47 protein-coding genes, 5 tRNA genes, 1 other RNA gene and 1 pseudogene are annotated in these 48883 nt (G+C 46.5%); 18 read left to right on the top strand and 36 right to left on the bottom strand.

The genetic code is table 11. The features are described from left to right. Positions 1–96 precede the first annotated feature (96 nt). The 7 genes and pseudogenes from JOD01_RS18680 to JOD01_RS18650 form a co-directional block, all read right to left on the bottom strand. A pseudogene (locus JOD01_RS18680) lies at positions 97–363 on the bottom strand (DEAD/DEAH box helicase family protein); the annotation flags it as partial. Further along, positions 363–1991 carry a site-specific DNA-methyltransferase gene (locus tag JOD01_RS18675; RefSeq protein WP_204519854.1) on the bottom strand — a complete coding sequence of 543 codons (1629 nt, stop codon included), beginning with the start codon at positions 1989–1991 and terminating at the stop codon, positions 363–365. The pseudogene JOD01_RS18680 and the gene JOD01_RS18675, both read right to left, overlap by 1 nt. 15 nt (positions 1992–2006) lie before the next feature. Continuing rightward, entirely contained in the window at positions 2007–4883 is a 2877-nt protein-coding gene (locus JOD01_RS18670) for an SNF2-related protein (RefSeq protein ID WP_204519852.1), read from the bottom strand. A gap of 282 nt (positions 4884–5165) precedes the next feature. Then, a complete protein-coding gene (locus tag JOD01_RS18665; protein ID WP_007779570.1) occupies positions 5166–6152 on the bottom strand; it encodes a restriction endonuclease in 987 nt (328 codons plus the stop codon). A gap of 40 nt (positions 6153–6192) precedes the next feature. Next, the gene (locus JOD01_RS18660) at positions 6193–6624 is read right to left on the bottom strand and encodes a group I intron-associated PD-(D/E)XK endonuclease (protein ID WP_197029812.1); all 432 of its coding nucleotides are present in this window, start codon (positions 6622–6624) and stop codon (positions 6193–6195) included. Next, positions 6617–7231, bottom strand: a complete 615-nt coding sequence (locus JOD01_RS18655; protein ID WP_024985445.1) for a DUF2777 family protein — start codon at positions 7229–7231, stop codon at positions 6617–6619. The genes JOD01_RS18660 and JOD01_RS18655 overlap by 8 nt, the downstream gene beginning before the upstream one ends. 587 nt (positions 7232–7818) lie before the next feature. Next, positions 7819–9816 carry a tetratricopeptide repeat protein gene (locus JOD01_RS18650; RefSeq protein WP_239565584.1) on the bottom strand — a complete coding sequence of 666 codons (1998 nt, stop codon included), beginning with the start codon at positions 9814–9816 and terminating at the stop codon, positions 7819–7821. Between the two features lie 237 nt (positions 9817–10053). Here JOD01_RS18650 and JOD01_RS18645 point away from each other — a divergent pair, with 237 nt between their 5' ends. The 6 genes from JOD01_RS18645 to JOD01_RS18620 all read left to right on the top strand — a co-directional run bounded on the left by JOD01_RS18645 (position 10054) and on the right by JOD01_RS18620 (position 13368). Beyond that, positions 10054–10407 (top strand): helix-turn-helix domain-containing protein, encoded by a 354-nt coding sequence (locus tag JOD01_RS18645; protein ID WP_024985163.1) that lies wholly within the window; start codon positions 10054–10056, stop codon positions 10405–10407. Positions 10408–10712: 305 nt separating this feature from the next. Further along, positions 10713–11207, top strand: coding sequence for an antirestriction protein ArdA (locus JOD01_RS18640; RefSeq protein WP_204519848.1), 495 nt, complete (start codon positions 10713–10715; stop codon positions 11205–11207). A 136-nt stretch (positions 11208–11343) separates the two neighbouring features. Continuing rightward, a complete protein-coding gene (locus tag JOD01_RS18635) occupies positions 11344–11586 on the top strand; it encodes a hypothetical protein (RefSeq protein WP_204519846.1) in 243 nt (80 codons plus the stop codon). Between the two features lie 255 nt (positions 11587–11841). Then, positions 11842–12018 (top strand): hypothetical protein, encoded by a 177-nt coding sequence (locus JOD01_RS18630; protein WP_239565581.1) that lies wholly within the window; start codon positions 11842–11844, stop codon positions 12016–12018. Between the two features lie 113 nt (positions 12019–12131). Continuing rightward, complete coding sequence (locus JOD01_RS18625) at positions 12132–12749, top strand: JAB domain-containing protein (protein ID WP_204519842.1); 618 nt, start codon at positions 12132–12134, stop codon at positions 12747–12749. A gap of 22 nt (positions 12750–12771) precedes the next feature. Continuing rightward, a complete protein-coding gene (locus JOD01_RS18620; protein WP_204519841.1) occupies positions 12772–13368 on the top strand; it encodes a JAB domain-containing protein in 597 nt (198 codons plus the stop codon). A 171-nt stretch (positions 13369–13539) separates the two neighbouring features. Here the strand turns inward: JOD01_RS18620 and ltrA are convergent, their stop codons facing one another. Continuing rightward, complete coding sequence (ltrA, locus tag JOD01_RS18615) at positions 13540–14817, bottom strand: group II intron reverse transcriptase/maturase (RefSeq protein ID WP_204519839.1); 1278 nt, start codon at positions 14815–14817, stop codon at positions 13540–13542. Positions 14818–15129: 312 nt separating this feature from the next. Between ltrA and JOD01_RS18610 the strand changes: the two genes are divergently transcribed. The 3 genes from JOD01_RS18610 (at position 15130) to JOD01_RS18600 (ending at position 18569) form a co-directional block, all read left to right on the top strand. Continuing rightward, a complete protein-coding gene (locus JOD01_RS18610; RefSeq protein WP_204519837.1) occupies positions 15130–15846 on the top strand; it encodes a helix-turn-helix domain-containing protein in 717 nt (238 codons plus the stop codon). Between the two features lie 158 nt (positions 15847–16004). Beyond that, the gene (locus JOD01_RS18605; protein WP_204519835.1) at positions 16005–16856 is read left to right on the top strand and encodes a recombinase family protein; all 852 of its coding nucleotides are present in this window, start codon (positions 16005–16007) and stop codon (positions 16854–16856) included. Between the two features lie 102 nt (positions 16857–16958). After that, on the top strand, positions 16959–18569 hold the full coding sequence (locus tag JOD01_RS18600; protein ID WP_204519833.1) for a recombinase family protein: 1611 nt from the start codon (positions 16959–16961) through the stop codon (positions 18567–18569). A gap of 277 nt (positions 18570–18846) precedes the next feature. On the opposite strand, the gene ssrA is transcribed toward JOD01_RS18600, so the two are convergent. The 4 genes from ssrA to secG form a co-directional block, all read right to left on the bottom strand. Further along, positions 18847–19202: a transfer-messenger RNA gene (gene ssrA, locus JOD01_RS18595) on the bottom strand. 178 nt (positions 19203–19380) lie between these two features. Then, positions 19381–19854, bottom strand: coding sequence for an SsrA-binding protein SmpB (smpB, locus tag JOD01_RS18590; protein ID WP_204519831.1), 474 nt, complete (start codon positions 19852–19854; stop codon positions 19381–19383). 65 nt (positions 19855–19919) lie between these two features. Further along, positions 19920–22340, bottom strand: coding sequence for a ribonuclease R (rnr, locus tag JOD01_RS18585; RefSeq protein ID WP_204519821.1), 2421 nt, complete (start codon positions 22338–22340; stop codon positions 19920–19922). A gap of 152 nt (positions 22341–22492) precedes the next feature. Next, positions 22493–22723, bottom strand: coding sequence for a preprotein translocase subunit SecG (gene secG, locus JOD01_RS18580; protein WP_204519819.1), 231 nt, complete (start codon positions 22721–22723; stop codon positions 22493–22495). Between the two features lie 194 nt (positions 22724–22917). Here secG and JOD01_RS18575 point away from each other — a divergent pair, with 194 nt between their 5' ends. The 3 genes from JOD01_RS18575 (at position 22918) to JOD01_RS18565 (ending at position 24913) form a co-directional block, all read left to right on the top strand. Continuing rightward, positions 22918–23316, top strand: coding sequence for a YqzM family protein (locus JOD01_RS18575; protein ID WP_204519817.1), 399 nt, complete (start codon positions 22918–22920; stop codon positions 23314–23316). Between the two features lie 96 nt (positions 23317–23412). Next, on the top strand, positions 23413–24147 hold the full coding sequence (locus JOD01_RS18570; protein WP_204519870.1) for an ABC transporter ATP-binding protein: 735 nt from the start codon (positions 23413–23415) through the stop codon (positions 24145–24147). A 10-nt stretch (positions 24148–24157) separates the two neighbouring features. Continuing rightward, positions 24158–24913 carry an ABC transporter permease gene (locus JOD01_RS18565; protein WP_204519815.1) on the top strand — a complete coding sequence of 252 codons (756 nt, stop codon included), beginning with the start codon at positions 24158–24160 and terminating at the stop codon, positions 24911–24913. Positions 24914–24957: 44 nt separating this feature from the next. Here JOD01_RS18565 and JOD01_RS18560 read toward each other — a convergent pair whose 3' ends face one another. Continuing rightward, on the bottom strand, positions 24958–25962 hold the full coding sequence (locus JOD01_RS18560) for an ABC transporter substrate-binding protein (protein ID WP_204519813.1): 1005 nt from the start codon (positions 25960–25962) through the stop codon (positions 24958–24960). Positions 25963–26153: 191 nt separating this feature from the next. Here JOD01_RS18560 and JOD01_RS18555 point away from each other — a divergent pair, with 191 nt between their 5' ends. The 3 genes from JOD01_RS18555 to JOD01_RS18545 are packed head-to-tail and all read left to right on the top strand — an operon-like array spanning position 26154 to position 29037. Beyond that, positions 26154–27164, top strand: a complete 1011-nt coding sequence (locus JOD01_RS18555) for a FecCD family ABC transporter permease (protein WP_204519811.1) — start codon at positions 26154–26156, stop codon at positions 27162–27164. Next, complete coding sequence (locus tag JOD01_RS18550) at positions 27161–28198, top strand: FecCD family ABC transporter permease (RefSeq protein WP_204519809.1); 1038 nt, start codon at positions 27161–27163, stop codon at positions 28196–28198. The genes JOD01_RS18555 and JOD01_RS18550 overlap by 4 nt, the downstream gene beginning before the upstream one ends. 23 nt (positions 28199–28221) lie before the next feature. Beyond that, positions 28222–29037 carry an ABC transporter ATP-binding protein gene (locus tag JOD01_RS18545; RefSeq protein WP_204519806.1) on the top strand — a complete coding sequence of 272 codons (816 nt, stop codon included), beginning with the start codon at positions 28222–28224 and terminating at the stop codon, positions 29035–29037. A 135-nt stretch (positions 29038–29172) separates the two neighbouring features. On the opposite strand, the gene eno is transcribed toward JOD01_RS18545, so the two are convergent. The 8 genes from eno to rpoN all read right to left on the bottom strand — a co-directional run bounded on the left by eno (position 29173) and on the right by rpoN (position 38095). Continuing rightward, positions 29173–30462 (bottom strand): phosphopyruvate hydratase, encoded by a 1290-nt coding sequence (gene eno / locus JOD01_RS18540; protein ID WP_204519804.1) that lies wholly within the window; start codon positions 30460–30462, stop codon positions 29173–29175. Between the two features lie 40 nt (positions 30463–30502). Continuing rightward, positions 30503–32044, bottom strand: coding sequence for a 2,3-bisphosphoglycerate-independent phosphoglycerate mutase (gene gpmI / locus JOD01_RS18535; RefSeq protein ID WP_204519802.1), 1542 nt, complete (start codon positions 32042–32044; stop codon positions 30503–30505). A 13-nt stretch (positions 32045–32057) separates the two neighbouring features. Next, the gene (gene tpiA / locus JOD01_RS18530; RefSeq protein WP_204519800.1) at positions 32058–32816 is read right to left on the bottom strand and encodes a triose-phosphate isomerase; all 759 of its coding nucleotides are present in this window, start codon (positions 32814–32816) and stop codon (positions 32058–32060) included. Between the two features lie 16 nt (positions 32817–32832). Next, positions 32833–34014, bottom strand: a complete 1182-nt coding sequence (locus JOD01_RS18525; protein WP_204519798.1) for a phosphoglycerate kinase — start codon at positions 34012–34014, stop codon at positions 32833–32835. A 101-nt stretch (positions 34015–34115) separates the two neighbouring features. Next, positions 34116–35120, bottom strand: a complete 1005-nt coding sequence (gene gap / locus JOD01_RS18520; protein ID WP_204519797.1) for a type I glyceraldehyde-3-phosphate dehydrogenase — start codon at positions 35118–35120, stop codon at positions 34116–34118. A 141-nt stretch (positions 35121–35261) separates the two neighbouring features. After that, the gene (locus JOD01_RS18515) at positions 35262–36284 is read right to left on the bottom strand and encodes a sugar-binding transcriptional regulator (RefSeq protein ID WP_204519788.1); all 1023 of its coding nucleotides are present in this window, start codon (positions 36282–36284) and stop codon (positions 35262–35264) included. 146 nt (positions 36285–36430) lie between these two features. Then, a complete protein-coding gene (locus JOD01_RS18510) occupies positions 36431–36709 on the bottom strand; it encodes a glutaredoxin family protein (RefSeq protein WP_204519786.1) in 279 nt (92 codons plus the stop codon). A gap of 3 nt (positions 36710–36712) precedes the next feature. Continuing rightward, on the bottom strand, positions 36713–38095 hold the full coding sequence (gene rpoN, locus JOD01_RS18505; RefSeq protein ID WP_204519785.1) for an RNA polymerase factor sigma-54: 1383 nt from the start codon (positions 38093–38095) through the stop codon (positions 36713–36715). A gap of 155 nt (positions 38096–38250) precedes the next feature. Here rpoN and JOD01_RS18500 point away from each other — a divergent pair. Continuing rightward, positions 38251–38325, top strand: a tRNA-Arg gene (locus JOD01_RS18500). A 141-nt stretch (positions 38326–38466) separates the two neighbouring features. Here the strand turns inward: JOD01_RS18500 and JOD01_RS18495 are convergent. The 3 genes from JOD01_RS18495 to ytzI all read right to left on the bottom strand — a co-directional run bounded on the left by JOD01_RS18495 (position 38467) and on the right by ytzI (position 40284). Continuing rightward, positions 38467–38613 carry a hypothetical protein gene (locus JOD01_RS18495; RefSeq protein WP_204519783.1) on the bottom strand — a complete coding sequence of 49 codons (147 nt, stop codon included), beginning with the start codon at positions 38611–38613 and terminating at the stop codon, positions 38467–38469. Between the two features lie 163 nt (positions 38614–38776). Beyond that, complete coding sequence (locus JOD01_RS18490; RefSeq protein ID WP_204519863.1) at positions 38777–39985, bottom strand: branched-chain amino acid ABC transporter substrate-binding protein; 1209 nt, start codon at positions 39983–39985, stop codon at positions 38777–38779. A 170-nt stretch (positions 39986–40155) separates the two neighbouring features. Beyond that, on the bottom strand, positions 40156–40284 hold the full coding sequence (ytzI, locus tag JOD01_RS18485; RefSeq protein ID WP_204519781.1) for a YtzI protein: 129 nt from the start codon (positions 40282–40284) through the stop codon (positions 40156–40158). 221 nt (positions 40285–40505) lie between these two features. On the opposite strand from ytzI, the gene JOD01_RS18480 reads away from it, so the two are divergent. Together JOD01_RS18480 and clpP are read left to right on the top strand one after the other, a co-directional pair. Next, positions 40506–40727: a hypothetical protein gene (locus tag JOD01_RS18480; protein ID WP_420829104.1), complete on the top strand. Its 222-nt coding sequence runs from the start codon at positions 40506–40508 to the stop codon at positions 40725–40727. A gap of 128 nt (positions 40728–40855) precedes the next feature. Beyond that, positions 40856–41455: an ATP-dependent Clp endopeptidase proteolytic subunit ClpP gene (gene clpP, locus JOD01_RS18475; protein ID WP_275581978.1), complete on the top strand. Its 600-nt coding sequence runs from the start codon at positions 40856–40858 to the stop codon at positions 41453–41455. A gap of 62 nt (positions 41456–41517) precedes the next feature. Here clpP and JOD01_RS18470 read toward each other — a convergent pair whose 3' ends face one another. From JOD01_RS18470 to JOD01_RS18415, 12 genes are all read right to left on the bottom strand, one after another. After that, positions 41518–41697 (bottom strand): H-type small acid-soluble spore protein, encoded by a 180-nt coding sequence (locus JOD01_RS18470; RefSeq protein ID WP_204519780.1) that lies wholly within the window; start codon positions 41695–41697, stop codon positions 41518–41520. Next, the gene (locus JOD01_RS18465) at positions 41694–41906 is read right to left on the bottom strand and encodes a hypothetical protein (RefSeq protein ID WP_204519779.1); all 213 of its coding nucleotides are present in this window, start codon (positions 41904–41906) and stop codon (positions 41694–41696) included. Before JOD01_RS18465 ends, JOD01_RS18470 begins: the two co-directional genes overlap by 4 nt. A gap of 136 nt (positions 41907–42042) precedes the next feature. Then, the gene (locus JOD01_RS18460; protein ID WP_204519778.1) at positions 42043–42300 is read right to left on the bottom strand and encodes an HPr family phosphocarrier protein; all 258 of its coding nucleotides are present in this window, start codon (positions 42298–42300) and stop codon (positions 42043–42045) included. A gap of 45 nt (positions 42301–42345) precedes the next feature. Then, positions 42346–43296, bottom strand: a complete 951-nt coding sequence (whiA, locus tag JOD01_RS18455) for a DNA-binding protein WhiA (protein WP_204519777.1) — start codon at positions 43294–43296, stop codon at positions 42346–42348. 6 nt (positions 43297–43302) lie between these two features. After that, positions 43303–44298, bottom strand: coding sequence for a gluconeogenesis factor YvcK family protein (locus JOD01_RS18450; RefSeq protein WP_239565577.1), 996 nt, complete (start codon positions 44296–44298; stop codon positions 43303–43305). A gap of 79 nt (positions 44299–44377) precedes the next feature. Next, positions 44378–45259: an RNase adapter RapZ gene (rapZ, locus tag JOD01_RS18445; RefSeq protein WP_204519766.1), complete on the bottom strand. Its 882-nt coding sequence runs from the start codon at positions 45257–45259 to the stop codon at positions 44378–44380. A 214-nt stretch (positions 45260–45473) separates the two neighbouring features. After that, the gene (gene trxB, locus JOD01_RS18440; RefSeq protein ID WP_204519763.1) at positions 45474–46436 is read right to left on the bottom strand and encodes a thioredoxin-disulfide reductase; all 963 of its coding nucleotides are present in this window, start codon (positions 46434–46436) and stop codon (positions 45474–45476) included. A 57-nt stretch (positions 46437–46493) separates the two neighbouring features. Continuing rightward, the gene (locus JOD01_RS18435; RefSeq protein ID WP_204519762.1) at positions 46494–48119 is read right to left on the bottom strand and encodes a tetratricopeptide repeat protein; all 1626 of its coding nucleotides are present in this window, start codon (positions 48117–48119) and stop codon (positions 46494–46496) included. A gap of 165 nt (positions 48120–48284) precedes the next feature. After that, positions 48285–48360, bottom strand: a tRNA-Gly gene (locus JOD01_RS18430). Between the two features lie 8 nt (positions 48361–48368). Beyond that, positions 48369–48444 (bottom strand) — tRNA-Lys (locus JOD01_RS18425). 17 nt (positions 48445–48461) lie between these two features. Next, positions 48462–48537 (bottom strand) — tRNA-Phe (locus JOD01_RS18420). Positions 48538–48583: 46 nt separating this feature from the next. Continuing rightward, a tRNA-Asp gene (locus JOD01_RS18415) sits at positions 48584–48660 on the bottom strand. Positions 48661–48883 lie beyond the last annotated feature (223 nt).

The following is a 48883-nucleotide window of genomic DNA, read 5'->3' as shown; positions in this document are numbered from 1 at the left end:
CTTTCATATTCCATCACTCTTTCAATTCATTGTTACCGTATAATTCGGCAACACCGTGGGAAAAGCCTGCTTAGGCGGACTTTTTCACCGGACTTCTAAAAATAAATACGTAATGAACGCACCCATTAATCGAGTCTTACCAACACCTGTCGCTAGAGCAAAACAAAGTGATGGAAATTCTCTTTCAAAATCAGTAACGCTCGTATATAGGCTTTGAACCTTTTCTAATTCACATTTTAGGGATTCTACAGAATGTTTCTCAATTTTTAATACTTCGAGTGTTTCAGCTAAAATCTCAAGTGACTCTCTTTGTGGCGTACGAAGGCTTAGCCTTGCTGAAATACTTTTAACAAAACGATTCATTACTCATCTTCCCCCTCAAAGATGTCCAATTGCACTTGGATTTCTTCTTTTGGCATCTTTGCGATCTCTAAGCTGTAATCGTCCCGCCCATATTCACAACGGTGAAGAATAGAAAGTGGTATTTTCTCGAAGGTTATATTGGGATAGTTTGCTTGTGATACAGTATATGCCTTACAACAAATTAATAATGTTTCCCCTTCGCCCATTTGTTCCTGAATTTGATCAGCAATTTCATTAGTAATCAGTTGAGTCGTAGTATAGATAAAATCGTTTTCATTGGATTTTCCTTGCTTCCAAAAAAATGCATGATCAGGTTCATAACGGAACCCCTTATGTTTACACATAGCTTCTGCAAGCATTTCAGGATTGTATTCATTACTGATTATCCAGTTCCCAAACTTATCTTTCTCTAATAAACTTGGAGCCAATCGATAAAAGCGAAAACCTCCCCCGCCCTTCCAATCTACCTCTTTACTAATTCCATTATTATCTGATCCATCAATTACTTTTTTCATTCTTGGAACAATGTGAGTGAGACAATGCTCACCAAGTTCAACCATAATCCATTTGCGTCCCATTTTATGAGCAACAGCACCAGTTGTTCCAGAGCCAGCGAATGAATCCAGTACTATGTCACCAGGATTTGTAGCTATTTCAAGGATACGTTTAATTAATCGCTCTGGTTTTGGAGTATCAAATACATTATTAGCTCCAAATAAGGCTATGCTCTCCTTTTTAGCCTCGTCTGTATGACCAACTTCTTCGTGTGGCCACCAATTGTGTGGCGTCATCCCGTCACGAACTTCGGATAGAAATAATTTTAAGGCTGGCACAGTATTAGTACCGTCTTTCCCCCACCATATTCTATTTTCTTCAACATGGCGCATATGTGTATTTAGATCATATTTCCAAGCCTTTTTTGTGTTTTTTGCAACAAAACCTGTATGAGGATTAATGATGTCATAGCAGAGATTTGGTCTTTTATCAGGTGTAGCCTGATTTAAATAGTCAACCGCTTTCCAAGGCCCTCTTGGATCGTTGTCTGGATTGGCATAGCGAGCAATTGATTCCGCAGTTCTAGGAAGCAAATTATTTGTGAATTTTTCACTCTTAGCATAAACAAGAATATAATCACATATGGAAGCTATGCCTCGAAAATTGTTGCTTACACTATATTTACGTTGCCAGGTAATCGTGTTCCGGTAGTTTCTTCTTCCAAAAATTTCGTCACACAGTACTTTTAGATAATGCATTTCATTGTCATCGACAGCAATCCACAACGACCCATCATCCTTAAGTAAACGATGGATTATCTTTAACCTATCACGCATCATTGATAACCAGACTGAATGCTCTAAACCATCCTCATAATGAGTAAATGCAGATCCAGTATTGTAAGGAGGATCAATAAATACACACTTTATCTTCCCTGAATAATCTTGTTCTAGAGCTTTCAAAGCAAGGAGGTTATCACCAAAAATTAAACGATTATCAAATATATCTTCATTACTTACTCGCTTATCAGCATGATAGGATTGAGACATATCTTCTAACAAGATACGTGGTTCCAACTTGGGTTCATCATATTTTCCTATCCACGTTAATTCTAATTTTGTTTTTCCGCTCATAATTACACCTCTGCCTTATACGATTCTCCATCGAATCGTAAAAATGTGTCTTTGCTCTACATCCTGTTGTATTTTCTTCTCTACCTCAACAAAAAGTTGTTCTTTCTGCCGATCGATCTCATCCTGCTCATCGTAAAGACTACGTCTCATCTCGTTTCGTTTCTTTTCAAGTTCCCGGACTTCCTTGTTCAACTCAAGCTTCTCAGATAACACTCTTGTTAGCCTTGATTCTTTTTGTAGTTGTGTAATCCTCTGATCAAGCTCCTTTAACTCAACTTCAAGCTTATTCTTTAAGTCCTGAGACCACTTATCCAGTTTCTCTAACTCACTGTCAAGGAACTCGTTTGCGCGCTCATTAATCTCGTTCAAAATTGCTGATTTTTGATGCTCAAATAAGTTAATTAAGGTTTTGGACGTTTCTTCTGGACATACCACCTCATTACATTCATCGCCAGGCAGAATAAACATCTTTTCACAGATATCCTGCTCCAATTGATTACCCTCTTGATCGATGCATGAGAAAACAAGATACTCTTCTTTCTCTATAGTGTCAACTTGTAGTAGATCAAGCGAAAGCCAACCTTCTTTTCCTATTAAAGATGATAAGATACTCACCCTGCCTTCGTAGTCAGAGTATCGGAAAATAACTTCCTTAGTGGTTAATGAACGAGATTTTGCCCGCTCAATCCACTTCTCAGCTAAGGGATGTCCTAAACGGTAATGATGTGCTCCATCTTCTTGACTCTTCTTTTTGATCTGCGATATCATCTGATATCTTTCGTTGTTCTGGACAAGATTAAAACTTAGTGTCTCTGGGTCAAAGAACGCTTCGCTTTGCCCTTCGAATACAGAAAGTCCCCAGAGATACCTTTCTAGCTTGTTCATTTGTAAGCTTGTCTGCTCATAATGAACCCTTAACTTCTCTCTGACTTCATCGTCAAAGTTCTCAAGGAGACTCTTTCTTGTTTCTTGCATTTTACATTGTATCTGTTCTTCTAACTCTGATTGCAATTGGTTGAAGGCATCTTGAATTTCATCTGAAGACCTACAAGTTTGGTAGATTTGTTGAATCCTCTTCTCAAAATCTACGCCTGATTCAAGGGAACCCAAAACCTCATCCGAAGATCCAAAAACACCTTCAAACAAACAAAATTTCTGCGATAACAACTCAAATACACGTTGGTCAGCTTGATTTTTACGATTCAGAAAGTTGATTACTACTACATCATGCTTTTGACCATACCTGTGGCATCTTCCAATTCTTTGCTCAATGCGTTGTGGGTTCCAAGGGAGATCATAGTTAACAACAAGGCTACAGAATTGAAGGTTTATCCCTTCGGCCGCTGATTCAGTGGCTATCATAATAGAAGCATTCTCACGAAAATGCTCCACGAGTGCCGCTCTTGTATCTGCTGTTTTTGACCCCGTAATTTGATCATCATCTTTATGTTTTTCGAGCCAATTATGATAAATCTCTGTTACTTCTGGGCTATTATTCGTGCCATTAAACATAACAATTTGTCCAGCGTAACCGTTTTGTTCAAGCATTTCTTTAAGGTATTGTTGTGTTCTGCGAGACTCTGTAAAAATAACTGCCTTCTTATTAGCTCCAAGCTCGCTTAGCTTCTCAAAGCCCTTAGATAACGCAATCAACAGAGCTTTCCCTTTTTCATTTTCAGTAATTGATTGTGCCAGTCGGTAGTATGAGAATAGCTCTTCCTTCTCTTGAAGTAATCTTTGTAAATTTACTCCTTGAATTAGATCACTATCATTATCGGTATCTGTACCTTCATCTTCTTCCCACTCTTCCACAGTCTCATCAAACTCATCTACATCTCCACTAATGTCTAAAGTAACATCCTCTTCTGTAAAACCATCGTCTATCAGTTTCTCAAGGCGTTTGATCAGGGATAGTAATGTATCAGAGACTGCAAACGAGGACGATGCAAGTATCTTGCGCACCACTAGAGTCATCAATGACCGCTGACTCTTAGGTAAAGCCATGATATCATCTCGCTGAAGATAAGATGATACTTTCTCATATAACTCCCATTCGAGGGCACTAGAGAAAAACTCCTGTACGATTGGGATGCGTTTGGTATATGGTACGTACTCTGTCACCTGTCGTCTTAATGTTCGATGACACACAGGCTTTATTCTATTTTTCAAATCTAGAAAGTCGTGCTTAGACAATTCTTTTGTACCATGTCCAAATTGCTTTCGGAATGTCGTTTCATCCCCAAAAAGATGCGGATCGATAAAACTAATCAAACCATATAACTCCATCAAAGAGTTTTGGAGGGGCGTAGCAGTAAGTAAAATTTTAGGTGCACCTTTTGTTGCATCTCTTAAAATCCTTGCTATTTTATTAGACTTTTTATATACATTCCTCATCCTATGAGCTTCATCAATAATGATTACATCCCATGGTGTTCTTTTAATATCGTTTGCTTTGTTCCTAGCGAATTGATATGAACAGATAACGACGTGATCTCTATGAAAGAACGGATTAACATTTCCGTTGTTTACGTATTCATTGTAGTTTTTATTTTCTAGAATGATGGATGGGATATAGAACTTCTCAATCAACTCACGATTCCATTGTTTTCTTAAGGGCGGTGGAACGATGATTAAGATGTTTCTCTTTCTTTCTGCCCATAACTGACTAATAACTAAACCAGCCTCAATAGTTTTCCCAAGTCCTACCTCATCCGCAAGTATAGCTCCTCGTTCTAATGGAGAACGGAACGCAAAAAGAGCGGCTTCCACTTGATGTGGATTAAGGTCTACAGTGGCGTTAATTAACGATTGGCTTAAACGCCCAACGGAATTAGAAGAACTCTGTTTTGTAAGTTCATAAGCAAAATATTGACTGTGAAAGGAGGTACTCATCTTCATTACCACCCATTTGTTAGTTTGCTTTTGATTCCAATATTCGACAAAAAAGCCGTTATTCCTATGCTCGTATAAGAAGCATACTTATTCCAGTATACAACTAACAGCTCATCTAAAGGTTACCTTTAACATAATAAGGAGAGGTAATTTACACCTCTCCTTTAACCAGGAGAAGGAAAGCACATCTTCCCCATAAATTAATATTGAAAAAAAATAATCAGCTAATCATATTAGCTCCACTAAACATATTGTTCTACGTTACTCCAACGGCTTAATATTCTACATTGGAACATAGACCTTTCTAAGTGGTAATAGAGCCTTTCTTTCAACTGCCATGTTCTCATACCACTCACTAACTAACTCAACCAGTTCAGTTAGATCTAGCATTTTCACTCCATTCTGTTGAGCCACGGATTTTGCTGACGGTGTAAAGCCCCCAGTAGAAACAAAAAGACTGCTTGCTCCAATTGGGTTTGCTCCTAATAGTTGTTGAATTTCAGGGCTACCTGCGGCAGATTTACGATGCTTTACTTGTACTTTAATAATAGGCTTTTCGAATCCGAAAGCATCACGATGAGCAATAATATCGACACCGCCATCGGGGCCTTTAGGGCTAATCCGCACCTGGTAACCCATTGCCTCTAATAGACCACCGACCAAGTCTTGCATCTGCCAGGCATCAAGTTTGTCAATTGCGTCTTCAAGCATAGTCATCGCTTGTTGGATAAACACTTCATTATCTGCACTGTCATCATTATCATCTTGCGTAGTAGTTGTCGTTGTATATCCTTGCCCCTGCATTAAACTTTCAAACTCTTGGGCCCAACTATCAACGCGGAATACTGTTGAAATACCTCCAAGTGTGTTTTTGGCTCCTTGTGAAAGATCATCGCGTGAAATACGCTTTTGATCCCATTGAACCCCGATTACATTTGGATAGTAATCACTAATAATAGCAGGATTATGAGAAAATGGATTGGTTACTGTACCAACTAAATATTCACGTGACTCCTTAGAGTATGTAATGATTTTATCTTCCTTCTTTATATCTCGGCTAAACTTCCAAACCTGACTTGCCCATTGAATACGGGTTCCGGGCTTTTCATTCGTGAATACTGTATGAGCCTTCTCCACCAGTTTCTCTCTGGTTTGATATGTTAAGGGGTTCCCCAGTTTGCTCCATCCGATAGATACGACTTCTTTATCTAACCATTCAGGTATTAATTCATTACTATCTCCAGCTCGTACCATCCACCACTTAACCATCAGTGAATCCCTCCCAAAAGTATTAAAGCTATTATTAAGATCACACTTCCGACAGAGCCTGCCACGAATTAAAATATTGAGAGCGAGTTCCTTCTTTTGCATGAACAACCGCGCTTAACTTTCCCTTGAAGTCATCCAATGGGACAGCGGCAAAACAATCCTCCTCATGGTTGTATCCGACGATTACATCCACTTCCATGCGAGTATACCCTTTCTTTTGACCATTCACAGGATTCAATGAGTAAGCTTCAAGAACATATACGGGATATGGAAGTGGTGAGTTTTTGTAGGCAGAATCGCGTTTCAAGCTCTTAACTTGTATTTTAATAAATCGTCCATCCTTCTCAGCAATAAGATCGTACCGGCATGCTCCGGAAAGCGGACGGCTAACAGTATATCCTTGAAGAAGTAATTTTCCAGCAATGACAACTTCTCTTGCATCAGCTAAATATTGTTGAGTCACATCATTCATCTGCACCACCCCATGCCTCATTCTTCATCTCTCTAACCGTTTCATCATCATTTGATTCGTTCTTTTTTTCATAAGTCTCTGTAAATCGCTGTCCATCCATTGTAATAAACTCAAATTGATCGAAAACATAGCTATAGCCACCCGGGATATCCTCATTCTCTATGCGCTTATAATAATGATGGACTGAACAATAGGCATCGCTATTTTCAAAAAAGAAAAAATGATTGCCTTCTTCAAACCAATCACCTGAATGTCTAAACAGAATACAATCAAATAAAGTGAGTTGTTGGATGGAGTATAACTTGCTTATTAACTTTCGGAATGATTCAGGATGCAGTATCTGATCCAGCCGTTCCTTCAGAAATGGGTCGATTGATCTGTGATATCTAACTTCATCCCCTATTGAAAATTGGATTACAGACTGATCTTTAACAAAGCTGTCTCCATTATATTGATGTGGAACCCATTCTCCATCACGAGAAAAATCCACCATATCATCACACTTTATTTCTATATACCCTAAAGTCTTGCCATGGAAGTAGCGCTTGCCTTTTTGTTCGACTAGCGTCCCTTTTTCTTTGCCGAATACTGCATAGTAATCACTCATGAATGTTACCTCCAACAATAAAGCACCAATCTCCAAACTTCCAATGATTTATTTGGAAGTAGGACTATTGCTACAATTTTACTGATAATCTGATAAGCATGTAAATGATTTCTGATTTTACCTTGGTATAATTTCTTTAGACATATGAGGGTCTGTTCTTCACATTCACAAAACACAAAAGGCATGGTTATATGAACCCATACCTATCAGATCTATCAAATATGCTACTGTATTTCGGAATGACTTCTATTTCCACCTCCTCGATTTACTTATCGTAGTAATTGAAGAACAGATTCAGGGGTTTGATCGGTCTGTATTAGCATTACTTGGGCCGCCTCCGGCGATACGACAGTTACACATCCCTTTATCTCAAGTATCGCCCAGTTTCTCGCTTAAAGTTCAGCGCCAATTATTTTTGCACATCGTATTGGGCTTAAGTTTATGAAAAAGTCAACTTTCTGGATTAGTACCACTTCTAATAGTGATTTATTCATTTCTAATCATTTCACTTATATTTACCCCGTCAATTTTGTAAATGTAACCTTGCTCTAAATACTTTTTGGATTTCTAATTCCCCTCGTATTTATTCAAGTAGTAAAATATCGTTGATCACATGCTTGACAGTATTGTTGGGTTTCAAATCTAATGAAATTACCATCTTCATAATCATATACTTCGCTTTCAACTGAAATGATCCATGGACAACCACATTCTTGACAACCTGAGTCCTTATACTTCTCCATTTCATTAATAACGTGTTTAGCATAATCGTTTCCATTATCTGCGGCTATTCTGTACCAATACTCACTTTTCTGCCAATCGCGAGTAGTGCCATATCCTCTGAGGTAGTACCATGCTAGCTCGACCTGACATAATACCACCCCTTTTTCAGCCCCCTCTTTAAAATATTTAAATGAGGCATTCGTATCAGCGAATTTATTCATATTGTGAAGCTGTCCTAATATGTAGGTAGCCTTAACATTACCCTTTTGGTATGCCATTAACGCATACTTGTAGGCAAGATCAATGTTTTGGGGCAATCCATTTTTTCCTTCTAAGTAATTAATGCTTAACCAATATTGAGCGTTACAGTTACCGTAATCCGCTGACTTTATGAAATATTCGTTTGCCTTATCTATTTGTACTGTTCCGATTAAACCCTTTAAATAGATAACAGCGCATTTTTCAAGTGCATATTCATCTTCTGTTTGCTTTGAATACCAGTAGAGAGCATCTTGATATTTTTTTTCATTAAAATAATAAATATCCGCCAACGCAATTTGAGCAGGTGCATATCCTTGATTGGCAGATTTCGTATACCAATACTTTGCTTGATTAATATCATTTTCAACATCAATTCCCTGCTCATACGATACTCCGAGATTGTATTGAGCAACTTTATCGCCATTGTATGCATTTATTGTGGTGTTACTATCTTTGTCAAAGATATAAGCCATACTCTGATCAGCCAACTTTCGTAATTTCTCTAACTTCTCCGAATGAGAAAGGGTTTTGTCGGTACGAATTGCAATCATCATTTTCCCGATTTCTTCAGGCGATAGTTCATTCTTTACTTCTCCTTTTGATTCTTCAGGAATAAAAGCCGCTTTTCTAATGGAGTCAGATTTTTGATCGTTTTGTTTATTTGTCTTCGCATCCATCAAGGATAAAGGAGATTCAAAGAATTCGCGAGTACATGTATTCTCATCTGCTAATTTGTTTTTCGTTTCGACATTTTTGCTTTGGGGCATTTTGCTCTTTCTTATCTCATTCATTTTTTGCAGATTAGGAAGAGTAATTGATTCCATCTTCTGTTTTGTCTCGTTCTTTTGTATTTCTGCTTTCTTCATAAGATCAACAGCGAAATAATTGCCTAAGTCCTCAGGTCGTATAACGGATAATTTGCGCAGTTTATTTATGGCATCCCGTTTTCCATCATTTTCTTCTTGCAGAGCCTGAATCATCTTTAATCGTCGCGAAATGCTGAGATCTTTGATGTTGCGGATTTCATCCATCTTCTTCAGATTGTTGAGGATTCCTTGTTCGAGGTCCTCTTCTGTTCCCTCCGTTTCTTTTAGTGCTTCAGTGGTAGTAACAGCTTTCCGTAGTTCTTTTTGCGGAATATTATCCCTATCTGATGAATATGATGCTCCAATTAGAGTAGAAATATCTTTGCTATTAATTCGATACAATAACCATACCGCGTCTTCATACACTCCCATCTCAAAGACACCTTTGCCAAGCCGCAAATTGTAGTTTAACCAGTTGCCAGCTTCACGCAAAAAAGCTCTACCATATCCCTTGTACTGCTCGTAGTTTTTGCGGATTTCCCTTCTTCTGTCCTCTTGTGTATTGAAAAAAACAAACAACTCTTCCGTCATTTGCTCGCCTTGTTCTAACCCGCGGTTGATGAAGTTGTAAAGTTTTATTCGTGTCATGTAGTAATGCTCTCCTTGCACTTCAAACGACTTTTCGTGATGGATTTGTGCCGCGATTATCATGCGAATCCGCTCTCTAAAATCATCAGAGAAATTCTTTTTGCAAAAGCTATCAACTTCATCAAACTGTACGCCCTCAAACAACATATCACTCAAGATATTAGATCCCCCTCGATAGCATATAGCGATTACCACAATCAAAAAGGAAATGCAAATAATGCAGTTATTGTCGTCCTGGATAAAAATTGTGTTGAATCATGGTAAAACATGGTACAACATTCATTATATTTACTTATAAGTTTATTTTCAAACTATAACGTCTAATTTAATGGTAAAGATATGACAATCACCATTCTCTACTCTATAAGCAGAGAGGTGATTAAGATGTCCGATTTTCTTAAACTGGTTGGCGAGCAAATTCGATATATAAGAAAAGCAAAAGGATTAACACAACAGACACTGGCGGAAAAATCCAACCTCCAATTAAGTTATATTAGCGACGTTGAACGAGGCGAACGAAACATTTCATTGGAGACATTGGAAAAAATTATTACCTCGCTAGAGATTGCTCCCATTGAACTTTTCAACTTTAACAGTACAGACATTGAAAATGACTTGATAGAGAAGAGGATGATCATAGAGTCCCTTCGAGCTTTGTTACAAGAAAGACGCATCGATGAAGTAAGATTTATTAGGAATGTGGCTCAAGAGTTTGTAAAAACTGTGGATAACGATTAATAAAAGAGCCTATTCAATGCAAAAAATCACACAAATTCCCCCCGGTTCCACAACACAGAATACAAGGGGGGGGACATGCCGTTTCATGCCCCACCCGGTTTCATATGGACTGTGATCTACTGCTCAACAGTAGATTGCAGTCCTTTTTTGTTTGGGCTTCTGGTGAGCATGACAGCGTACAGGGAAGGTGAGGAGCTCGCAACACTGAAAGGAGGTGGTTCATTTTATCTGCTGAACAAAAAACAGATTGTAAGTTGTCATGGTTATCGTGGAAAACAAAATCATGCAAAATGGAGGAAACATGTATGAACGTAAAGCTCTATGTGGCCAATCTAGCAAAGTACAACGAAGGGAAACTGGTTGGTGAATGGCTGACATTGACGATGAGTCCCGAAAAACTGGCGGAACAGCTACGATGCATTTTGGGAGTGGATGAAGAATACGCGATCCACGATTACGAAGCACCTTTTTGCATTGGCGAGTATGATAACGTATACCAAATCAATAATATTGCCGCTGTGTTGTCCAAATATGACAGCAGGGTTGTCGTTGCGCTTTCTGAATGTCTGGACAACGTGGATGAGGTTGTGAGGCAGTTGGAAAACGGCGACTTCAGCGTTTATTTCGACGTGAACAGTTTATGCGATGTCGCGGCGAATATGGTAGATGAAGGTTACTTTGGCCCGATTCCCCCATCCCTAGCCAGCTACATCGATTATGAACATATTGCGAGAGATTTGAAGATGGACGGATGGTTTATGCACCATGAACTAAGGATTGCAATTCGTCCTCACTCATAATCTCCTGAAGAAGAAGCTTTACTCTTTTCCAATTAAATCTGATATATCGTGCCTGCTTGCGTCAAAGCGGGTTATTTGTGTTGCCTTATTTTTGCAAAAGATAGTATCCCAGCAAAGGATGGAGGTGAAATCATTTATGAGAAATTTGCTAATAAATCTGGAGTTGAAACTTGCCGATCTGCTCATTCAGGAGAAGATGCTACGCAACTGTGACACCAATCATCCAATCAATGCTCGTAATCTTGAGCAGATACACAGACGCATCAAGTCTCTGAAAATCCAGATTGATATGATTGACGTTCTGTGGTCGGTTGAACGAGAAATAAGCAAGAAAGGAGTTGTGGCTTATGCAACAGAGCAAAGAGAGCTTGTCAGATGAGTTGGTGAGGCTTATGAATCGTTTGTCATTAAACGGCGATATACACATGGCTGGGCGTGTCTTGCACGCTTACGCAACTGGCTTCTGGAGGCTTGAGCGGAAGATTGCTAGAGAGTACGTCATTCAGTACTTTCAGGAGAACTATCCCAAGCAATTACAGCGGTATTTGAAGAAAAGGAAGAAAATCAGATCATAGGCTCTTTTGCAGAATGATGCAGAAGGGCCATTTTTTATGCCCGAAAGGAGGTGAGGATGATGGGGAAGCTTGTTGATTTGTATGAGAAGAGAAAGTGGTTGCTGGCGGCATTGAAGCATTTACGGGGTATCAAGCAGATGCGTCCCACTTGGGGGCGTCTTTATGCCCGTACTCTCGTCAAGCTGGTGCTGGTCGAGATGCAATTGGAACAGTTAGAAAAACAAAAAGAGGCGTGATCCAAGAGGATCACACCAAAGCGAATGCTGATTGTATTGTACTGGATTTCACTTCACCAACACAAGGAGGGTATGCCGCCCTCCTTATTTTCATTTTACGGAGGTAATTGACGATGATTGATAGATATGACAGCAAGCCTGCTCTGGCCGATATCTTTGCACAAATTTTACGGGAGAAGCCAGACAGCCACACCATTCGTACTTTGCTGACCACCTTTCCAACGCTTCAGGATTTGATTAATGCCACAGAAGAGGAATTGAGATCACTCCCTCGGATAGGTGTCGTAAAGGCAAGGAAAATCATGGCCGCTTTAGCCAGTGCTCGAACTCTATGCACCGAAATATCGCGTCCGCAGGTAGTTCGTTCAGCAAAGGATATTTACGACTTCCTCAAGGCTGAGATGATTTATTTGCCCCAAGAACACTTTGTTGTTGTCGGATTAGACAAGCGGAATCGGATTTTGTTCTGGAAGGTAGTCAGTGTAGGAAGCCTTGATGCCGCAATAGTGACCCCGAGGCAGACCTTCCTTCCATTGTTAAAGCATGCACAAGTAGAGAAAGCAATTTTCGTCCATAACCATCCATCTGGAGACCCGAGCCCATCACGGGAAGATACAACTTTAAGCCATACTCTCAAGAAAGTAGGAGAAATCGTGGGAGTAGTAGTTCTCGATTCGATTGTTTGCGGCATGAATTCGTACTGCTCTTTAGCCGAGCAGGGATTAATGTAAATCTGGTCAGGAGGCGGAAGGCATGACGAAACGCATCAAAAATGCAGTAAACCCCCACATTTTACGGGAGAGCGACTTGTTGACGATTGAAGCATTGTTACATCACATTGATCACCCGAATCAACTAAAAAGACTATCTCTAGATGATTTATCTCAAATAGTCGGCTCATTTACGGAAGCAAAACAGCTTCATGCAACCCTGCAACTTGCACATTTACTTTCTAATCCCGGCTGGCAGGATACATTCGTCATTCGCATGCCAAGAGATGCCTACCAGTATTGCAAGGAGAAGATTAAGATGTGCGGCGATTGCCAAACAGTATTGTTGAGCTTAAACACTAAAAACCATATTACTGGCTGGACTCAGATTGAGTCAAAAGTGATGAACGATATCCCTGCCTGCCAACGATTTATTTTCCGGCAACTCATATTGCGGAACGCCGCTTCGGGGATACTGGTGAAGATGCAAAAGGCGGGCGACATTCATCCAACTCCCGAACAAATCACAATGGCTAAGGCAATTGCAGAGGCCGCTGAAGTGTGCGGGATTCCTATTCTCGATGTCATAAATCAGACAGATTCAGACTTTCTCAGTTTCAAGGAACGTGGTTGGATATAGGCTCAATAGGTAAGGCATAAGTGTCAGCCCTTGTTTACTGATACTATTCCTAGACATGGAAAAGAGAAGAGTCTGCAGTCCTCTTCTCCACTCCATGTATTTCAATCTGCGCAGAGTAACTGGTTGGGCTACTTAGAGATACGTGACTTCCAGTACTCCCTTCTTGCGGCATCACTTAAGTTCTATTCTACCGTGGCCATGGATCGCTGACACAGCAGTTGCCTCGTCGAACCCGAATCTCTCTACTAGTCCGGCTCCGATGATTCTTATGAGGTCATGTTGGGTTCTTATGATCGTCGGGTTCTTACTGGCACCGGTGGATATCTTGAAGTAGTTCCACCACTGGGAGACGACCGCTTGGCATTTATCCAGGTATTGCTTTGCGTCCGCAGTGCTTGTTGTGTCTGGGCCCGCGCCCCCCGCGATCGACGAGACTTCCGAAAGGAGACAGTCGATTTTCTTTCTCCTTGGCACTCTAATGCAGACGAGTTTTCCCTGTTTATTCGGCCTGCAAAAGTGTGTGAATCCGAGGAAATCGAAAGAGCCATCCCTCAGGTTGAGATTTACCACCCTTGTTTTGTCGGCGCTACACTTCAATTTGAGGGCCGCCAGCTTACGAACAATTAGATCGTGGATTTCGCGGGCATTTTGTGCTGTATCGGTTATAACAATGAAGTCGTCTGCATACCTAATCATTTTGCCTTTTCTGAGATGTTCGCGCCGCCACCATTGATCTAGTTCGTTGAGGTAAATATTCGCGAGCAGTGGCGAGATTGCTCCGCCCTGCGGCGTTCCGGCGTCGGCATATGAGATTTTCCCTTTCTCGACGACACCAGCCTTGAGCCACCCTTCGACGAGTAAAATGATTCTCTCGTCGGCGATGCGTTTCCTCATCAGTTTCACGAGTAGATCATGTGGGATGTTATCGAAGTACGATTTGATGTCCACTTCGACGACATGATGATTTCGCTGGTTGACAATTTTGCTTATTTCTCTAAGAGCGTCGTGGGCCGAGCGGTCGGGCCTAAACCCATAGGAGAAGTCAAGAAAGTCGGCCTCAAAGATAGGTTCGATGATGAGCTTCACCGCTGTCTGTACCACTCTGTCTTTGATAGTCGGTATACCCAGCGGGCGTAGGTCACCATTGTCTTTCGGAATATATATCCGTCTGACCGGAGCCGGGGAGTAGCATCCATTCTTTAGTTCCTCTTGAATCTTGAAGAGGAATTGCTCCAGTCCTTTGTCCTTGATGCGTTTGATTTCCCTGTAGTCCTTACTCTTTGAGTGACGATCGCTCGAGACATGTTTCCACGCCCTAGTGAGATTGCTTAGATCGTACACCTTATCGATAAGTGAGTGGAATCGCCTCTTCTTGTTTGTTGATGCCGCTTGATGGAGTTTGTTCTGGAGTACATTCCAGTCAGTGTTCCTAGTGGTATCCACAATCACTGATTCATCCATCTCCTAAAGTGAAGCTTTGGTATATTCAATTTGTTGCCTCTATACTGTACAGTTGGCAGGTCGTACGGGATCCCTTCAGCCTATGCCAGTGCCCATCTGTCCACCTAGTTAGAGGATTCTCATTTCGTCGCCTATCACTCCGGTTGTGAGGGCTGTCCTTGTAACCTCTTCCTTCGCCGTGCCGCCCTGCAGTAGCAACTCGTGGAGGTTGAGATTTGTAAAATAGTTGTTAACAACGTCTGTGGTTTATATTAGACTAGGATTAGTCACGTGTCAATAACCTTATTCGGAGGTTTGATTATGCCAAAAAGAAATCTTTCAGAAACAGAGTACTTAGAATTAGCCTCAATGGGCATAGGAGCTCGCATCCGATTTCTTAGAGAGAAAATGGGCTCTTTATATAATAAAAAGGACTTCACAACACAATCGCTTTCTAAAAGAATCGGTATTACACCACAATCTCTCACGAAAATAGAACGAGGAGAAACGGAAAATCCATCATTCAAAGTCATCTACAAGATAGCCAAAGACTTTAATGTTCCGATAGAAGTGTTTTCAGATGAATTCTATCTACCTGAACACTTTAAGAGTTTCACTATAGGCTTTGACGACGATGAACCTAATCACTTTACTCCAACTGAAGATAAGCAAAGGTCTAGCGAAGAGCGGTTTAAGATTAAATTTACTGTCTCTCAAATTTTCGATAATGACGAAATGCGAATAGTACTTAGTAAGGAGACTAGACACTTTCATGACAAAACTTCGCTTATCAGCTCATTGGCACGAATCCTAAATGAGATTCAGATTTTAGATGCTATATCATCCGATCTCCACCCACAATATCTGAACAAGAAGGAGAATGGTTTGCCCTTCAATACCGCTATGCATCTCTACAATTCTATCTTTGAGTACCCTGACGGATTCCCCAGAGGTAACCAATCAGTATTCAACCGATTAGAGAACACATTTCTTGAACATGGAAGAAGATTAAATAAGAAAAGTCACCAAGACGATTAAGATAATTCCTCAAGGCTTTTACATCCTTTTTGTTAGACCTGATCTCACCACAGATCGGGTCTTTTTGTTTCTATGCAACGGAAAAGGAGGTGGTTTTTAGAACACTGAGTATCGATACGGAATCAAATGCCTACGACTAACCGAAAGGAGCATTCACAATGAACGTCGTCACCTATCTGCGCGTATCATCCAAACAGCAATCTGAACGCGAGCTATCCATCCCCGCACAACGCGAAGCCATCCAACGATATGCAGATCAGAAAGGATGGATCATCGTCGAAGAGTTCGTCGATGAAAGCAAATCTGCAAAGACCGCAGATCGACCCGCTTTCCAACGTATGATCACCAAAGCAAAGCAACCACAGAAAAACTTCCAAGCCATCCTCGTCCACAAGTTCGACCGCTTTAGTCGTAGTCGTGAAGATCATATCATCTACAAAGCCCTGCTCAAGAAGCAGGGTATTTTTGTGTACTCCGTGACTGAACAAACCGAACCAGACACCCCACACGGCGTATTGCTGGAAGGTATGCTGGAGGTCATCTCTGAATTCTACAACCTGAATCTGAAGAACGAGACGTTGAAGGGAATGAAAGAAAACGCATCGCGTGGATTTCACTGCGGAGGACGCATTCCATACGGATATCGCGCCATCGTCGTCGATGGACATGTTACGCTAGTCCCTGGCGAACAACATGAAGTGGAAGCCGTACAACTCATCTTCAAGTTGGCGGCAGAAGGAATGGGCGGCAAAAAGATAGCACGCATACTGAATGAATACAATCTGGCACATGCTGTTGATCGTCGCTGGAGTCCATCGACTGTCCTCTCCATCCTCGACAATCAGGTGTATCTAGGACATCGCATCTGGAACAAGCGTACCAAAGGCATGTCGCAGTTCAAGGATGAAGATGAATGGATCATCACAACCAACAGTCATCCTCCCATCGTCAGCCAACAACAATGGGACGCCGCGCATACAGAATTGCAACGGCGCAAGAAAAGTAAATAGCTTGATCATCCGCTTTCAAAAGGCAGGTATCGCTCACATCGGGCATACCTGCCTTTTTGTATTTTCAAGCCTTTCACCATATCGCAAAGGAGATGTTTCCAAATGAAAGTTGTCATCTACGCTCGCGTATCATCCGATCATCAAGCAGAAAAAGAATTGTCCATCCCAGCCCAACTTAAGGCGATCCACAAGTTCTGCCAAGAGAAAGGATGGATGGTCGTCGGCGAATATCTTGAAAAAGGAAAATCAGCGAAGTCAGATGAGCGCCCTGAGTTCCAGAAGATGATCGCGATGGCTAAGCGTCCTAATCGTCATTTCGATGCCATCGTCGTCCACAAGTTCGATCGCTTCTCACGGAAACGTGAAGATCACATTATCTACAAGGCATTACTGCAAAAGCACGGCGTAAAGGTCATCTCTGCAACAGAACAGACCGATCCTGAGACACCACACGGAATGTTGCTCGAAGGCATGCTTGAGGTCATTTCAGAGTTCTACAACGTCAATCTCGCCGCTGAAGTGAAAAAAGGCATGTCCCAGAACGCCAAGCAAGGCTATAGCAATGGTGGCAATGCCCCATATGGCTATCGTACTGAGCACATCGCCCTTGGAGCCAACAAAACGAAATCAGTATGGGTTTTAGGCCCCCGAGAGGAAGTGGATACCGTAAAATGGATTTTCAACCAGTACGCTCAGGAAGGCCTAGGGTACAAAGCAATCGCTACCCTGCTTAATCAGAAAGGCGTACCTACGCTGAAAGGTGGCAAATGGTCTGCAAGCACGATCCGCGCAATCATCTTCAATGAATCCTACATTGGACGCAGAGTATGGAACAAGCAGGACTACCAGACAAAGGGCAAAAAGTGGAAAGATCGCTCCGAATGGATCATCACGGAGAATGCCCATCCGTCGATTATCAGCAAAGAACTGTTCGACAGATGCCAAGAACTAGCCAAGAAACGCCACAATGGCGGCGGACAGGCCCACAACCCATTTCAGATAAAGCCGCACTCCCCTTTCTGGTTGCGTGGCATTATGTACTGCGACAGATGCGGTAACAAAATGGTCGGCAACTCATCGTCTACGCACAAAAAGAATGGCGGCCAAAAATACTACATTTGCGGAGGTTACCAACGTCACGGGAAGGAGTATTGCAGTTACGTTGGATGGAGAAAAGAGCGTGTGGAAGAGATCGTATCTATGAAGCTCAGAAATGCTTTACTCCGCCTCTCACTGGATAATCACTTTGAAGAAGAGATCCATCGTTATCACGCAGAACAAAATAAGCATGTCTACATGCAGTTATCGGATTTAGAAACGGAAATTACGTTCCTGAAAAAGCGGATCGAAGTCATCGAGAAAGATATAGCATCAGGTAAAGCTAAGCCTTATTACCTCGACATGTTAAACGAAATGCGGCAGGAGCTTCTTGAAAAAGATACGGAGTACTCCACCCTCTCGGCTACCATCAACTCGGTCACCATACCTGACTACTACATCGATTCTGTTAAATACGACATGAAGACGCTGATCAGCCTACTTGATAATGAAGATTCCAGTCCTCAGATGATTTACCAAGTGGCAAGCAAATATTTGTCGAGAGTGGTGATTCAGAGAGAGACGAAGGTCATGCATATGATCTTACAATTCAAGACAGGTGATATCACTTTGTACGAAAAGACATTGGTTGCAGATTTTACAGTCCATAAATAACGACCACAAGTCATCTTTGCACAGGGTGTGTCTCGCTAAGAGCCCCCCTGTGCAACCTCTATATTTTCGTCGTTCCTCTTCATTTGCTCAACTTAAAACTGCTAAAAATTCTCATTACGAAGCGCCTACCGACTCGAATAACATCAGATTTCTCCCGCTATACATTGAGTGATCACCTTAAAAGCTTGATATAACGGGCTTTCTAACCGCAATATATAGCGAACCTTCCCCATAAACGCAAAAAAGTCACCTTAATAGGTGACATCACTGATATGTATGGTGGAGGCGGGGGGATTCGAACCCCCGTCCGAAAACAGCGATACATAAGCATCTCCGAGCGCAGTCGCTTTATAAAATTTCGGTGATCAACCTGCGAAACGACACGCCAGCTGAAAACCTAGCCTGATTGCTCTTCTTCCATTGGCTCCAGGCGGAAGCCTCCGGCGTAGCCCGTTAAAGTTGAGCCCTAGCCACGGCACACGGGCCGATACAGTGGTAGAGCCTCACTGGTTATTAGGCAGCGAGAGAAAGTTGTTTGTTGCCAGTTAATGGCGTTTGCGTTGATGACGAGGTCCGCAACCCCCCGGCTCGCTTCTTATGCTCTACCATCCCCGTCGAATCCAAAACGCCCCCATGATAAAAGACGATCAGGCATTCAAGGAAGTAAAGAGCACGAAAAACCCAGATGACTTTGCAATACAAGAAAGCTGCACCTGGACTGTCTCTTCATCGTTGACTGCTTCCTAACTATATCATATTGCTGCCACGCCTACAATGTGCGTTTGCTGGCAAGCGTGGCAGCGGTGACCAACTATGCTTTTTGCCGTTCCCGCAAAGCGCGTTGAATATCGCGGGCGGCATCTTTTTTCTTCAAATCTTCCCGTTTGTCGTAGTTTTTCTTCCCGCGAGCCAAGGCGAGCTCCACCTTGGCCCAGCCGCCTTTCAAATAAATGCTCAGCGGCACGAGCGAATACCCTTTTTCCCGGGTTAAGCCGATCAGTTTCAAAATCTCCAGCCGTCTCAGCAGCAGTTTGCGGGTCCGCTCCGGTTCATGATTGTACCGGTTGCCCTGTTCATACGGGCTGATGTGCACATTGTGCAGCATCACTTCACCGTTTTCGATTCGGGCGAAGCTGTCCTTCAACTGAACCCGCCCGGCGCGCAACGATTTGATCTCCGTTCCCGTCAAGGCGATACCCGCTTCATAGACGTCTTCGATATGGTAATCATGACGCGCTTTGCGATTTTGCGCCAGCGTTTTGGTACCGGTCTTGTTCACGGACATGGTCGATCACCTCGATTGCTGATTTGGTAGAGATTAGTCTAACAAAAAACAGCAGCGGTGACAAGTTATTTTCGCTTGCGTTTCGCTTGCCCAACCACGTTTTTCCGGCGTTTTTTCTTCGACTTGATAAAGTCCTCCCAGAATGCTTTCGGTTCCGCTTCGGAAACGGTCGGATCGGCCAGCGGCATTGCCGCGAATTCAGCCGCAGCCAACTGACGGTTTTTCCGTTGTTTGCGCGCAACCGCCGGATGGACTTCTTTTTTGCGCTCCGACTTCAGTTTGTTGCCTTTGCGCTGTCCGCGCTGTCCGCCGCGCGCATCGATCACTTTGCCGCCCCGCTCGCGTGGCCGGAAATGATTGGTCTTTTTCATGCCGACGATTTCAAAGTCAATCGCTCGTTCATCGACATTGACGTTGGCTACCCGCACTTGAACAACATCGCCGATGCGGAACTGTTTGCCTGTGCGTTCGCCGACCAGCGCATACATTTTTTCATGGTAATGGTAATAATCGTCGGTCAAGTAGCTGACGTGAACCAGCCCTTCGATCGTATTGGGCAATTCCACAAAAATCCCGAACGAAGTGACGCCGGAAATAACCCCTTCAAATTCTTCGCCAATCCGCTCCAGCATGAACTCCGCTTTTTTCAGATCGTCTGTCTCCCGCTCCGCTTCCACTGCCAAGCGCTCACGCTGTGACGAATGGTCGGCGATTTCCGGGAGTTTTTCGCTCCAATAGCTCATTCTCTCCCCAGTCATTTCCCCGCGCTCAACCCATTCGCGAATTAAGCGGTGGACGATCAGGTCGGGATAACGACGAATCGGTGAAGTAAAATGTGTGTAAAAATCGGTGGCCAACCCAAAGTGTCCGAGGCTTTCCGCATCATACCGCGCCTGCTTCATCGACCGGAGCATGACTGTACTGATAATCACTTCTTCCGGCGTGCCTTTGACTTCTTCCAAAATTTGTTGCAGCGCCCGCGGGTGAACCGTATTGCCTTTGCCGCGCACAGCATAGCCAAAGTTGGTGATAAACTCCAAGAACGCTTGCAGTTTTTCCGGTTTGGGATCTTCATGCACCCGGTAAATAAACGGCTGTTTCATCCAATGGAAATGTTCAGCAACCGTTTCATTTGCCGCCAGCATAAATTCTTCAATGATCTGCTCGGCAATCGACCGATCGCGGAAACCGATGTCTGTCGGCGTTCCCTCTTCGTTGACGTAAATTTTCGCTTCGCGGAAATCGAAGTCGATCGCGCCCCGGCTCATCCGTTTTTGCCGCAGCTTGCGGCAAAGCTCCTCCATCATTTGAAACATCGGGACGAGCTCTTTGTATTTCTCGATCAGTTCCGGGTCCTTGTCTTCCAAAATGCTGCGCACATCGGCATACGTCATCCGTTCGTTGGTGCGGATCACACTGAGATAAATATCGTAGCCGACCAGTTTGGCGCTGCCATCCATCTCCATATCGCAGGTAATGGTCAGACGGTCCACTTTTGGGTTCAAGCTGCAAATCCCGTTCGACAAACGGTGCGGCAGCATCGGGATTACGCGGTCGACCAGATAGACGCTGGTCCCCCGGCGATACGCTTCCTGATCGAGCGGCGAGTTTTCTTTGACGTAGTAGCTGACATCGGCGATATGGACACCGAGCCGATAATTGCCATTGGGCAGTTTTTCGAGGGATACGGCATCGTCCAGATCTTTCGCGTCAGCGCCGTCGATCGTGACCATCATTCGGTCGCGCAGATCACGCCGGCCTTTGATTTCTTCCGGGGAAATTTCGTCCGGCGCGCTTTCCGCTTCCCGCAAAACTTCCTCCGGAAAAGCTTCCGGCAGCCCAAACTTGCGGATGATCGACAAAATATCGACGCCCGGATCGTTTTTGTGGCCGAGAATTTCCGCGACTTCCCCTTCCGGATTGGCGCGCCCTTCCGGATAGCGGACAATTTTGACCACTACCTTGTGCCCGTCAACGGCGCCGTTATATGCCGTTTTCGGAATAAAAATATCTTTGCCGATCCGTTTGTCGTCAGGAATGACAAACGCATACAGGCTTTCATCCTGAAATGTACCGACGATTTCTGTCAAACCGCGTTCCACGATGCGAATAATTCGGCCTTCCATTCTGGCCCCAGTCGACTGTTTTTCAATGCGGGCCAGGACGATGTCGTTGTGCATCGCACCGTTCATATCATTGGCATGGATATAAATATCCGGCTCACCCTCAGCCTCAGGAATAACGAACCCGAAGCCTTTGGCATGGGACTGCAAACGTCCGCGCACGAGGTTCATCTTTTCCGGCACACCGTAACGGTTGGCCCGCGTGCGGATGATCTCCCCACGGTCTTCCAGGACATTTAACGTTTTGACCAGATTTTTGAACTCTTCCGCATCGGTTATGCCAAAGGCTTGCTCCAGCTCCGTGACGGTCATCGGATGGTACGCTTGCTCGCGCATGAAGGAAAGAATATCTTGTTCTTTCATTTAATTTGCTCCTTCTCTCCAGGATAACGATATAATCTGTTGATGACTCCCTGGTTTTTTATCTATTATGGACGTTCTCGGCGAAACGCAATCAGAATAGCGAAAAGGCAGCAAGTGGTACTTGCTGCCTCCATAAGAAACCATTAAGTTGTCTACAAAAAATAGCCAAGCAAAACGGCGAACACCATGAACAATACCGCAAAAATAACCGTTAATCTTCCCAGCAGCGCATCAATGCCGCGCGCTTTTTGTTTGCCTAGCAATTGTTCGGCACCGCCGCCAATCGCTCCGGACAATCCTGCGCTTTTTCCAGATTGCAACAAAATAACAATAATCAAACCGATTGCAGCAATAACCATCAATATTTTAGCAGCTAACAGCATACATTCACCTCAGAACCCGATTTACCAGCACTGTAAAACATATTATTTTTACTTTATCATAGTTATACTCTGTCAGCAAGACTTGGAAAAATGTGTCTTTTCTTTGGAACTTTCAAGGTCTCCTTGCACATTAGGAGATTTTACCGTAAAATGACAATTGTACTGTTTAACTATAACTAGGAGGTCTTTATCCAATGGCTGGCTCAAACAAAAAAGATATGAACCAAAATGATATTGTCGATTCAGCTAGGGCCTTTACTACTTCATTTGGTATTTTGTTTTTGGTTTTCCTCATCGCACTCGTAGCATCTGTTATTTTCCCGCCACAACATGGCGAAGAAGCGCAAGGTGGCGGCGGTGCGCCCACTGCTGCGGTGAACGGCGAAGCCGTCTTTAAGGCAAACTGCGCTTCCTGTCATGGTCAAAATCTCGAAGGGGTTGTCGGTCCAAACTTGACAAAAGTTGGCAGCAAGTACAACGCCGAGCAAATCATGGACATCATTAAAAACGGTAAAGGCGGAATGCCACCGGGCGTACTGAAAAAGCAACCGGAAATTCAAGCCGTGGCAGAATGGTTGGCGGAACATAAATAAAGCGCATACATATCTGCCTTTCATCCTCGAGGAAAGCCTTCTTCGAGGATTTTTATATTTTATGCCATTTTATCGCAAGGGGGAATTCACTTGTCGATGCTGCTCCAGCTAAAACAACTGGCCAAAAAACGCCCGGGCAGTACAGACAGCTACCTGTTTCGCAACCTGTCTGCTGCCGTTGCGGAACCTCAAATCATCCACCTGCTGGGCTTTTCCGGACAAGGGAAAAGCACCTTGCTGCGAATTATTGCCCGATTGTCCGGCGCCGACGCTGGCGAACTTTACTTGTTTGATCAGCCGATGGCCGCCTACTCTCCCGAAGAATGGCGCTCCACGGTTTGCTATGTGGCCCAACAGCCGATCATGCTGCCCGGCAGTGTCGAAGATAATTTGCGAATTGCCAGTCACTTGCAGCAAATCCCCTTCGACCGCGACTATGCCCGGCAATTGATGGAACGAATGGAGCTTCACCTGGACTGGTCGAAAGCGGCAGCGCAGCTCTCGGGCGGAGAAAAACAGCGCTTGGCCTTGATTCGCGCGCTCCTGTTGCGTCCCCGCATCTTGCTGCTTGATGAGGTTACCTCCGCCCTCGACATTCACAGTCAGCACGCGGTAGAACAGGTGCTGCTCGAACTTCAGCGCAGCGAGGGAACTGCCCAAATCTGGGTTACCCATCAGCTGGAACAAGCCCGACGGATCAGTCAGCGAATCTGGTTTCTCGCTGAAGAGCAACTGCTGGAAGACTCCTCCCCCCAGGCTTTCTTCCATTCGCCCCGAACGGAAGAAGCGCGCCGCTTTTTGCAAACGTCTCTTGAAAAAGTAACCAACTAGGAGGATAAGCGTGGCTTCGTTGACAATCTGGTTTTCGGCATTATTCATCATCATCCCGTTGTTGTTTTCCGCAAGACAAAAACTGGCGCTGGAAAAAGAAATTGCTGTCAGCGCCCTGCGCTGCGCCATCCAGCTTTTTTTGATTGGCTATGTCTTGCAATATATCTTCGCATCGAATCATCCGGTTTTGATCGCCCTGCTGTTGCTGATGATGCTCCTGGTTGCCACCTGGAACGCGGCTCGCCGGGGCGCGGGTATTCCCGGCATTCACTGGCGAATCGCCTCGGCAATGATTTTTAGCGAATTGGTCACGATGTCGCTGTTGATCGGCACGGGCAGTATCAAGCTGACACCGCAATACCTCGTACCGCTGAGCGGAATGATTCTCGGCAACGCTATGGTCGTCTCCGGCTTGTTTCTCAGCCAACTAAAACGCGAGGTCAACAGTTCACGCGGCGAAATCGAAACGCTGCTGTCGTTGGGGGCAACGCGCAGGCAAGCGATTCAGCCCGTAATCAAGCGGGTGATCAAAGCCAGCATGATTCCGACTTTTGACACGATGAAAACAATGGGCCTGGTGCAATTGCCCGGAACGATGACCGGGATGATTATCGCCGGTGCCAGTCCGGTCGATGCCGTCAAATACCAAATCATGATCATGTTCTCATTGGCCGCGGCTGCCACGCTTTCCGCCATGGTGCTGGCGCTGCTCTGCTACTCGCTGTGGTATACACCGGAAGGATATTTGCGGGAACAGGAGCAATAAGACAAAACAAAGCTGTCTCCTTGGGGAGACAGCTTCTTCGTCCGTTACATTTTGTCAATGAATTGCGAGAGTTCATCCAGCATCTGGTTTGCCGCCAGAACGCCGCCCGATGTATTCCAGATTACGTCATTTACCTTAAACGCTTTGTTGTTTTTCACGACTTGAAGGTTTTTCCACAACGAATCGTTGGTCCACTCTTGTTCCAAAGCGCTTGCCTTGTTGTCCCCTGTCTCGTAAACAAAGTAAAACAACATATCGCCATCCATTTCCGGAATCCGTTCTTTGGTCACTTCTGCAGCAAAGTCTTCCTTGTTTTGGCTATCCGGACGGGCAAAGCCAAGTTCGTTCAAAATGACACCGGCAAAGGTATCTTTATAGTAAATCCGCACTTTCCCCGGCATAAAGCGCACGAGTGAAATTTTCGTTTGCAATTTATCTCCGGCTTTTTGCTTCACTTCCGCAACTTTTTTATCCCAATCAGCCAGCACTTTTTCCCCTTCCGCTTTTTTGTTCACGGCCTCGGCATACAATTTAAAGTTTTCTTTCCAATCCCCGCGCGGCTCTTCGCAAAAGACGGTCGGAGCAATTGCGGACAACTGCTGATAAATTTTTTCGTGGCGGAATTTCATGCCCAAAATCAGATCCGGCTGCAAGGCGGCAATCGCTTCGACATTCGGTTGAGTCTCATCGCCAACAACCGTTACCCCTTCCATCTGCGCTTTGACATGGTCATAAAACGTGTCGGAATTCCATGCGGAGACGGCACCGACAGGCTTGACTCCCAACGCCAGCAACGTTTCGACCCCCTGGTTGGTCAGTACGACCACGCGCTTCGGCGTTCCGTTGATGGTGGTTTCACCCATTGCATGCTTGACTACATAAGATTGCGATTGCTCCGCTTGCGCTGTTTCACCTGCACTGCTTGATCCTGTTTGTTCACTCGCCTGGTTCTGCCCTGTTCCGCAACCGGTGACCAATAGACAAAGGGCCAGAAGAAAAGCAAGCATCGATCCCATTCCATTCGGACGAATGTATGTACGTTTTCTCATTGTTATGTTTTCCCCCTAATTATACACTGAGAATGATAATCAATTAACATACTATATCGCCTTGACAGCGGCGTCAATAGAAAGGTCGATAATGATTCTCAGTTTCATTGACAAAACCCCTGTTTTCCCTCTAAACTTTAGAAGAAATCCTGATCATTTTTCCAATTCCATTGAATGAAAGAGGACTTAAAATGACCAGCTTGCCCACGAATCAATTATGGAAATGGTTTGGACTGTTTGCCGGAATCTTGGCAATCCTTTGCCTGTTTTTGGCCAGCATTGTCTGGGGTGTGATGAACACAAACTGGCAGACGGTCATGGACGCTTATTTGCATTTTAATGGAAGCAATGAGCAGATCGTCATCAAGGATGTACGTCTGCCGCGGGCATTAATCGCCACTGCGGTCGGGATCAGCCTGGGCATCTGTGGCGCGCTGCTCCAGGCTTTAAGCCGAAACGCTTTGGCCGACGTTGAAATACTTGGGTTAAACAGCGGCGCTTCTTTGGCCGTTGTCGTCGCGATGATCTTTTTTGGCGTCAGCTCTTTGGCGCAATTTACCTGGATCGCCTTTGCCGGTGTCGCCGTCACTGGCGTTTTGATCTATGTCATCGCCGCTTCCGGGCGGGAAGGTCTTACCCCCTTGACACTGACGCTGGCGGGTGCAGCAATGGCGGCGCTTGCTTCCTCCATTACGTATGGATTGCTGACCGTCAATCAGCAAACATTGGATGAAGTCCTGTTCTGGTTAACAGGCTCTGTATCCGGGCGCAAACTGGAATATTTGCAAGCGGTTTTTCCTTATATGGCAAGCGGCTGGCTTTTGACGCTGATGCTGGCCAAGCCGGTGCACACCTTGATGATGGGCGATGAAATTGCCACCAGTCTCGGACAAAACACCCGCTTGGTAAAAATCATGTCCGGCCTTGCCATCGTTTTGTTGACAGGAAGCGCAGTTGCCGTAGCCGGGCCTATCGGCTTTGTCGGTTTGGTCACGCCTCATCTCGCCCGCCGACTGGTCGGTCCCGGACTGTTCTGGCAATTCCTCTACAGTGCGATGCTGGGAGCCATCTTGCTGCTGACAGCAGATATTGGCGCCCGATTTTTGGCCTATCCGACAGAGTTGCCGATCGGCGTGGTCACCGCTTTGATCGGTGCCCCCTTCTTTGTTATCTTGGCGGGAAAAGGGAGTGAGAAACGATGAAAGCCAATTATTCAGTTCGCTCCCGGAAGTTTGCGGTTTCCCTGCTTATCAGCCGAAGAGCTTTCTGGACAACGGTATTCTTCGCCTTGATTACTATCGCTTTGGCCATCGTCAGCACCGGAATGGGCGAGATGAAAATCAGTCCGGCAGAAGTGCTAAAGGCGTTATTGGGAATCGGTTCTCCGCAATCTGCTTTGGTGATTACGACGCTGCGGCTGCCGCGAATTTTGGTGGCCCTGCTCGTTGGAGGCGCATTTGGCGCAGCCGGCGCGATTATGCAGGCGATTGTCCGCAATCCGCTCGCTTCCCCCGACATTCTCGGCGTCACCGGGGGCGCTTCCGTCACTGCCGTTGCTTTTATCACCATTTTTCAGTCGGCCAGCATTTTTCTGCTGCCGTTTGCCGCTTTCGCCGGGGCCATCCTGATTGCCTTCGTCCTGTATCTGTTTGGCTGGAAACGCGGACTCGGTTCATTTCGGCTGGTGATGATCGGAATCGGTCTGAAAGCCTTAACAGGGGCATTGGTGACCATCTTTATTGTGCTCGCCCCGCAAATTCTCACCAGCAAGGCGATGATCTGGCTGACGGGAAGCATTTACGGCACATCATGGACGGATGTTTCTCTGATTTTGCCCTGGTTTTTGATCTTGTTGGCTTTGGCTTCGATCTGTGCCCGACATGCCAACATTCTGCAACTCGGTGAAGAGATTGCGCTGGGTGTTGGCAGCCGCCTCAGCCGCAATCAGCTTTGTTTGATGCTGATTTGTGTAGGATTAACCGGTGCGGCGGTGGCAATCGGCGGCGCGATCGGGTTTGTCGCCTTGCTGGCTCCGCATATTGCCAGACAATTGGTCGGGCCGTCGTTCGGCAGTATTTTGCCCGTTTCGGTGATCGCCGGAAGCTTTATCGTGCTCGGAGGAGATTTGATTGCCCGGACGGCCTTTGCCCCGCTGGATGTTCCTGTTGGAGCGATAACGTCTGCGATCGGCGCTCCGTTCTTTATCTACTTGCTCTACAAAAACCGCGGTCGATAGCTTGCTGGGGAGGAGAAGATCCGATGACATTGGCGACCAAACAACTGACACTTTCGTATGGCGAAAAGCCGATTATCGAAAACCTTGATTTGCAAATTCCCGCGGGGAAGATTACCGTCCTGATCGGCAGCAACGGCTGCGGGAAATCGACCCTGCTGCGCTCGCTCGCCCGGCTGCTGAAGCCGGTGACCGGGGCGATATTGCTCGATGGTCGGGATATTTTCCAACACCCGACCCGCGAAGTTGCCAAACAATTGGCGATTCTGCCGCAAGGGCCTGCTGCCCCGGAAGGGTTGACCGTTTTCCAATTGGTGAAACAAGGGCGCTATCCTTACCAAAACTGGCTGCAACAGTGGTCGAAACAGGATGAACAAGCGGTCGTTCAAGCGTTGCAGGCAACCGGCCTGACGGCATTGGCTGACCGTCCGGTCGATTCACTGTCTGGCGGGCAACGGCAACGTGCCTGGATTGCCATGACGCTGGCCCAAGGGACGGGGACCATCCTGCTGGACGAACCAACCACCTATTTGGATATGACGCATCAGATTGAAATTCTCGATCTGCTGTATGAGTTGAATGAAACCGAGAAACGAACGATTGTGATGGTGCTGCATGATCTCAACCTGAGCTGCCGTTATGCCCACCACTTGATTGCCATCAGCAACCGGCAAATTTACGCCCAAGGAAGTCCGGAAGAGATTATGACGGAACAGTTGGTACGCGATGTATTTCAGCTCGACTCGCAGATCGCTGTCGATCCGTTGTACGGTACACCCATGTGCATACCGTACGGCAAAGGTCGCAAGCTGGCACAACGAACAGCCGTGCCGCAATACTAGGAGGCTGCATGAGTGGGCTGCATGAGTGCCTGCAAAAAGAACAAAGATCACCTGCCCCGGTGCTAAGCACAAGGGTAAGGTGATCTTTGTTTTGTGCGATGAACTCCATCGCTATTGCATTGGTCCAAAGCAAGGTTATTTTTTCAAGTTATAGAAAGCGGCCCGTCCGCCGAATTTGGCTGTATCGCCAAGCTCGTCTTCAATGCGCAGCAATTGATTGTACTTCGCTACGCGATCCGTACGGGAAGGCGCACCGGTTTTGATTTGACCGGCATTGGTCGCTACCGCGATATCAGCGATCGTGGAATCTTCAGTTTCGCCGGAACGATGGGACACGACGGCGGTATATCCCGCGCGTTTGGCCATCTCGATCGCGTCAAAAGTCTCCGTCAAAGTACCAATTTGGTTCACTTTGATCAAAATTGAATTTGCCGTGTTCAGGTTAATTCCGCGTTCCAGCCGTTCGGTGTTGGTCACAAACAAGTCGTCTCCAACCAGCTGCACTTTGCCGCCAAGGCGTTCGGTCAACTGTTTCCAGCCATCCCAGTCATCTTCGGACAATCCATCTTCGATCGAAATAATTGGGTATTTGTTGACCAAATCTTCCAGGAAGGAGATCATTTCTTCTGTCGTTTTCACGACGCCTTCCCCTTCAAAATGATACTTCCCGTCTTTGTACATCTCAGTGGAAGCAACGTCGAGGGCGAGGAACACATCTTTGCCCGCTTCGTACCCGGCCGCCTTGATCGCTTCCAGGATGGTCGTAATCGCCTCTTCATTGGATTTCAGGTTGGGAGCAAAACCGCCTTCATCTCCCACAGCGGTATTTAATCCTTTGGAAGCGAGCACGCTTTTCAGCGAATGGAAAATTTCCGATCCCATGCGCAGCGCTTGCGAGAAGCTTTCCGCTCCCACCGGCATGACCATGAATTCCTGAATATCGACGGTATTATCGGCATGTTTGCCGCCGTTCAAAATATTCATCATCGGCACTGGCAATGTTTTTCCGTTGAATCCGCCCAAATAGTTATACAGCGGCACTCCCAACGAAGCCGCAGCCGCGCGGGCAACGGCCATCGACACGCCAAGGATGGCGTTGGCACCCAATTTGCCTTTGTTTGGCGTTCCATCCAATTGAATCATCGTCATGTCAATTCCCACTTGGTCGAGGGCATCGAAGCCGATCAATTCCGGAGCGATCACTTCGTTCACGTTTTCTACCGCTTTTAACACACCTTTGCCCAAATAGCGCGATTTGTCTCCATCGCGCAGCTCAACCGCTTCATAGGCACCTGTGGAAGCACCGGATGGCACTGCCGCGCGTCCCATCGAACCGTCTTCCAGATAAACTTCCACTTCCACAGTTGGATTCCCGCGGGAGTCCATAATTTCCCGCGCATAAATATCCGTAATAATCGTTGCCATGATCGATCATCTCCTTCGTTTTTCCGTTTCGAATACGGTTTTACTTCTTGATCAGCGACCGGCCGGTCATTTCCGCCGGTTGCGGCACGCCCAGCAGCTCCAACAAGGTCGGGGACAAATCGGCAAGCACGCCATCCTCCCGCAAGGTGACGCCCTCTTTGGTAACAATCACCGGTACCGGATATGTGCTATGCGATGTAATCGGTCGCCCTGCTTCGTCGAGCATCAGATCGGCGTTTCCGTGGTCGGCGGTAATAACGGCTGCACCACCTTTTTCCAGTATCGCATCAATCACTTTGCCCAGACAAGTATCTACTGTTTCCACCGCTTTGATAGTCGGTTCCATCTTCCCTGAATGTCCGACCATATCGCAGTTGGCGAAATTAAGAATGATTGCATCGACGGTTTCTTCCGCGATCTCCTTCAGTACTGCCTCCGTCACTTCCGGAGCGCTCATCTCCGGCTGCAGATCGTAGGTGGCGACTTTTGGCGAAGGAATCAGAATACGCTTCTCTCCAGGGAACTCTTGCTCGCGTCCGCCGCTGAAGAAAAAGGTGACGTGCGGGTATTTCTCCGTTTCGGCAATCCGCAGTTGGGTCAGATTATGCTGAGCCAAAACTTCCCCCAAGGTGTTGTCCAGATTGGTCGGCTTATAGGCGACATAGCCATCGACCGACTCGGAGAAATGGGTAAGACAGACAAAATAGAGCTTGCGCGGATGGTGTTCGCCGCGATCAAAACCGCGAAAATCTTCGTTCGTAAACGCTTGCGAGATTTGAATGGCCCGGTCCGGACGGAAGTTGAAGAAAATGATCGCATCTTCGCTTTCGATCGTTGCCACCGGTTGGTCCTGCTGATCGACGATGACCGTCGGCATGACGAATTCATCCATAATCGATTTCTCGTAAGATTCTTTGACGGCCTTGATCGGATCGGTATAATGCGGCGCATCTCCGTAAACCATCGCCCGGTACGCTTTTTCAATCCGTTCCCAGCGTTTGTCGCGGTCCATCGCGTAATAGCGTCCCTGAATGGTGGCAATTTGTCCGACGCCGAGTTCATTCATTTTCGCCTGCAGCTCTTCGATATAGCCTACCGCACTGTCAGGCGCCACATCACGTCCATCAAGGAAACCGTGCACAAAAACATCCTGGCAATCTTGCTGTCTGCACAATTCAAGAATGGCAAACAGATGATGGATGTGACTATGTACGCCTCCATCCGACAAAAGACCAAACAAGTGCAGTTTTTTGCCTTTTTGTTTTACATGCTGAATGGCGTTGAGCAGCGTCTCATTTTTGAAGAAGTTGCCTTCTTTGATTTCCTTGGAGATTCTTGTCAAGTCCTGATAAACGACCCGACCGGCGCCGATATTGAGATGGCCGACCTCCGAGTTGCCCATCTGTCCCTCCGGCAAGCCAACCGCCAGTCCGCTCGCTTCCAGCGTGGCGTGTGGAAACTTGCTCCAAAAACGCTCGAAATTTGGTTTCTTGGCTTGGGCAACCGCGTTTCCATAGACTTCCTCACGCATTGCAAAACCATCCAAAATGATTAGCGCGACTGGTTTTGGACGATGTGTCATTATGCTGCACCTCCTATTTTGTGCTCGCTCCGGCAATCAATCCGAGATAGCCTTCCACGGTCAAGCTGGCTCCGCCGACAAGCGCTCCATCGATATCCGATTGCTGCAGGAAACCAGCAACGTTATCCGGCTTTACACTGCCCCCATACTGGATTCGCACAGCGTTTGCCGTATCCTGATCAAACTGGGAAGCGATGACATGGCGAATGTAGGCAATCGTCTGATTGGCGTTTTCCGCAGTGGAAGACTTGCCTGTTCCAATCGCCCAGACCGGTTCGTAAGCGATCACACTTACACTGACCTGCTCGGCAGACAGCCCTTGCAAAGCGGCTTCCGTTTGCCTGCGAACGACCGCTTCCGTCTCGTTTGCCTCATATTCTGCCAGCGTTTCCCCGACGCAGATGATCGGTTTGAGACCGTGCTGCAGCGCCGCTTTTACTTTCTTGTTCACCGTTTCGTCCGTCTCATTAAAATATTGGCGACGCTCAGAATGACCGATAATGACGTAGTCGACTCCCAGTTCCTTCAGCATCAATGGACTGATCTCGCCGGTATACGCCCCTTCTTCGGCAAAGTGTACGTTTTGCGCCCCCAGTTTGATCTCCGTTCCTTTCAAGATGGCCGAAAGTGCCGACAAGGCTGTAAATGGAGCACAAATCACTTTTTCCACCGTTGCGGACAATTCCGCTTGCTTCACCGCATTGGCAAACTGCTCGGCTTCCGCAATCGTTTTGTACATCTTCCAGTTACCTGCGATAATCCTCTGTCTCATAACTCGGGCCTCCTGATTAATTGTCTTCCAGCACAGCCACCCCGGGCAGTTCCTTGCCTTCCATAAATTCCAGCGAAGCTCCGCCGCCTGTGGAGATATGGGTCATCTGCTCGGCCACCCCGGCTTTTTCCACAGCAGCCACCGAGTCCCCTCCGCCAATAATCGTTGTTCCTTGGCAATCTGCCATCGCCTTGGCTACGGCAATCGTTCCTTCCGCAAAGACATCCATCTCAAAGACGCCCATTGGGCCGTTCCAAAGCACCGTTTGCGAAGAAACAATCGCCTCGCGGAACAATTCCGCTGATTTCGGACCGATATCAAGCGCCATCCAACCATCAGGAATCGCTTCAACCGGCACTACTTTCTTCGCTGCATCAGCGGCAAACCGATCGGCCACGACCACATCAACAGGCTTCAGCAGCTTGACTCCGCGTTCCTGCGCCTGGTCGATCAAAGAGCGCGCCAGATCAAGCTTATCTTCTTCATGAAGCGAAGCCCCGACGCTATGTCCTTCCGCTTTGATGAAGGTGTTGGCCATTCCACCGCCGATAATCAGCGTATTTACTTTGCCCAGCAAGTTTTCAATGACAGCAATTTTATCTTTCACCTTGGCGCCGCCCACAATTGCCGTAAACGGGCGTTCCGGATTGGATAAAGCACCGCCGAGAAATTGAATTTCTTTTTCCATCAACAGTCCGGCGACTGCCGGGATATATTGGGCAATTCCGGCCGTTGACGCATGAGCGCGGTGCGCTGCGCCAAAGGCGTCGTTGACAAACAAATCGGCCAGACCGGCAAACCGCTTCGCCAGTTCGGCATCGTTCTTTTCTTCACCGGCATGGAAGCGAACATTTTCCAGCAGAATGACATCGCCATTTTGCATGGCCGCAACCGCCGCTTCCACTTCGGCACCAACCGAATCATCCAGTTTTTTCACCGCTCGCCCGAGCAAACCGGACAGATGCGAAGCGACTGGGGTAAGGCGCATCTCTTCGACCACACTGCCTTTGGGACGTCCAAAATGGCTGGCGAGGATCACTTTTGCTCCCTGTTCGATCAGGTAGCGAATCGTCGGTACTGCAGCGCGGATTCGCGTATCATCAGTAATGACCCCATCCTGCATCGGCACGTTAAAATCGACGCGGCAAAATACCCGTTTTCCGGCAACTTCCACGTCGCGGATTGACTTTTTCTTCATCAGCGAATCCTCCTCACAACTGGGGATTGTTTCCAGCAGGGAACTGCATGGGAAAAAGGGAGAGCATCTCTCCCTTTCCCTAATCTTTTCTATTGTAAGGCTTACAAACCACGCTGTGCAACATATTGGCACAGGTCTACAACACGATTGGAATAGCCCCACTCGTTATCGTACCAGGAAACGACTTTGACCATGTTTCCTTCAATAACCATGGTCGACAAGGCGTCAATGGTGGAAGAAGCCGGATTGCCGTTGTAGTCGGAAGAAACCAATGGCTCTTCGGAATAAGCGAGAATACCTTTCAAAGCGCCTTCCGCTGCATCTCTCAGCGCCGCGTTTACATCTTCAGCCGTTACCGATTGCTTCAGTTCAGCGACCAGATCGACAACCGATACGTTTGGAGTCGGTACCCGCATAGCAAAGCCGTTCAGTTTTCCTTTCAGTTCGGGCAATACGAGCGAAACAGCTTTGGCCGCACCCGTCGAGGTCGGAATAATGTTCTGTGCCGCTGCACGGGCCCGGCGCAAATCTTTATGCGGCAGGTCCAAAATTTGCTGGTCGTTGGTGTAAGAGTGAACTGTCGTCATCAAACCGCGAACGATGCCAAATTTCTCATGCAATACTTTGGCAAAAGGAGCCAAGCAGTTGGTTGTGCAAGAAGCGTTGGAAATAACCGTATGAGCAGCCGGATCATACTTGTCTTCGTTCACGCCCATTACGATCGTAATATCTTCATTGGTAGCCGGTGCGGAAATAATGACTTTTTTCGCTCCGCCTTCCAGATGTTTCGCTGCATCTTCCCGTTTTGTGAACCGGCCGGTTGACTCGACAACAATTTCTACGCCGTAGTCTTTCCAATTGAGTTGGGCAGGATCGCGCTCTGCCAGCACTTTAATTTCTTTTCCGCCGACAATCAGCGTGTTCTCCCGCGCTTCAACCGTTTGTTCCAAAACGCCATGTACGGTGTCATATTTCAGCAAATGAGCCAATGTGGTCGCATCGGTCAAATCGTTTACCGCCACAATCTCCACATTTGGATTATTCAATGCTGCACGGAATACGTTGCGTCCGATCCGTCCAAATCCGTTAATCCCCACTTTTACCATAGTTACAACCTCCTGAAATTTTGTTGGTTTATTTTCACACCGTTCCGTTGAAAAAGCGGAACAGTTGCAAGCAAAAAATCCCAAATCGCCTCAGTCAGTTACCAGTTTGACCAAATCCGGAAAAACAATCCGTGGAAAAGCTTACTCTTTTCCCAAAATCGCTCGCGCTGCCCCTTCGTCGGTGATCAGCACATTTTGACAAGATTGTTTGGCAAAAGACAAAATCGCTTTTGCTTTGCTGGCTCCACCGGCTATCGAGATCACAACTTCAGCGTTTTGCACATCTTCCAGCTGCAACCCGATCGTTTCCATCCGGTGAACAATTTCTCCCGCTTCGTTGAAATAATAGCCAAACGCTTCCGATACTGCGCCCAACTCGCGAAGTTCCGCCAGTTCTTCCTCATCATAGCGGCGTCTTTGCGCCATCTTGATCGCTTCCCCGATCCCATGCAGGACAATTCGCGCGGAATGAAGCAGGCTGAGCACTTCCATAATTTGCGGTTCCTCTTTCAGCGTCTGCAAGGCGTCAGCCGGCAAACGATCAGGAACGTGCAGCAAGCGGTAGCTGGCTCCTGTCTTGGCCGCCATCGATGAAACCAGAGAGTTTGCCTGAAGCTCTGCTTTTTCCCCCAATCCGCCCCGTGCAGGAACGAATTGTACCGTCCGAAAAGCAGACGAAGGAGTCAAGTGGGCAGATACGCTGGCAATCGTCGAGCCGCCTGTGACGGCAATCACATCGCCTTCGCGCACATATTGCTTCAACAATCTGGCCCCCATCCGGCCCAATTCTTGCTTCACCCATTCGGCCTGATCGGAATCTCCCTGAACGACCACCACTCTGTTAATTTGCAAATAATGCTGTAATTGGCTGGCCAGTTCATTCAAACCAAACAGATCATCGGCCATCGGCTCCAGCTGCTCGAGAATCCGCATTCCTTCTTCACTGCAGCTCATTCCCGCCGGCGCGACATGAAGCAAACCCATTTCCTTCAGCAAATCGACCTCTGCGCGCAAAATTCGCTCCGTCGTGTTCATCACTTGTGACAGGGCCCGCCGGCCGATTGGCTGAAGATGAGCAATCGTTTGCAGAAGCGTGTACCGGTTTCGCAATACCTCAACCAAATCCGGGAGCAGCTTTCGTTGCACCTCAATCAGTTCGCGCATTGCTCACTCCTTTTTGTATGCCAGGACCGAAAATGTCCCGCTATATACATTTTTTGTCCCGCATAAGCCAAAAAAATATTTACAGTGGTAACTGTAACACAACTGTAAAATATTTTCAAGTTGTTGGAAACCCAAAATAGATCTGATCAGCTTTGAGCGGCTGTCCTTTTTTGCAATTCTGCCCGAAACTGCTCTTCGGTTACCACCGAAGTTTCGGAAAGAAACACCTCTTCACCATCGATCGCCACCGCCGGAATGGTCAGCATGAACTTTTCTTCAAGCGCCATCTCTGATTGAATATCGATAACGGTCAGCTCCAGCGGGTAGTCTACGGCCACCTTTTGGATCATTCGCTCCACTTGCTCACACAGGTGACAGCCTGCTCTTCCATATAACACGACAGAGAACTTTGCCATTCCATTCATCGTTTAGTACCTCTTTCGTTTCGCCGAAGACGGGATCATCATTTCTTCACGATATTTGGCCACCGTTCTGCGGGAAATCTCGATTTCTTCTTTGGCGAGCAGATCGGCGATTGCTTGATCCGAGAGCGGACGCTTCCGATCTTCCTGCTCGATCATCGATTTGATCCGCTTTTTGACACTCTCCGAGGACATCGCTTCTCCTCTGGCCGTAGACAAAGCGGAAGTAAAAAAGTATTTCAATTCAAACAGCCCGCGGGGCGTTTGCACATACTTGTTGCTCGTTGCCCGACTGATCGTCGATTCATGAAGTTCGACCCGCTCCGCCACTTCCTTTTGCGTCATCGGTTTTAACTTATGAATGCCATATTCAAAAAAATCCCGCTGCATTTCCACGATCGCCTGGGTGACCCGCATCAAGGTCAGCCTGCGCTGTTCCAAGCTCTTGGCCAGCCACAGCGCCGCATTTAGCTTGTCGTGAATAAATTGCTGAGCCTCGTTTTGGCCGGTCGATTCCTTTAACATTTTTTCATAAAACGTATTGATCGTCAGGCGGGGAGCCAAACTGTCATTTACCAGCACGATATAGTCGCCTGCCACTTTTTCCACGACGACGTCAGGTACGATATAGCGCGTCTCGCCGTAATGAAAAGCGGAACCAGGCCGGGGATTGAGCGAACGGATCAAGTCAGCCGCTTGCTGCACATCCTGCAGCGTACAGCCTGTTTTCTCGGCGATTTTCTGAAACCGATTGTTGGCTATATCCGCCAAATGATTTGTCACAAGCTCTACATGCAGTTCGTCATCCCAACCTTGATGCTGCAGCTGCAACAACAGGCATTCCTGTAAATTGCGGGCCCCTACCCCGATCGGGTCAAAATGCTGAATGACGGACAAAACTTCTTCTACGTCTCGCACCGCCACCTGCAAATTTTCACTGACCGCTTCCAAGGAGATTTCCAAATAACCGTTTTCATCAAGATTGCCAATAAGAAACATGGCAATTTTGCGTTGAGCGGAAGACAATCCTTTGACATAGCCCAATTGCCTTTCCATATATTCATAAAGCGTGGAACTGGTGCGCTGCACATAATCCAATGGATTGTAAGTGCTTTCACTTTTCGCTACAACATAGTCACCCGTTGCCCGGCTGCCGATCAGTTCCTTCCAATCCCATTCCAAAGCGGATTGTTCCTTGCCGGCTTTTTCCGGTTCAATCGCAACACTCACCTCTTGCAATTCAATCACAGGGTTTTCCATCGCCTGTTCTTGCAAGTATGAAATAAGGTCGACCGTTGAATACTGAAGGATCGTAATCGCCTGCCGAAGCTCAGGTGTCATGACAAGTTTCAATGTCTGCTCCTGATACAAGCCCAGACCCATATTCATTGACTTCTCCCCCTTTCATGCCAGATGAGTTCCTGATTTCATTGTATTACATTTGTATTCAATTCGCTTATGCAATTTTCCTGCCAAAATTTAAGTTGCACAACCCCTTGATTTTTTTCCGAAAACCTTATATACTAAGAAAGTAAATTCGATATACGCCCGTAGCTCAGTGGATAGAGCAACGGTCTCCGGAACCGTGTGCGGAGGTTCGACTCCTCTCGGGCGTACCATCTAATCAATAAACTCTGCTAAGTTAGCAGGGTTTTTTAGTTTTTCCTCGTTGCCGCTGAAACCGGCAAAACGATGCGCAACAAAATGACGCCCTTGCCGCCGATTATCGACGAAGCAAAGGCGTCTGTTTCCAGTTACTCTCAAGGCTCACTCTTTAGGGACTCGAGCCAGTCAGCGTAACAAGTGTCGCACAACAGCTCTTCCCGCTCTTGCTGTCCTTGGAAAAAGGTAATGAGGTGGGCGCTTTCGGTATCGTGTTCACAGTAGTAGCATGTGTAGGTTTTCATTTCCTTCTCCCTCCGAAAGAGTATGAGAGTAACAAACGTTATTTTCCCCGTATTTTCACTTCTTTTTCATGCAAGGCTGAAAAAGGTTGCTGCTTGATTGAAGGAGAGCAAAAGGAAAAAACCGCTCCTGATCCAGGAGCGGTTTTTGTTTTGGTCAGCCGGTTTATTTTGCTTCACCGACAAATTGTTTTTGGTTGTTCGCGTACTTATAGACGAATACAGATGCGAATTGGTTGTCACCATTTTCGTCGAAGCCAACTTTGACAAATTGACCTTGGAAATCCTTGATGCCGTGGACAGCATCCAGTACTTGTTCGCGGCTCGGTTTTTTGCCGCCGTTTGCTTTAATCGCTTCTTCTACCCCATGGAGAACAACATTCATGGAATCATAACCGAATGCCGTGAAGATCCCGACTTTTTTGCCCATGGCACTTTCATAATCGGTGATCCATTTTTTGCCTTCGTCGGTAGCGGAAATATCGCCAACCGTAGAAGTAAAGATAACGCCTTCGGCAGCCGGTCCGGCGATTTTCACCATATCATCAGAGTCGAAACCGTCTCCGCCCATAAAGTAACCTTTAAAGCCTTTATCGCGAAGCTGTTTCACGATGATGCCCGCTTCGGCATAGTATCCGCCAAAGTAAACCATTTCCGGATTTGCCGCAATTACTTGGTTGATCATGGCGCTGTAATCTTTTTCGCCAGCGGTTACGCCTTCGAAGCCAAGCACTTGAACGCCGTCTGTTTCGAATTGTTTTTTCACTTCTTCCGCAAGACCTTGTCCGTATGCTTGTTTGTCATGGATCAAGAAAGCATTTTTCACACCAAGTTGATTTTTCGCATAAATTGCCGCTTTGGAACCTTGCTGATCGTCACGTGCGCAAATACGGTGGACAACTTTTTTGCCTTCTTGCGTCAAACTGGTTCCCGTTGCAGCTGGCGAAACCATGACCAGATTCTCTTGATTATATTTAACCGATGCGGTTACCGAAGCCCCTGTCGTCGGATGGCCCACAACCGCCAGCACATCCGGATTGGAAATCAACATCTCCGCAACAGATACCGCTTGCTTCGGATCGGCCTGTTCATCTTGCGCCAACAATTCCAGTTCGAAACCGAGCTTTTTAAATTCTTCCTGCTTTTGTTTCAAAGCATATTCGGCTCCTGACTTTGCCGTATCTCCGTAAGCGGAGTTTGGTCCGGACAGAGGACCGACGGAAGCGATGACGATTTTCTCCAGAGCCCCGGATGCTTCTCCTCCGCCACTGCTTTGTTGCGCAGCATTGTTCGATTGTGCAGGTTGAGCGGTGTTACCGGCCCCACACCCTGTCAATGCGGTTCCTACCGCCAAAATTGCCGACAATAATGCCATCGTTCTTTTCTTCACCAAAATTGCTCCCCCTTCTATTTTGCAAAAAAACTTTCTTTTTATTTGGGCTTGACCCTATTTTAAAATAAATTAGAAAATTTGCAACTAAAAAAAATATGCAAATTTAATCGGGACGATCAGGCCAACTTCGCCTGGCCGGTTTTTTTGGAGAATCACTGCTTCTCTTTCAATTCAGGATCAATATCATTGTGCTTGTGTGAATACGCTTTATTTGTAACCACGATGGTTAATCCAACAATAACAACAAAAAGGATGATCGTAATCGTTATAATTGTCCCCATTGTTCTCACCTTTCACCGTCTGTTTTGACATTCCGCTCTATTATAAAGGAAGTCGGTTTTTCGCTCAATGCTGAACTATTCCCAGGCTGCTTCTTTGAACATTCATGGCAAAGCGCATAGGGATAACCTGATTTGGAAAAATAAATTTATCCCACGAACGAATGTTTTGTGCACAACTTGTGGATAATTTTGTGGATAACCTTTTGGAGGAGTTGCCATTATTGGAACAATATTATTTGATTTATCAAGAAGCGAATGATGAAGAATGTTTGCTGACGGTCCAGCCTTATACAGATGAACAAAAGTTGGCCGAAGCGCTTAATCAGCTGGAAGCCCAAAATATTACGGATTATACGCTAATCAAGGGCAAAAAAATGAAAGCCACGCTAAAGGTAGCCGTTGAGTTACATGAACTGGAAGAGGAAGAGCAAAGCTCTCCTTGATTTTCGCTAGGGAACAGGTTTAAATCCGTTCCGTTTTGGGATAACCTAGTACAGAAAATGCGCAAACACGTTTGACCTTTATTGACCAATTGTGTATGATAATCTTACGAAAGAGAGGAGGAACAATGATGAACATGAATCTGATTCCGACCGTCATTGAACAAACCAACCGCGGGGAACGCGCTTACGATATTTACTCTCGCCTGCTGAAGGATCGGATTATCTTTTTGGGAACTCCGATTAACGATGTAGTGGCAAACAGCGTCGTCGCCCAATTGCTGTTTTTGCAAGCGGAAGACCCTGAGAAAGATATTCAGCTGTACATCAACAGCCCTGGCGGTTCGATCACCGCTGGCATGGCGATTTACGACACAATGCAGTATATCAAACCGGATGTTTCCACCCTCTGTGTCGGTATGGCTGCTTCCATGGGAGCCTTCCTGCTGTGTGCCGGTGCAAAAGGTAAACGTTTTGCCCTGCCAAACAGCGAAGTGATGATCCATCAACCGCTTGGCGGCGCGCAAGGCCAAGCGAGCGACATTGAAATCGCGGCAAAACGGATTATCCGAATGCGCGAACATTTGAACAAAATCATGTCCGAACGCACCGGCCAACCTTTGGAGCGGATCGCCAAAGATACCGACCGCGACAACTTCCTGTCTGCTTATGAAGCGAAAGAATACGGCTTGATTGATGACGTGATTACCTCTACTCCCGCCAGCAAATAAGCCAGTGAAACGAACAAGGGTTGTTCTCGACGATTGAGAACAACCCTTACTTTTTTGCACGTTTATTTCTCGATCAATTGATTGACTTCGACGGTCATTTTGTTCGCCGGATTGTTTTCCAGGTGGACGCTGGCCGTTGCCGTCTCTTCATCCACATGATCGATCCAAACCGGTTTTCCCTGATACTCTACCTCAATTTTTTGTTCGGTTTGTAAAATTTCTTGCGCCCGGACAATATTCATTGCAAATTTCCTCCTTCCTGCTGGCGTTTGCGCTCATCTGTCGTATAAACTCCATCCAGAGAATCAGTCGTCGTCTCCTCGATCAAGCCATTTTGATCGGTTACCTGACCTCCACCCAACCCTTCGTTCACCATCCGGTCAATATCAACAAAGTGTTTGTCTCGGCCTTCATAAAGCGAATCTTGTTCCTGGTCGCCTTGGTTTTGCATCGTCGCCTGCTCTCCTCCCTTCGTTCAACTCTTTATTAGCAGTTCCCCATTTCGCTCTGCTCATTCAAACGCCGGGCAAAATAAAAAGACACTTTGCAAAAGCAAGTGTCTTTCCCGGTTTGATCGGTGTCTTCCCCTATTCTTCCTTGCTGACCAGCCCGACCAGACTATTTACAGCTTGAGAGGCATCCGGCCCCTCAGCGGAAATGATGATTTCTGTTCCCGAACTGATTGCCAAGCTCATAATTCCCATGATGCTTTTGGCATTCACCTTTTTGTTGTCCTTTTCCACGAAAATATCAGCAACAAAACGGTTGGCTTCCTGCACGAAGAAAGCGGCGGGACGTGCTTGCAATCCAGTTTTCAAGTTTACCTTTACCTGCTGTTGCACCATGATGTACCTCCTCCCTATGTTCACTCGTTACCGTATTATAGCATGTTAAGGCGCAGAAACATTTTGTTTTTCTCTCAATTTGTCGGCGATTTCGTTAATTTTCCGAAGCCGGTGATTGATTCCCGATTTGCTTACCGCACCGCTCGGGATCATTTCGCCCAGTTCTTTCAGGTTAATATCGGGATGCAGCAGCCGCAGCTCCGCGACTTCCCGTAATCTCGGGGGCAAGTTTTCCAACCCGATCTCATGCTGTATCAGTTGAATGTTCTCCATCTGTTTGGTCGCTGCATTGACGGTCTTGTTAATATTGGCGATCTCGCAATTGTGCAAACGATTCACGGAGTTGCGCATATCTTTGACGATGCGGACATCTTCAAAATAAAGCAACGCCTGGTGAGCGCCAATCAAGCTCAGAAACTCGGTGATCTTTTCTCCCTCTTTTATGTAGAGAACATAACCTTTCTTCCGCTCGATACACTTGGCGTTCAGTCGATAGCGGTTGGCCATCTCGGTCAAAGCCTCGCAAAAATCTTGATAGGCCGTAAATATTTCCAGATGATAACTGGAGGCTTCCGGATGATTAACCGAACCGCCGGCAAGAAACGCACCGCGCAAGTAGGAAGCCCGACAGCATGATTTTTTTACGAGTTCGCTGGAGATGCCTGGCGCAAAGGATAAATCCTTATCCATAATGCCTAATTCCTTCAAAATTTCATTGGCTTGATGCGGAATCCGCACAATATACACATTGTTCTTTTTCAATCGCATCTTTTTTCGCACAAGCAATTCGGCATGCACTTGAAAAATTTGCTTGATTAAGGTATAGATTCTTCTTGCAATCGCCGCATTTTCCGTCGAGATATCCAACACAAACCGCCCGGCACCAAATTGAATACTGCCGTTCATGCGAATTAAGGCGGATAATTCAGCGCGACTACAACAAGGAGAGTTCTCCAACATCGTCAATTCTTTTTTGGTTAACGCGGCGAATGACACTTTCGTTCACTCCTTCTTCCTGCTCCGCCTCATCACGGATACAATCTCCCGGCTGACCGCACCCGCATCGTGGCGCAAATAGCCTCCTTCAAACGTCATGAATGGTTTGGCGACAATATTTAAGCCCAACTGTGCCAGCCGTTCCATGTCACACTCTACGGGAAACGCGCCTTTTTCTGCATACTTCTCCCGGATGTGTGACGGAATTTCTGCTGAATTCACCAAAACGGTGTCCAAAAAAGGACCGCCCACGTGTTGATACAGCACTTCTACATGATTGGCTGCCGTGAAACCATCCGTTTCCCCCGGTTGGGTCATTACATTGCAAATATAAAATTTCGGAGCTGCCGCACGTTTGATTTCGGCAAACAGGCCCCGAACCAACAGATTCGGCAAGATGCTCGTATATAAACTTCCCGGACCGATCAAAATCACATCTGCTTGCTGGATCGCCTGAATCGCTTCCGTCAAAGGGACAACGTCTGCCGGTTCAATGAGAACCCGTTTGATCTGTTTGCCCGCCAACGGTATTTTTGACTCTCCGCTGATTACAGTGCCATCCGCCATTTCCGCTTTCAATGAGACGGACTGCTTGGTTGCCGGCAAAACGACTCCGCGTACGGCCAGCACATCGCTTAACTTTTTTATCGCCGTTACAAAATCTCCGGTAATTTCGTTCATGGCCGCCAGCAACAAGTTGCCCAGATTGTGGCCGGCCAGTCCCGTTCCATTGGTAAACCGATATTGCATCACTTTTTCCATCAATGGTTCTGTGTTGGCCAAGGCGGTCAAGACGTTGCGAATGTCGCCCGGCGGAAGCATATCCATCTCTTCTCGGAGTCGGCCGGAGCTTCCCCCATCATCAGCAACCGTCACAATTGCTGTAATATGAACCGGCGCCTGCTTCAAACCTCTCAGAATAACGGACAGTCCTGTCCCCCCGCCGATTACCACCACATTTGGAAGCGGTTTATGTTGCTTCCCCACTCGCCCTACTGACATATGTCACCTCATTTTCCCCTCACGAAGAATGCTCCGTCAGCATAATTCTGATTGCGTCGGCTATCTTGCCAACCTCTATCTATTTGTTTTTTTCAATGTCGCGATGGCTGACGCGCACGGTAAATTCCTTGCTGAAGTAATCCCCGAGATGCTCAGCGATCGCCACGGAACGGTGTTTGCCGCCGGTGCAACCGATGCCGATGACCAGTTGGCTTTTTCCTTCCCGCTGATAATGCGGGAGCGTAAACGTTAACAAATCGAGCAATTTGTGGACAAACTCTTTGGTTTCACTGTGTTTGAACACATACTCGGCTACTTCCGGATCACAGCCGGTTTTAGGACGCAGCTCTTCTATATAATGTGGATTTGGCAAAAAACGTGCATCAAACAGCAAATCTACATCGATCGGTGCGCCATATTTAAAGCCAAACGACTGAATATTAATGGTCAAATTGGAGCCTTGCTGCGAATATTGATTGACGATTTTTTCGCGCAGCTGAGCCGGTTTTAATTGACTCGTATCGATAATCTGGTTGGCCAGCCCTTTCATTTCCTGCAGCAGCCGGCGTTCCGCATGAATGCCTTCCAACGGCGAGCCATTGGGAGAAAGAGGGTGCCGCCGCCGCGTTTCTTTATAGCGGGATACAAGCGTTTGATCATTTGCATCCAAATATAAAATGTGCGAGCTGATGCCGCTCATTTGGTTCAACAGTTCCATGGCTTCGGTCAAACTCTCAAAAAACTCCCGTCCTCGAAGATCAACTACCAGCGCGACCCGTTCGATGCCGCCGCCGGAATGTTTGATCAGTTCGGCGAACTTTGGTATCAGGATAGGGGGCAAATTGTCAACACAAAAAAAGCCAAGATCCTCCAAACTTTGCACCGCCACGGTTTTCCCCGCCCCTGACATGCCAGTAATAATCAGCAAATTGATTGCTTTTTCTTGCTCTTGTTCGATCATGCTTTTTCGCCTCCTATGACCCTTCTATAAGCATACCACAATGCTTACCTCAAGACGAACTGTTTCCACTGTTCCCTTGCTAATGCCATCATTTGGTCAGAAACAAAAAAAGACGTGACTGCACGCAGTCACGCAAAGGTTCGTATAGATAAGGGGGTCAATTCATCGTACTTTTACTATACCCCGATAATATTTCAAGGATGTTACAGCAAAATTAAGAGACTGTGACATTTGCTTCTTTCAGCTTTTCGTTCAAGTTTTCTACGTAATGTTGAGCGGATTGCGAGGCGATCGAACCGTCTCCGGTTGCGGTAACGACCTGGCGCAATGTTTTTTCCCGAACGTCACCTGCTGCAAAAATGCCTTCTACCTTTGTCCGCATCGCGTCATCGGTTAAAATGTAGCCCGCCTCATTGGTAATGCCGAGATTTTTCACCGGCTCGGTCAACGGGTCCATGCCTACATAGATAAATACGCCATTTGTGGCCAATTCACGTTGCTCTCCGCTGTTGACATCTTCCAACAGCACGCTGCTGACCACATTTTCCCCGCGGATTTCTTTTACAACCGTGTTCCAGATCACTTCAATCTTTTCATTTTCAAATGCGCGTTTTTGCAAAATTTGCTGTGCCCGAAACTGATCTCTGCGGTGTACAATCGTCACTTTTGAAGCGAAACGAGTCAGGTAAACCGCTTCTTCAACCGCGGAATCACCGCCACCGACGACAACAAGTTCTTTCCCTTTGAAGAAGGCGCCATCGCAAACAGCGCAATACGATACGCCGCGTCCGGACAACTCTTTCTCACCAGGGACACCGAGCAAGCGATGTTCAGCCCCGGTCGCAATAATAACCGATTTGGCCAAATATTGTTTTTCTCCCGTAACGACCCGCTTCAGTGGTCCTTCGCTCTCAATCGCTTGCAGTTCTCCGTATGCATACTCCGCGCCGAATTTCTGAGCATGTTCGAACATTTTTGTGGACAAATCCGGACCCAATATACTGGAGAATCCAGGATAGTTCTCAATTTCTTCGGTATTGGCCATCTGTCCCCCCGGAATGCCCCGTTCGAGCAGCAGCGTGGACATGTTGGCTCGTGAAGTATATACAGCGGCAGTCATCCCAGCAGGACCTGCTCCGGCAATGATCACATCATACACTTTTTCTTGGTCACTCATCGTTACCCCTCCTAACAGCCTCATCAACACCGCCGGCTATTTATACTTATTATAAATTTAGAATTGATTCAAATCAAGTCTCGACAGTTCTTTATAACAGCGCGTAAGTGTCGCGACAGAGATCCCATATTTCTCGGCAATCTCTTGTTGGCTCCGTTTATGCCCGCAAATAAGCCCGTACAAGTATTCAAAGGCAGCCATCCAGGCTACTTCTTTTCTTACCTGCAATGGTTTGGCTGCTTGTTTTTTATATTCTGCCCATATCTGTTCGGACCATTTTCGCAACTCGGAGTCATTCTGTTGATGAAAATAGAAACGAATGGCTGCCTGCACTGCATCCTGTCCTTCCGCGCAAGGTTCTGATTCGGTTGGCAATGGTGCCCCCATTTGCGCCAAAGCGAGCAGAGCCGTTTTTTTCAGCTGGCTGTTGTCCGTTTCCTGATAAAACTTGCGAATGGCTTCCTCCGCCTCATCGTCGCCAATCATGCCCAATGTTTGAATGACGGTGTGCTTGATGTCCTCTTTGCCATGCTGAAGCGCCCATAGCAGTGAAGCCCGGATCATTGGATCTGTTTTAAACTTATCCACACTCTGCTCGTTTATGCGGTCGGCCATCAGATCGTCGTAAGGTCGGTGATAATGGTAAGAGATTTGCTTCGTTGTTTCCCCGCTCTTTTGTTCCTTGAGCAGTTGCAAATAGTGTTCGGCAATTCCCGCATCCGGGTCCAGTTGCTTCACTTTTCCCCACCACCTTCTTGCCTGTTCGAATCGATTGGTTAAATACGCCGAGATCGCCGCATAATGATAGGTGCAAGCATCCTGTCCGGGAAAACTGCGAATCATCCGTTGGTACAAGCGAAATGCCTCTTCATGCTGCCCTAATACTCCCATTGTAGTTGCCAATTTGTATAAATGATCATGATTTAGCGGTGTAATCTTTTTCAACTTGACCAACAACTCAACCAACTGAGCGGACTGGTTTTGATGCGAAAGCAAAACAGCCAAATTGCACAAGGCGTGCAAGTTGTTCGGCTCTCGTTCCAGCGTTTGGTCGATCGTCGCCATTGCCTGTTCAAATTGACCGACATAATAGTAGGCCAACGAAAGGTTATTCCAGGCTGGCATAAAATCCGGTTCTGCTTCGACTATGTTTTTGAGAATTTGCAAGGCTTCCAGAAAACGGCCTTCTTCCAAAGACCGTCGCGCCAACTCATGTTTGACAAACACATCGTCATCTGTTTCCATAAAAAACTGGCGCGGCGGCAAATCCAGTTCAAAATAAATATAATCCAGTAGTTCTTCCGCCTCTTCTGCAAAAGTTCCGCGTTTGTTTTTTTGCAAATAGAGAACGGCCATCTCCTCAGCCATTTCGAAATCTTCCATATTGGCGTAGTTGTTGGCCAGAAAAAAATAGGCATCCTCCATCGAAGGAGCGAGGGTTTCTATGATCTCATACAGCACGTTGTTTGAGGCTTCAAACTGTCCCATCTCTGCTAACGTGCTGGCCAAATGACAACGGTAATCAGGGTTGTTCGGTTCCAACTCAATCGCTCGCTGAAAGCATAAAAGCGCTTTTTCTACATCATTGCGTCGCAACAAGCGGAAACCGCGGTCGCAGAAAAAACGTGCATCACGTCTAAACTCAACGACCGTCGTCTTATTTGCTGTTTCCCTACTTTTCATATAACCTCCAGTTTGTGCAGGAGCTTTATCCTTCATGTATCGTATCAAAACCTGTTGTCGCCTACAAGCCAATAACGCTTGAAAAGGTGCCAACAAATGCAATTTAGCCCATCAATGAAGGAAACACCACCCGCTAAACAGCAAGTGGTGTTGTCAACATGAATATGGAGCGGACGACGGGTCTCGAACCCGCGACCTTCGCCTTGGCAAGGCGACGCTCTACCAATTGAGCTACGTCCGCTTATTTACTGGTGAGCCATGAAGGACTCGAACCTTCGACCCTCTGATTAAAAGTCAGATGCTCTACCAACTGAGCTAATGGCTCAAACTAAATATTTACAATGGTGGTTCGGGACGGAATCGAACCGCCGACACGAGGATTTTCAGTCCTCTGCTCTACCGACTGAGCTACCGAACCTTAACGGTTCCATACGATGCTATCCGCCATAGCTAATGAAAATGAATGGCGGAGCTGACGGGACTCGAACCCGCGACCTCCGGTGTGACAGACCGGCGTGAACTCCAGCTTCACCACAGCTCCAAAATTTTATAAATTGAAGGATTTATTCCTTCAAAACTGGATACGCAAGCTCGCATCAGCTTTTGTTCGCTCCGTTGTCCTCGTCCTTGCGGACTTCAGCCAAAGGTCGCTTATCAAAAGCGATACTGCGCAAATTGACTAAGGAAATGTGGATAAGCCCTCGACCGATTAGTATTCGTCAGCTCCACGCGTTACCGCGCTTCCACACCGAACCTATCAACCT

It is taken from the genome of Brevibacillus fulvus (assembly GCF_016908525.1).
Classification (GTDB): Bacteria; Bacillota; Bacilli; order Brevibacillales; family Brevibacillaceae; genus Brevibacillus_G; species Brevibacillus_G fulvus.
This window is presented reverse-complemented; position numbering and strand designations above follow the sequence as displayed.

Excerpts from the sequence above, each read along its gene's own strand:
- JOD01_RS18675 (WP_204519854.1), bottom strand. The coding sequence starts at position 1,991 with ATGAGCGGAAAAACAAAATTAGAATTAACGTGGATAGGAAAATATGAT.
- JOD01_RS18670 (WP_204519852.1), bottom strand. The coding sequence starts at position 4,883 with ATGAGTACCTCCTTTCACAGTCAATATTTTGCTTATGAACTTACAAAA.
- JOD01_RS18665 (WP_007779570.1), bottom strand. The coding sequence starts at position 6,152 with ATGGTTAAGTGGTGGATGGTACGAGCTGGAGATAGTAATGAATTAATA.
- JOD01_RS18660 (WP_197029812.1), bottom strand. The coding sequence starts at position 6,624 with ATGAATGATGTGACTCAACAATATTTAGCTGATGCAAGAGAAGTTGTC.
- JOD01_RS18655 (WP_024985445.1), bottom strand. The coding sequence starts at position 7,231 with ATGAGTGATTACTATGCAGTATTCGGCAAAGAAAAAGGGACGCTAGTC.
- JOD01_RS18650 (WP_239565584.1), bottom strand. The coding sequence starts at position 9,816 with ATGTTGTTTGAGGGCGTACAGTTTGATGAAGTTGATAGCTTTTGCAAA.
- JOD01_RS18645 (WP_024985163.1), top strand. The coding sequence starts at position 10,054 with ATGTCCGATTTTCTTAAACTGGTTGGCGAGCAAATTCGATATATAAGA.
- JOD01_RS18640 (WP_204519848.1), top strand. The coding sequence starts at position 10,713 with ATGAACGTAAAGCTCTATGTGGCCAATCTAGCAAAGTACAACGAAGGG.
- JOD01_RS18635 (WP_204519846.1), top strand. The coding sequence starts at position 11,344 with ATGAGAAATTTGCTAATAAATCTGGAGTTGAAACTTGCCGATCTGCTC.
- JOD01_RS18630 (WP_239565581.1), top strand. The coding sequence starts at position 11,842 with ATGGGGAAGCTTGTTGATTTGTATGAGAAGAGAAAGTGGTTGCTGGCG.
- JOD01_RS18625 (WP_204519842.1), top strand. The coding sequence starts at position 12,132 with ATGATTGATAGATATGACAGCAAGCCTGCTCTGGCCGATATCTTTGCA.
- JOD01_RS18620 (WP_204519841.1), top strand. The coding sequence starts at position 12,772 with ATGACGAAACGCATCAAAAATGCAGTAAACCCCCACATTTTACGGGAG.
- JOD01_RS18610 (WP_204519837.1), top strand. The coding sequence starts at position 15,130 with ATGCCAAAAAGAAATCTTTCAGAAACAGAGTACTTAGAATTAGCCTCA.
- JOD01_RS18605 (WP_204519835.1), top strand. The coding sequence starts at position 16,005 with ATGAACGTCGTCACCTATCTGCGCGTATCATCCAAACAGCAATCTGAA.
- JOD01_RS18600 (WP_204519833.1), top strand. The coding sequence starts at position 16,959 with ATGAAAGTTGTCATCTACGCTCGCGTATCATCCGATCATCAAGCAGAA.
- smpB (WP_204519831.1), bottom strand. The coding sequence starts at position 19,854 with ATGTCCGTGAACAAGACCGGTACCAAAACGCTGGCGCAAAATCGCAAA.
- rnr (WP_204519821.1), bottom strand. The coding sequence starts at position 22,340 with ATGAAAGAACAAGATATTCTTTCCTTCATGCGCGAGCAAGCGTACCAT.
- secG (WP_204519819.1), bottom strand. The coding sequence starts at position 22,723 with ATGCTGTTAGCTGCTAAAATATTGATGGTTATTGCTGCAATCGGTTTG.
- JOD01_RS18575 (WP_204519817.1), top strand. The coding sequence starts at position 22,918 with ATGGCTGGCTCAAACAAAAAAGATATGAACCAAAATGATATTGTCGAT.
- JOD01_RS18570 (WP_204519870.1), top strand. The coding sequence starts at position 23,413 with ATGCTGCTCCAGCTAAAACAACTGGCCAAAAAACGCCCGGGCAGTACA.
- JOD01_RS18560 (WP_204519813.1), bottom strand. The coding sequence starts at position 25,962 with ATGAGAAAACGTACATACATTCGTCCGAATGGAATGGGATCGATGCTT.
- JOD01_RS18555 (WP_204519811.1), top strand. The coding sequence starts at position 26,154 with ATGACCAGCTTGCCCACGAATCAATTATGGAAATGGTTTGGACTGTTT.
- JOD01_RS18550 (WP_204519809.1), top strand. The coding sequence starts at position 27,161 with ATGAAAGCCAATTATTCAGTTCGCTCCCGGAAGTTTGCGGTTTCCCTG.
- JOD01_RS18545 (WP_204519806.1), top strand. The coding sequence starts at position 28,222 with ATGACATTGGCGACCAAACAACTGACACTTTCGTATGGCGAAAAGCCG.
- eno (WP_204519804.1), bottom strand. The coding sequence starts at position 30,462 with ATGGCAACGATTATTACGGATATTTATGCGCGGGAAATTATGGACTCC.
- gpmI (WP_204519802.1), bottom strand. The coding sequence starts at position 32,044 with ATGACACATCGTCCAAAACCAGTCGCGCTAATCATTTTGGATGGTTTT.
- tpiA (WP_204519800.1), bottom strand. The coding sequence starts at position 32,816 with ATGAGACAGAGGATTATCGCAGGTAACTGGAAGATGTACAAAACGATT.
- JOD01_RS18525 (WP_204519798.1), bottom strand. The coding sequence starts at position 34,014 with ATGAAGAAAAAGTCAATCCGCGACGTGGAAGTTGCCGGAAAACGGGTA.
- gap (WP_204519797.1), bottom strand. The coding sequence starts at position 35,120 with ATGGTAAAAGTGGGGATTAACGGATTTGGACGGATCGGACGCAACGTA.
- JOD01_RS18515 (WP_204519788.1), bottom strand. The coding sequence starts at position 36,284 with ATGCGCGAACTGATTGAGGTGCAACGAAAGCTGCTCCCGGATTTGGTT.
- JOD01_RS18510 (WP_204519786.1), bottom strand. The coding sequence starts at position 36,709 with ATGAATGGAATGGCAAAGTTCTCTGTCGTGTTATATGGAAGAGCAGGC.
- rpoN (WP_204519785.1), bottom strand. The coding sequence starts at position 38,095 with ATGAATATGGGTCTGGGCTTGTATCAGGAGCAGACATTGAAACTTGTC.
- JOD01_RS18495 (WP_204519783.1), bottom strand. The coding sequence starts at position 38,613 with ATGAAAACCTACACATGCTACTACTGTGAACACGATACCGAAAGCGCC.
- JOD01_RS18490 (WP_204519863.1), bottom strand. The coding sequence starts at position 39,985 with ATGGCATTATTGTCGGCAATTTTGGCGGTAGGAACCGCATTGACAGGG.
- ytzI (WP_204519781.1), bottom strand. The coding sequence starts at position 40,284 with ATGGGGACAATTATAACGATTACGATCATCCTTTTTGTTGTTATTGTT.
- clpP (WP_275581978.1), top strand. The coding sequence starts at position 40,856 with ATGAACATGAATCTGATTCCGACCGTCATTGAACAAACCAACCGCGGG.
- JOD01_RS18470 (WP_204519780.1), bottom strand. The coding sequence starts at position 41,697 with ATGAATATTGTCCGGGCGCAAGAAATTTTACAAACCGAACAAAAAATT.
- JOD01_RS18465 (WP_204519779.1), bottom strand. The coding sequence starts at position 41,906 with ATGCAAAACCAAGGCGACCAGGAACAAGATTCGCTTTATGAAGGCCGA.
- JOD01_RS18460 (WP_204519778.1), bottom strand. The coding sequence starts at position 42,300 with ATGGTGCAACAGCAGGTAAAGGTAAACTTGAAAACTGGATTGCAAGCA.
- JOD01_RS18450 (WP_239565577.1), bottom strand. The coding sequence starts at position 44,298 with ATGTCAGTAGGGCGAGTGGGGAAGCAACATAAACCGCTTCCAAATGTG.
- rapZ (WP_204519766.1), bottom strand. The coding sequence starts at position 45,259 with ATGATCGAACAAGAGCAAGAAAAAGCAATCAATTTGCTGATTATTACT.
- trxB (WP_204519763.1), bottom strand. The coding sequence starts at position 46,436 with ATGAGTGACCAAGAAAAAGTGTATGATGTGATCATTGCCGGAGCAGGT.
- JOD01_RS18435 (WP_204519762.1), bottom strand. The coding sequence starts at position 48,119 with ATGAAAAGTAGGGAAACAGCAAATAAGACGACGGTCGTTGAGTTTAGA.